This is a genomic window from Mesorhizobium sp. Mes31 (assembly GCF_024519675.1).
GTDB lineage: Bacteria > Pseudomonadota > Alphaproteobacteria > Rhizobiales > Rhizobiaceae > Mesorhizobium.
In genome coordinates, this window is record NZ_JALJRL010000026.1 from 1 (window position 1) to 56,572 (window position 56,572).

The window sequence follows — 56,572 nt, forward strand, 5'->3', positions numbered from 1 at the left end:
CATTGTGCAAGGGCAAATTCAAGGCCGGCGGCAAGACCTCCTATTTGTTCGAGGATCCCGTCAGCCTGAACGCCGGCGGGATGATTGCCGGGCTGAAAGCCGCCGGCGTAACCGCCTTGAAGATCGAAGGACGCCAGCGTGGCAAAGGTTACGTGACGGAAGTGGTCCGTGCCTTCCGGAAGGCCGTCGACGCCGTCGAGCAAGGTGGCGATGCGATCGAGATCGATCGGATTCTTGCCGGCCAGTCGGAAGGTTCCCGGCAGACGGCAGGAGCGTACAGCAAGAAGTGGAGATAGCATCTTGTCCGCAATTGCGTTGACGCTTGGGCCGGTGTTCTTCCACTGGTCGCCCGACCGCCTCCTGGACTTCTACCGCAGGATAGCAGACGAGGCTCCGATCGACCGCGTCCATGTCGGCGAAGTCATATGTGGCAAGCGGATGCCATTTTCCGACCCGGCATGGCCCGAGATCATCGAACGCCTCGAGCGTGCGGGAAAGGAAGTGGTGCTGTCCACGCTGGCGGCGCCGGCAACTGTTCGAGAGCGCAGAAGCATCGCGGATCTCTGCACCGACGAGCGGCAGGTGGAGATCAACGATGTCACCGCCCTGCCGTCACGCTCCGGCAAGCGCTTCGTGACCGGTCTGTTCCTGAACGTTTACAATGAGGCTTCCGCGCGGTTCATGATCCAGCGCGGTGCCACAACGATATGCCCACCCGTGGAATTGTCGCTCGCCGCCGTCGGCGCCATGGCCGGCGCATGTCCCGAGGCGGAATTCGAGATTTTCGTCTTCGGTCGGCTGCCGCTCGCGCTTTCCGGCCGATGCTATCACGCGCGCATCCACGGCCTTCACAAGGATTCCTGCCAGTTTACCTGCGAACGGGACCCGGATGGTCTTGCCGTGGACACGCTCGACGACCAGCAGTTCCTCGCGATCAATGGCGTGCAGACGCTCTCCAACCAGGTGCAGGCCTTCTGCCCCGCACCCGCGGATCTCACCTCCAGAGGCGTCCGGCGTATCCGCCTATCTCCGCACACGTGCGACATGGTCGAGGTGGCAAAGACTTATAGAGCGCTTGCCGACGGGAGAGAGGATCCCAAGGCTGCCCGCTTCATCCTCTCGTGCCTCGATCTGCCCAGCACGCTCGTCGATGGATACGCCCATGGCAAGCCCGGCTGGCAGCCAGCCCCTTCGATCTGAAGATGGATCTCGAACGGAAAAAATGACCCAGATTGCAATCGTCACGGTGTCGGATCGTGCAAGCCGAGGCGAGTATGAGGACCTCGGCGGGCCCGCCATCGAAAGTTGGCTTCGCAAGGTCGTGACGACACCCTGCGCTTTCATCCGTCGCATTATCCCCGATGGACTCGAGAGTGTTCGGGATGTGCTTGTCGAGCTTTGTGACCAAGGCGGAGTTGATCTGATCCTGACAACGGGAGGAACCGGCCCTTCTCCAAGGGACCTTACTCCCGAAGCCATGCAGCAGGTCATCACCAAGGAACTTCCCGGTTTCGGCGAACTCATGCGACAGGCCAGCTTGCGGCAAGTCCACACAGCAATCCTCTCACGTCAGACTGCTGGAGTGCGCGGCCGTTCGCTGATCATAAACCTGCCTGGCAAGCCGGCCTCGATAGACGTATGTCTCAACGCCGTCTTTCCTGCCGTGCCGTACTGTCTGGAACTGATTGGAGCAGCGCCGATCATAGCGAATCCAGCGATGTTCGGATGATCTTGCGCCGAAATGGCCTTTAGATTTGGAGTTGTGGACCATTCCATAGGATCGTAGCTGCTAGGGTGATGACGGCGAGATAATTCCCTGCTGTTTTCTCGAGTGAGTTGCGACGCGTCGGAACCGTTCGAGCTTTGAGAAGCAACATTCGATCAGGTGGCGCCGGACGTAGAGATGCTTGTCGATAGGATATTTTTGAGCCCGCACAAGGGTTGTTTGGGATGACAGCCACGGCGTCTTTGTCCGCGATCGCCTGGCGCAGGCGATCGGCGTCGTAGGCGGCGTCGGCCACGACGACTTTGGCGGGCAAGCCGTCGATCAAGGCATAAGCCTGCGGGCAATCCCTCTGTTGGCCAGCGGTCAGGATGAAGCGCACCGGGCAGCCGAGACTCCTGACGGCCATATGGAGCTTGGTACTCAGGCCGCAGCGGGAACGGCCATGGCCTGATTTTCAGACCTTTCTTTAGCACTCGAAGCATGTTGATGGGCGCGGATGTTCCTGGAGTCGACGACACTCGAAGTCCGGATCGTCCGAAATTGCCGCGAAGATGCGCCACCAGACTCCCTCACGGCTCCATCGGCTGAAGCGGCGGAAGACTCTGTTCCAATCGCCGAAGACATCGGGCCGATCGCGCTAGGGCGATCCGGTGCGCGCGATCCACAGGATATCGAAATCGCGCCCGACACGGACGATTCAAACTTGAGAAATAGCCACGTTCATCAAGCCAAGTGCCGTGAACTCACCGCCGCGCCGTACTCAGGTTCCCGCGGGCAGGCTGATGGCGGCAGCTTGCTGATCTGCTTTAGGATTTTGGCGGTACAGCGCAGTGAAAGCCCGACACGGTCCTCTGGCTGTCCACCTATGTGCTTCCTTACTTCGCGATGGGCAATTGGCAGACAAACAGCAGCCATCGCCACAGATGAACGGGACGCGCGCAGTTTTGAAAATCAATTGACAAAGTTCCCACTGAGGAATGCGAGACATCCGGAACACGCCGAAAGACGCTGCGGTTTGGCATTCTCATTCAAGGGAAGGCATTTTGATCCTCTTTGTTCAAACGCAAAGACTTCGGACGTCATCCGGGCAATTCATGGTCCAACGGTTGGCCCATTTCGTTCTCGCGACGATGCATTGCGTCGAAGTCGAATGAGTCCGCTCTGAGTTTCAAAGCCGTTGTGTTGACCATGCATGGAGCTTCGTCATGAACACCCAATTTCCAGGTCCAGATTTATGGGAACGCACCGTCGGCGACATAGCCGCTACGCTACCTGGCGCTACCGCCGTTTTCCGCAAATTCAAGATTGACTTCTGCTGCAACGGCGATCTCACCCTTGATGGCGCTGCGCACCGGCGCGGAGTCGATCCCGACGAGCTTGAGCGCGCGTTGGAGGAGCTTGGTACCGGCGCCGGGGAAACAGCCGCGCCTGCTGCGATGGACAGCGATGAACTGATCGGCCACATCGAAGCCTGCTACCACGAGGCGCATCGCCGCGCTCTGCCCGAGCTCATCGCCCTGTCGCGTAAGGTTGAGGCAGTGCATCGCGAGCATCCGAAGGTGCCGGCCGGCCTTTCCGATGCGTTACGGCAGATGCAAAGCGAACTGGAGCAGCACATGGCCAAGGAAGAGGCCATTCTGTTTCCGGCAATGCGGCAGTGGGCCAACGGCAAGTTCGATATCCCGATTTCGGAGCTGCGGCACGAGCACGACGACCAGGGCACCCTGCTTCGGCTCCTCGAAAGCCTCACCGACGACTTCGCCACGCCCGAGGGAGCCTGCCGCTCCTGGCAGGCGCTGTACGTCGGCACGGCCCAGCTTGCCGAGGACCTGATGGAGCACATCCACCTGGAGAACAACATCCTGTTCCCGCGGTTCTCGGAAACGGAAAGCCGTGCCTAGCCGCCCAACGTTGATGACGACTGCAGCTATGTATGTGGAGCGCTTGGCGAATCCTCGACTGATGGGCTGGGCGCGGTAGTCGCCGTGCTACCACTGTTGCCGTTAACACCAACTTGGTTCACGCATTTCTATCGTCATCGGCACCGTCAGTGGTGAGCCCTACGTTGCGATGCTCGAGGAAAGGCTTTTCACCCACCCTGCAGCCTGCCTTATGACATATCAAAACTCGGGAAGGCCTTAAAGAGCTGAGTGGAGCGAGCCTGCAGGGCAGGCCTCTCGACGAACGGGCGAGGCCATTCTCGACTTCTGCAAAACTTGGCGGGCTATCCGCCTGTGCGATGCAATTGGCGCGGTAGGGCAGCTTGCCCAAAGTCGATCATCGAGCGCCGTATCACGTTGCCGGCGGCATCAATGCTCAGACGCGCACGGCGATTGCCGTAGAAGAAGCTCAATCGATATTCGCCCTCGTGCTCGCCAATCCCGCGTTCACAAAGGGAGGTAATCTCTTGTGTTCTCAGCAGCGAGTGCACCGCCGTCGGATCGAGACGTAGCAAAGCGGCAAGCAATCTTGCGTCAATTAGGATGTTGTCGGTGCTGATCTCGACCTGCATCGGTCCACCCCTCGAATCGGAAAACCTTTGATGAACCGTGGCCGGAGCCGCAGCCGATCCATTCCGGAGAATCACTGGCGGGGAACGATCCTCCGCGTCGGACCAAGGGCCGGTGGCTCGTGCGGTTTCATCAACCAGCAGAGCTTTGCGATCATTTCGCACCGTAACCTCCTGACCACATTAAATGATGCATTTCGTGTTGCGTCTGCCTACCTGTAGTCCTGATCGGATCCATTCATGCGATCGCTTCGATTCTCTCAGAAAGGCGCGATAGTCGCCTCTATGGCTCGTCCCACCGCACCTGTTTGCTCAACCGGTGCAGAAGCGCGTTGAATTTCTGCCATTGCCTCGTGTCGACGTCGCGCAGTTGGGCACACGCCCGACCGGCAAGGCGGCAGGCGGCATCGGTATGTCCGGCCTTTGCAAGCACCTCGAGGCTGGCGACCAGGATATCCGCCAGGCCATCGATCCGATCTGCCTGTCGGTATTGCATTAGGTTGGCCTCCGTGGACTTGGTCAAGTCAGTGCGAACGTCGCTCACCACTCGCCATCATCGCCAATGCCGAGGTGGCGCTTGGCTTCGATGCTCATCTTCTGTGGCGACCAGGGCGGTTCATAGGTCAGGGTAACGTCAACGAATTCGACGCCCGGAACGCTCCACGCAGCGTCGCGGGCCCCCTCCTTCATGTAGTTGGTGGCGGGGCAACCGCGGGTCGTGGTGGTCATCACGATGTTGACGACACCGCCGTCGTTGACCAGGACAGCGTACACAAGCCCCAGATCAACGATGTTGTAGCCGAGTTCCGGATCGATCACGAGGCGAAGCGCCTGCTTGACCTTCTCGTCGTCCAGCCGCGATTCTGCTCCAACGGTCATGTCACGGGCCCTGCCACATCGCCGCCCACGCAAAGTCCGCGGGCGGCTTGTTGCGTTACGATGTTTGCCTCACGCCGCCTTCGAGAGGCGACCGATCTCGACGCGCCAGACCGGTCCCCTCTCGAAATAGGTCCAGGAGAATTGGTGCGGATGTTCTGCCTCCAGCTGGTAGTAGAGGGGCTTTGGATCATGATCGTTGACGAGGATGAATTTCCCCCCGGGCGCAAGCTGATCGACAAGCTCGAAAATCTTTTGGTGCCTCTGCATCGGAACCAGGCTGCGGACATCTATTTCGTTCGTTTCTGCTTCTGTCGTAAGTGCCATTGAATCGTTCCTTCGATTTCAGTGAGGAGCGGCGGATCCAATCTCGTCCGGGGCGCCGCTGTGGCGAGGCAACTTGCGCTGCACCGACGGCCATCGATAATCGATGCACAAAGATACATTGTCAATATATGTTTTAGCATCGCGCCAGAAACGCTGAAAATTGCGCGCCTTGCAAAAGATACCTCAACAGCGCATCTTTTTGGTGTTTTGATCGCCGTGCCGCATTGGTCGGCAAGAGGGCCTTGGATGAGACTGACAGATTTCTCCGATTACTCGCTGCGGTTGCTCATGTACGCTGCGGCCAGGGCCGGGCAGTTGGTCACAATCGAGGAAACCGCTCAGGTTTATGGAATTTCCCGCGCGCACCTCATGAAGGTGGCCAACCAACTGACCCGCGCCGGCTTCCTGAAGGCGGTGCGCGGCCGCTCTGGCGGCCTCGCGCTCGCCAGGCTGCCAGAGCAAATCCGATTGAGCGACGTATTGCGCGCGACCGAGCCCGACTTTGCGCTGGTCGAATGCTTTCGAAGCGAAAACAACTGCCTGATCACCCCGCGTTGTCGCCTGCGCGGAATGCTGAAGGAGGCTCTCGCCGCCTTCTCCGGGACGCTTGACCGCTACACCCTGGCTGACCTTCTGCTCAGTCCCGAAGATTTCGGCATCCAGCCGGCGGCCTAAGGGCTGGCGACGCTCCCCGCTTCACCTGGTCGCATCGTTTTCCCTTGCTGGGTCAAAGCCAAAAAGATACATCTGCGATATATCTTTTATCTAGCCTGATGACGATCACCTTGCCAGCCACTTTTATCGGTCACACGTTAAGCACCCTTCGAGGATTCTTGCCAGCGTTGATGCGCCCGGACCTCACCTGCGTCCTGTCACGCCAGGAGCGGCTCGGCCTGATCTTCTCAGCGATCGAACAATGTGGCGTCGACTGCCCGCCCTGCGCGATTTGGGCGCTGGAGCAGGATAGATCCCAGGCAGCGATGGATATTGAACTAACCGAAAGGAGATTGCCATGCTGAGCAATTCGCACGATTTCGTCCGGCCCGCAGATACAGTCGAGCGTGCTTATCTCGAATCCTTGGTTCGCGCCGACTATGACGGGAGCCATCCTGGGGAAACCTTCGACGACATGAAGCGACGCATGTCGTTTTCCAGGGAGGATCAAGGCCTCTACCGCGACTGGATGGTGCTTGCCGCGGCTCGTGCCGAGACGGCGCGCGCGGCAAGTCCGAGCCTGATTGCCGCCTGAGGATCGCGCATGGCTTACGTCGTCACGGACAATTGCATCAAGTGCAAATACATGGACTGCGTCGAAGTGTGTCCTGTGGACTGCTTCTATGAGGGCGATAACATGCTCGTCATACATCCCGACGAGTGCATCGACTGCGGCGTCTGCGTCCCCGAATGTCCGGCGGAAGCAATCTTCCCGGACACCGACCCCTCCGCCACCCCGGCTTGGCTCGCGCTCAATCACAAATATGCGTCGTCCTGGCCCAACATAACGCGCAAGAAGATACCGCCCGCCGACGGGGAAGCCTGGGACGGAGTGCCCGGAAAATTCGACGCCCATTTCAGCGGCGAACCCGGTGAGGGCGATTGATCTGGTGCCGTTCTCCTGACCATGGCCGCGTCGGTGCGGCAAAATCAATTTCGGTCGACCGGTCCGGCAGCGGCAGGCGAAATGGCCTGCGGCTTCGATTTCTGTACTCGCCGGGGTTCGACGCCGCCACTCTCGTCGGTGGCGCGCACAACCGTTCCGCAGCATCGCCTTCCCAGATGCAAGACATTTGCCATTCCGCAAAGAAGCCGGGCGGGAAATCGATAAGTGTTCCATGCTTCAACGGAGGCGAGGAAGCGCGTGAAATTGTCTGTTTTGCAAAAATATGGTGAGGCGCGCCTGCCGCGCTATACCAGCTACCCACCGTCGCCGGAGTTCTCGCCTTCGGTCGACGTCGACACCTATGCAAACTGGCTGTCGCACCTGCCGCGAGGCGCTCCGGCCTCCCTCTACCTGCATATCCCCTTCTGCCGCTCGATGTGCTGGTATTGCGGCTGCCACACCACCGTCACGGCCAAAGATCAGCCCATCGTTGAATATCTGGATCTGCTTCGCAACGAGATCCAGATGGTCGCCGCGCAGGCGGCGCAGCCACTTCATGTCGACAGGATACACTTCGGCGGCGGTACCCCCACCATCGTCACGCCAGCGGATTTCGTAGCACTGACGGATCTCCTTCGCGATCGCTTCGCTTTGGCCGAGACCGCCGAGATTGCGGTCGAGATCGATCCGCGCACGCTAACGATCGAGATGGCGGGAGCCTTGGGCGGCGCGGGCGTCAGCCGCGCCAGCCTGGGCGTACAGAGCTTCGACCCGGTGGTCCAGAGAGCGGTGAACCGCATCCAAAGTGAGGAGACAACACTGGAGGCGGTCGACCGCCTGCGCCACTCCGGCGTAAGCAGCATCAATTTCGACCTGATCTACGGCCTACCTCACCAGACGGTCCGATCCTGTATCGACACGGCGAAAGTCGCAGCCGCCATGCGGCCTGACCGGCTTGCAGTGTTCGGCTACGCTCATGTGCCGTCCTTCAAGAAGCACCAGCGCATGATCGAGGAAACGACCCTGCCTGATAGCGTCGCTCGCATGGAGCACTCGCAGGCCATGGCCGAAACGCTCGTTGGTGCTGGCTACGTCCAGGTCGGCCTGGATCATTTTGCATTGCCCGACGACGATCTCTCGCGGTTGCAGGCTACGGGAAAACTGCGGCGCAACTTCCAGGGTTACACCACCGATAATTGCGAAGTGCTGGTCGGCTTCGGTGCCTCGGCCATCGGCCACACCCGTCACGGCTATGTCCAGAACCAGGTCGGCCTCGGCTTCTATGCGGGTTCGATCGCTTCCGGGCGGCTGGCGACCGCCAGGGGCTACCGGCTAACCGACGAGGACCGCCTGCGCGCAGAGATCATCGAGCGTCTGATGTGCGACTTCACGGTCGACGTGCAGGAGGTTTGCAGCCGGCATGGATTTGATCCGGCCAGGTTGCTCTCCGACAACCAAAGGCTTGCCGAACTCTCCGATGACGGCATCATCGACGTCGCCGAAGGCATCATCCGGGTACCGCGTACTCATCGGTTCCTGGTCCGCGCCGCCGCGGCTGCTTTCGACGCCTATCTCCATCGGTCGGGCCGGGGCCACAGTCAGGCCGCCTGACCAGCGGCAATGCTGCCGCAAGAATTCGGGCGCGGTTGATGGTTGAGATAGCACGACCGCGCCAGCAAGTATTCCCAAGCCCTAACCGAAATAAATCGATGTCGCCAAATCAGCGACATCGCTTCTATTAAGAACGGAGCGTGAGGGAGGCCAAGCGCGTTGGCGCCGGCCGCTACCACCATTCGGTGATATCCACCCAGCCGAAGTGGGACATCACGTTGCCAATCTTTTTGGGACAAGCCTGAAGGAGCGCGCGAATGTACGACATCGGAATGAGAACGGGACTTCAGCTGATCTGACGAACAAGAGCGAAACTTGGAGCGGCCGATGGATGGCAGGCTACCGTATAAAGTCAGGACGGTCGGTGGTCCCATTGACGACGAAGAGTTTTCCGACCCGGAGTTGGCAGTGATCAAAGCAGAACGGCTGTCCGTTGCGCTGCCGGGGCTGCTTTTCTTACGGTATTCGGCGGGGGGCGTTATTCGGCTTACCCATGTAGCTGCCTTGAGTCATTCGTTGCACGAACCGGTCATCCAAATTAGGACCGAACCCCTTCCGTACTCCATCTCAATGGCGACCGCCTCTTTTTCCGCCCCTTGTGATGCGCTACCCGACGCACCCTCACGGGAGGTCAGAGTTTCCTCCCCTTGATCAGCAGCACGGGCTTCCGTGTGCCGATTTTATGAGCGCGGACGTGGAATCCAATCGCCGTGTGGTCGGTGTTCGTTGTAGTGTCTCGACGCCAAGCCTCCAATTTTTTCGGCGGCATCCGCAAGCCTCAGCAACCAGTGCGTCGAGAGGCACTCCGCTCTCAGCCCGCCATTGAACGCCTAGATGAATGCATTAGCGGTGGGTTTCCCGGGCCACGAGAAGTCGAGCGTCACGCCATTCTGATGGGCCCGCAGGTCCATGTCCCGGGATATGAACTCGGGTAGCCGACCCTGGAGCGCACCTGCTCCAGCGTGGCGACGAGATCCTCGCCGCGATAGCTGAACCGCGCGTCAAGCACCGGCACACAGCGTGTGAAGGTGTCGACGACGGGCAATTGGGCCTGCTTTCCGATAGGCCTCCTCATGCCCTGATACGAGTCCATCCACCTTCATGCGACAGGATATGGGCCTCCACGCCGGCAGTGCCGTGGACCGCGGCCGCGATCGCGGCCGTGTCCATTAGGTTGAAGGCGGTTGACAACGCATCCGCCAACGCTGCCTGCCCGGCCACCACGGTGACGCTGGCATGCCGCTGGGGCGTCGCGCCGCTGCGTGGATCGATGATGTGGCTGAACCTGCCCTCCGCGTCGAAGCGGAAGCCGAACGGGCTCGACGTGGCAACCGCGCGATCCTCCACTTCGAGTACCTCAAGGATTCGGGCCGAGTCGAGCGGATCAGAGAGGCCGACGCGCCACGGCCGGTCGCCGGGCGCCGAACCGATAGCACGGCTTTCGCCCATGTCTACCATGGAGCGCTCGACGCCGCCGGCCTTCAGCAGATCGACCACCCTGTCGGTGACGTAGCCCTGGGCGATGCCGTTGAGCGTCAGTGCCGCGCCTGGCACCGACAGGTCTATCCGGCTGCGCGAGCAGGCGACCCGGTCGAGGCCGACGCGGCCAACGCATTCGCGCACAGTCTGCGCCGAAGGCCCGGCTTCGGCGGCGCCGGACATCGAGAAATGGCGACGGTAGGCGTCCCACAGCGGCTGCACCGTGGGATCGAAGGCGCCCCCCGTGAGCGCCCAGACTTCTCGGCTCTGTCGCAATATATCCACCATCTCTCGCGGCGGCGCGACGAGAAAGCGCTGACGGTTAAGGCGCGTCAGGTCTGAATCGTCCATGTAGAGGCTGAAGATGCGCTCCAGTCGGCGCACCTCCGCGACGACGTCGTTGCTCAGCTTCAGTGCCATGGCGCGGTCGGGATGATGGATGACGAGCGAGGCCTGCGCACCCATCGCCTCGCCCTGCCAGGTCACGCCTTCCCGGGCAGCCTTGCCTTGCAGTGGCAGCAGCGCCATGCCGGCCGCGGCGGCGCTGATGGCAATCATGCGACGTCTGGTCATTGTTCCAGAAATCATGTCAATCGACCTCCTTGGCGGACTGTTTCGACGTATCGCCGCCGCTGGCCTGCTCGTCCAATATGTAGTCGCGCGGAACGGCGTCGAAGCCGACCACCCTGCCGCCATGGTCGCCGGCGAAAGTCCTCGCCGCCGCCTCTGACGAGAAGGGCACGGCTTCGGCCGCTCCCATGCCGCCTTTGCGATCGCTGCCGACGACGAAGAAGGCCTTGCGGGCGTCAACCCAGTTGTCCGCACCGGGCTTCTCCCAGCTTGCCGCCTTGGCCATGTCGGAAACATAGATAGCCCTTATGTCCTTGGGCTCCTCCGGCAAGATGGTGAAGGCGATCGTGTCGCGCGCCGAGGAGAACCAGATCGGCTCGTCGTATCTGGCGAGAATGACTTGCCCCTTCGGCCCGGCATGTTCGAGGATGTTCATGCCGCAATAGCGGCCCATCGCCTCCTCCGTCATGGCGAAGGGGGCGGGGGGCGGCTCCGGCGCGCGCTGACAGGCGCCGAGCACGAGCAGGCTTGCGAGCAGGCCTATCTTCAGATGTGGCTTCACAGTTCCCTCCGCGAGAAGGCGAGTGCGGCAAGCGCCATCGGCCCGGCAACCCATGCTCCGAGCGTCGCGATCAGCGCCATGGGCGCCAAAGCGACACTCTGCACGCTCCCCGCCATGCCCGAGGCAGCGGCGATCTCGGTCGAGCCGGAGAGATTGAGGATGCGGTAAGCATCGGTAGGATTGAACAGGAGCAGCGCATTCAGCGCGCCTCCGCTGACGTAGTGGCCCTGGTCGGCGACCAGAATCCCCAGCAGAGCCATGTCGTAGATGACCACGAAGACCAGCCATATGCCAATGGCGATGCCGGCGGCTGTGCCACGGTCGCGCGCCAGCGCGCTGACCAGATAACCGATCGCCACGAAGACGGCGCCCAGCAGCACCGACGACGCCGTCATCGTCGCGAACGCCGTCCAGCTTTGCCCGCCAATCCCCTTGTCCGTCGTCACCAGCGCCAGTGCGGCAAGCCCGTAGCCGACGCAGGTGGCGAAAGCCAGTATCGCGAGATGACCCAGGAACTTGCCGAGCAGCACCTGACGGCGACGGACGGGATAAGAAAGCAGCAGCGTCATGGTGCCGCGCTCAATCTCGCCGACGATGGCATCGTGGGAAATGAGCAGCGCAATCAGCGGCACGACGAAGATGGTCAGGCTGGCGAGACTGATCACCACGACATCCAGAGCGCCGGCGCCGACCGTGCCGGCAGGCGCGCTGCCGAGGAAGACGAGAGTCAGCGCCAGAGCTGCCAGAAGCCCTGTGGCGGCGATCACCCAGCGGTTGCGCAGGCCTTCGCGCACCTCCTTGGCCGAGAGCAGTAGGATCGTCTTCATTGGGATGCCCTCCCCGCGAGGAAATGTGCATAGAGTTCATCGAGGCCAGGCGGCACCATGTCGAGATCCTTGAAGGGGGCGCCCTCGCCCGCGGCCCGGCGCAGGAAGGCGGCCTTGTCCTCAGGCGAGGCGTCGATCTCGACGATGTGACCGTTGATCTGCCTGAGACCTTTCGGCTCTCCCATCCATTCCCTCAGGCGCCGCGCGCCACCTTCGCCGGCCGTGAGGCGGATTCTCGTCGGCAGTCGGGCGATACGGCGCAATTCGTCGAGCGAGCCATCGGCGATCTTGCGGCCATCGTTGAGGATGACGACTCGACCGGCATTGCCTTCCAGCTCGTTGAGCGCATGGGAAGACAGAAGCACGGTCGTTCCGGCCGCCTGCATCTCGCGGACGATCCCATAGAACTGCTGGCGCAGTTCAGGGTCGAGCCCGGTGGTCGGCTCATCCAGCAAAAGCACCGCCGGGCTGCCGATCATCGCCTGCGCCAGTCCCAGCCGTTGGCGCATTCCCTTGGAATACGTGCCAATGCGTCGGTCGGCGGCATGGGCAAGGCCGATCCGCTGCAGCAGCGCCTCGGCCTCCTTTAGCGGGCCGCCCTTGAGCAGGACATAGAAGCGCAGCGTCTCGCGACCCGTGAGGGCCGGATTGAAGGAGACATTCTCGGGAAGATAGCCAAGACGCCGGCGAACGGTCACGTCTCCGGCGGCCGGGTCCTGCCCGAGCACGCGGACCGAGCCCGAAGTGGGGCGCGCAAGCCCGAGCATGAGCTTGATGAGCGTGGTCTTGCCAGCGCCATTGTGGCCCACAAGGGCGATGACCTCGCCTGCGTCGGCGGCAAAGGAGACGCCGTCCACCGCCCTGACTGAGCCATAGTGCCGTGCGACTGCGTCGAGCTCGATGTTGAAGCTCATGGTCTTTTCCTTCCCTCGATGCCGTCGGGCTCCATGAGCGGATGGCTGTCCATCACGCCGCCGGGAAACACCCCCGGGAAGCGCGCCTGCGCCCAGCGGATCACCTGCACGGCCGGGCTGTTGACCAGCACCTTCGCCGCCGGCGTCTGCCACAGAACCCTGTCGATCACGTCGTTCGGCCGGTAAGGCTTGTCAGCGACCCCGTCGCCGTCAAGGTCGAAGGCCGGGTTGTCGCTCCAGTAGTTGCCACGGCCGCCGCTTGACCAGTCGAGCGAGCGGGTGCCGACATACTTGACCTGATTGCGGTTGCGCACGAAGGCGTTACCGCTCATGGCATTGCCCTCGGAACCTGCCGTAAAGTGGACGCCGATCTCGCAACCCTCGAAGAGGTTGCCACTGAAGCGGTTCTTGTTGGCGTTGTAGATGAAGACACATTTTTCCGGGCCTATGCGCATGCCCGAAGGCGCCGCGACGACTGGCGCGGCGCCTTCGGCGGCTGGCAGGTCCTGATCCGCGACGAAGCGTTGCCCGTTGCTGGTCCAGCGGCCGGCCGGCTGCGGGCCGCCGCGCACGACGTTGCCGCTGATCTCGGAACCATTGGCGTAATTGAACAGGAGGCCGTTGTCGCGATCGCCGTCGGACACATTGCCGGTGACCTTCAGGCCGTTGGAATACATGATTGCGTAGCCGACGATGTTGCCGGTCGACACGTTGTCGGCGATCACGCTGTCGTTGGTGTACATGTAGTGGACGCCGAAACGGAGGTTGGCGAAGGCGTTGCCCCTGAATTCGTTGTTCCTGCTGGCGTTGGCGAAAATGCCGTCGCGGCCGAAGCGGATGTCATTGCCGATGACCTTCGCCCCCGGCGCGTTCCATACCGAGACGCCGCTGCCGGACCGGCTGGTGCGCCCGTCGCGCAGGCCCTCGATGCGATTGTTGCGCGCCACTGAGTCGCGCGCCCCATGCAGATAGATGCCGTAGAGGTTGCCGACGACCGAATTGTTCTCGATCTGCGCGCGCGTCGCGGTCTCGGTGGCGAACACGCCTGCATCCATGGCGTCGAGGTCCATGCCGGAGCCTTCGATCTCAAGACCACGCACAGCCGCATCGGGCGCCAGCAGGGTCACGACGCTGCCCCGTCCGTTGCCCTTCAGCGACGCGCCCGGGTCGCCCTGCAACGTCAGCGGTTTGGCGATGACGACCGGCCCGCGATGCTCGCCCGGCGCAAGACGCAGCACGTCGCCGGGCGCGGCGGCGTCCACCACCGCCTGCATGGGCGCAGCACCAGCAGGCACGGCAATCTCGGCCGCGGTGGCCGCGCCGCCGGGAATGGCGGCTAGAAGTGCCGCCATTCCCATCACTGCCAGGTGCACGACTCGGACCATGTCCTAGGCGCCTTGTGGCTCTACGAACATGCGGCCCTGCATCTCCATGTGCATGGCGTGGCAGAACCATGAGCAGTAGTACCAGTAGACGCCGGGCTTGCTTGCCTTGAACGTCACCGATGCCGTGGCTTGGGGGGCCACCTCCATGTTGATGCCGTAGTTGACGATGGCGAAGCCGTGGGTGAGGTCCTCCACCTCGTCGATGTTGGTAACGTAGACCGTGACCTCGTCGCCCTGCTTGACGCTGAAGCTCTCCAGCCCGAAGGCCGGCGCCGAGGACGTCATGTAGACGCGCACCTTGTTGCCGTCGCGGATCACCTCGCTGTCCACCGTCAGGTCGATGCCGTCGGCCTTCGCCTGCTTGACCGCATCCTCGAAGAACGGATCGGCTCGGTCCCAGATGCTGATCGGATTGATCTTCGAGCGGTGGACGAGGGTCGCGTCGTGCGGCTCGGCGAAGCTCGGGCTGTCATGTACCAGCACCATCTGGTCACCCGAAATGTCAATGAGCTGGTCATTCTCCGGCTTCAGCGGGCCGACGTTGAGGTAACGGTCCTTGGAGAACTTGTTCAGCGAGATCAGCCACTTGCCGTCCGCCTCCTTGGTCTGGCCCATGGAGGTATGGTTGTGGCCGGGCTGATAGTGAACGTCGAGTTTCTGGCGGATCGGGTCGACCTTCTCGCCAGCGAAGGAGCGCTTGGCGTCCTCGATGTTCCACTTGCAGATCTGGCTGTCGATGAACAGCGTGGTGTAGGCGTTGCCCCGACCATCATAGGCCGTGTGCAACGGCCCGAGCCCCAGTTCCGGCTCGGCCACCACCGTGTCGCGCGGCTTGATCTTGTCGTCGAAAAGGTCATCGAACTTGCGCACGTCGAACACCGTCACCGTTGGCGACAGCTTGCCGTTGGCCACCACATGGATGCCGTCTGGCGCGGTGTTGATGCCGTGCGGGCTGTTTGCCACCGGCACGTAGCGGGTGTAGGGCGAGTCGTGTCGCCCGTCGATGACTGGCACCCCTCCCATTTCCTTGTAGTCGCCGCTCTTCACCGCGTCCTCGATACGCTTCAGGTTGAAGATCACGATCCAGTCCTGCTCCTTCGCCATCGTCTGCTCGAGATTGACGCCCTCCTCGGAATTGTAACAGGTGGAGAAGGCGTACTTGCCCTGGTAGTCGGCGTCGACATTGTCGAGATTGCCGTCCACCATCACCTGCCAGGCAACCTTCATCGTGTCGCCGTCCACGGCACTGAAAATGGAATGGTACTGCTTGCTGTCGTCCAGGATCTTGCCGTCATTGGGGATCGGCACGCGGTCCTCGCCGTTGCAGAACACGTAGCCGGTCCTGGGATATTTCTGCACGCGCAAGCCATGCACCGTATGCTGGTTCGGCAGCTGAATGATCTTGTCACACTTCATAACGTCGAGCCGGATGCGGGCGACGCGCGTGTTGGCCTTGTCGTTGACGAACAAGTAGCGGCCGTCATAGGTCCCGTCCGTTTGCGAGGGGTGGGGGTGGTGCAGGTCGCCGTTGAGGTAGATGCCGCCACGGTCATTCAGGAACTCGACAGTCTCCGGCAGCAGACCCTCTGTCAGGATCTTGCGGCTCTCGTTGGTCAGGCCCCAGCCGGTGGCGCTGCAGCGGTTGAAGACAGGGATGCGCATCATTTCGCGCATCGAGGGCGCGCCCATGATACGGACTTCCCCCGTCTGGCCGCTGGAGAAGAACACGTAGTACTCATCCAGCTCGCCGGGCTTGACCTCGAATTCCTGCCCGCCCTTCTCGCTGGCTGCCGCCCGTGACACCACGCTTCCGCTCAACGCCAGTCCCCCGCCCACGCCGGCAGCACCCGCCGCAGCGAGCGCGGCCGTCGTACCCAGCAATTGGCGCCTGCTTAGGATCGTCTTCCTGTCCTGGTCTTCTTGCGACATGTCTTTCTCCTGTTGGTTGGCCTGTCAGCCTGTTGGGTTTGTGTCGTTTTCGGGAACTTTTATCGGCAATCCCTTGTGCGTGATGACGGGTGGGCTTGCCGGCCCCTTGCCCGGCTTGGCGAGGGCCCGCGTTGTGGGCGAGGACAACGCCTCGAATTTCTCCCGCTTCAGCCGCACCTGGATCATGTGCGGACAGCGGTGGTCGTCGTGGTAGAGTTCCTGGCAGTGCATGCAGTAAATGCATTCGTTGACATTGATCTGGCCTTCGGGATGAATTGCCTGGACAGGGCAGTCCTTGGCGCAGCGCTGGCATGGCGATCCGCATTCGGGATAGCGCTTCAGCCATTCGAACATGCGGATTCGGCCGGGAATGGCGAGGGCCGCGCCCAGCGGGCACAGGTACCGGCAGTAGAAGCGCTCGATGAACAGGCCGGCTCCCAGCAGCGCCAGCGCGAAGACGACGAAAGGCCAGCCGCGCGCGAACTTCAGGATGATCGCCGTCTTGAACGGCTCGACCTCGGCGTAGGTCTCCGCCAGAGTCACGGAATAGAGCGACAGGCCGAACAGGCCGAGGAAGATCACGTATTTGATCGGCCACAGACGTTCGTGCAGACCGAACGGGAGCTTGACCTGCGGGACTTTCAGCCATTGCGCGAGGTTATTGGTCAGTTCCTGCAGCGCGCCGAATGGGCAGAGCCAGCCACAGAAAGGTCCCCTGCCCCAGAACAGCAGGCCTCCGGCCACCGCCGCCCAAAGGATGAAGATGAGCGGCGCGGTGAGGAAGAACTCCCAGCTGAAACCGCTCAAGAGCGAATTGATGAAAGTCAGCACGTTGACGACGGAAAGCTGGGCGTTCGCGTACCAGCCGAGCCAGACGAGCGTGAACAGAAGGTAGCCACGCCGCACCCAGGCGAACAGGCGTGGCCGACGCACCAGCCAGTTCTGGAAGAAGAAGATGGCTGTGAGCACCAGCAGGGCGACGACGGTGATGCCGATCTTGACGGCGTTCAGCTTCCAGATCTTCACCCACAGGGGCTCTTCGTTCGCGGAGCCCTGTCCGGCGGTCTCGGCTGCGGCCTGCGCGCCAGCGGCCGGTCCGGGTGCGACCGCTTGCGGTTCCCGCTGTGTTGCGGGCGTTGGCGCCGCCGCCTTCAGGTAGCGATTGGGCAAGGTATAACCGAGTACGAACGGCAAGGTCGCCTTGTCGCGGGCGCCGTAGCTGCGCTGGACGAGCAGTTGCAGCTCCCACGGCTCGGAAAGATCGAGTGAAAACTCGTCCGGGACCGTGAACAGCGCAATCTCGCGCAGGTGCGGCGCGCCCTTGGTCGCGAGGTCCCCGAGACGCGTATGGTTGCGGTCGCGAAAGCGCACCCCTTGCCCGTCCTGCAATAGCTCGATGCGATCGAAGATGCCGCCGCGCACATACCCGGAGCCCTTGAAGGAATATGTGCCGTCTCCGGCCACCACAATCGCCTGCTGGCCGGGTCGGAGCGACTTCTGCAGACGCTCATAGGCGGTATCGCCCAGGAGGCTGCGGCCGATGGTAGGCACGCTCACAGGCGCGATATAGAGATCGATGAAGCGATCGTCCGGATTGCCCGTCTCCGGTCGCGCGGCGGCCTCCGGATGGCCGGAATCGGCGAAGGCCTTGGTCACCTCGCCCACAGTCAGGCGCAGGCTGCGCACCGAGCCGTCGCCCAGCAGGGCATTCCAGTCGTGGACTTCCGAAACGGTCGCATCCACTGTTTTCGCCGGGGTGACTGGCGCGCCGGCGGCCAACGTTCCGGTTTCCGCCAGACGGCCACTGCGGATCAACTTCACGGCTGAGCGCACGACGCTGTCGCTCATCACCAGGACGGTGACGGTCGCGCCGCTGACGATGTCCACTTGCGGCAGCTGTTCCTGACCAGCAGCGACTCGGCCAAGGTCCTTGCCGATCAGCGAATTGAGCGCCGCGACGACCTTTTCCTGCGGGATGCCTATGAGGACGATGGGTTCCTTGTGCTCGACCAATTTGATGCCGCGGATGACTCCCTTGGAGTCGATGCCGACAAGGATGCGGATCGGCTTGCCTGAATAGCCTACCGCGCTGGAGAAGTCGGTGTTGAGATAGACGTAGCCGACCGGCTTTCCGCTTGACAGGAGCGGCGCCAGTGGCGGGCTTCCCGACATCTCGCCATAGGCGTCCGCGCCTTGGATCAGCTCGCCGGGCTGCGTGCCCGAAAGAAAGTGCTGCAGGCTTTCGTCGGCACGGCTCTGAGGCGTGCAAAGGGCGAGCAGCGTGAACACAGCCAGTATGAATGCCAGCGCGTGCCGCGCCCCGGTGCCGACTTGGCGCGATACCGCTCGGTCGGTCCTATCCATCAATGTGGCTGTCGGCATGCTCGTCCTCTCACGGCCGCTTCAGGCGTAACCGGTCTCAGGACGCACATATCGGTGGTTTTGCCTGATGGTTCTTTGATCAAACGCAAACAAATGCACTGAGGGAGGTTGTAGGACTAAGCGCCTAAGCGAGAGAAGCTGTCCCATGTCCCGCCTGATATCCGAACCGACGCCAATCCAATCGATGGACGAGCTTCTTGCCGTCGCGCTCGCGATGGAGAAGGAGTCCGCCGACCGCTACGCAGCCCTTTCCGAGCGCATGCGCTCAGCCGGCCAGCTGGAATTGGCCGATGTATTTGATCGTCTCGTGCGCGAGGAGACCCGGCATATCGATATGGTTGTGAGTTGGTCGCGCCAGATCAGCCGACAGCCGCGAGAAGTCCTGCCGGCCGACGCCGTGCCGCAGGACGTGTTCGACGATGAGGCAATAGGGCTTGTCTCGCCCGAACTTGTGGACGCCTACCGTTCTTTTGCGATCGCCGTCCGAAACGAGGAGCGCGCTTTCGCCTTCTGGTCCTATATTGCAGCCCATGGCGCGTCGTCGGAAATTCGCGAGGCAGCCGAGCAAATGGCGCGCGAAGAGCTTGAGCACGCGAAAACACTGCGGCGCGAACGGCGGAAAGCCTTTTTCAAGGATCGGCGTATGGGGCCGACAGTCCGGGAACCCCACGATCTGCCCAGCCTGGAAATGGAGGTCTGCCAGCGCCTTGAGGAATATGCCGACAGGAACGAGGATCGAAGCGAATGCCGTGATCTCGCCCTTGAGGCGCGCATGCTCTCCCTTGATCTCGCATCGGATCCTCTCGAGGATCCCCCGCACGCTGGATCGCCGCCGCCGAGATCCCTGGATGCGCTCTGCGAATGGTTGGCTGATTACTATATCGACGCCGGCGAACAGCTACCTTCGCAGGCCGCCCGGGATCGGGCGCAAGCCCTTGCCACCATCGCCGTCAAGCGCCTGGCTGTCGTGCGGGCTCTTGCAATGAAATAGACAGGAACCTGGCAGTCTGCGTCGGGTCATCACTCACAATGTCAAATCAGTTTACCTCCAGACCGCGGCTTGCCCGGCAAGCCGAAGTCGTCGCCGATCCCGGGGCGCGTCCGCGTCAGTTGGCGCAACGCGTCGTGGCGTCGTTCACGCCCGTCCTCGATCGCCATCGGAAAATGAAAGAACAATCTCACGCCAGTTTGCGCTGCAACAAAGTGAACCTGCCTGAACCACGGTAGGAATTGAACGATATTCATCTCGCAAAAAAGGAAAGTAGATCATGAAATACGCAACCATCGCAGCGGCAGCTTTCGCGACCCTTGTCGTCTCAGGCGTAGCCCAGGCCGCCGACCATCAAGTGCAACTGCTCAACAAGGGCGAGCACGGCGTCATGGTCTTCCAGCCGAATTACATCGAAGCAGCCCTCGGCGACACAGTGACTTTCGTCCCGACCGACAAAGGCCATGACGCGGCCAGCATCGACGGCATGATCCCGGACGGTGCGCAGCCCTTCAAGGGCGAGATCAGCAAGCCGGTCACTGTCACGGTCGACAAGGAAGGCGTCTACGGCATCAAATGCGTCCCACACTACGGCATGGGCATGGTGGCGCTGATCGTCGTCGGCAAGCCCGTGAACCTGGAAAAAGCCAAGACCGTCAAGCAGCCTGGCAAGGCCAAGACCGTGTTTGCCGATCTTTTGTCGAAGGTCCCGGCAGGCAACTGAGCCGGAACCCGCCGGATTTGGTCGCCGCCGGCTTGTCCGGCGGCGACCTTGGTGTGCCTGTCGGCATTGATAGAAGAATGCCAGATCGCGATGCCGTGCACACGCCAAGACAGCTAGCCGGCAACCCTATCCTGGCTGGCTGAGTCAACATCGCTGCGAACTCGGTTCCGGTTATTAGGCCGCAGCAGGAATGTCTTGCGGCAAAAGGCTTTCGCGTGACATGTTGCTTGGAGCTCAAAACATGGCACAAGCCGGAAAATAAAGATGAGTCGTCTTGACCGCTCGCTGATCGCCAGCCTATCGGCGTTCCAGGGCCTGACCCCGGCTGAACTCGATCGCATGGTAAGCCAGGCCCGCTCGCTGCGCATCGCAAGGAACCGGGCCGTCTTTGAGCAGGAGCAGGACGCCCATTCCTTCTTCCTGTTGCTGGATGGCCATATCCGCGTCGTCAAGAGTACGGCGGAGGGCGGCGAGGTCACTGTACGCTACATTGGTCCTGGCGAACTGATGGGCATAGCCACGGCTCTTGGCCGCACCACCTATCCAGCCAGCGCCATGGCCGCGGTTGACTGTGTAGTGCTGGCGTGGCCTAGCAGCCTGTGGTCGGAATTCGCCTCCGCCTATCCAGCCTTTGGCGCCAGCACCTACCAGACCGTCGGCAACAGGCTGCAGGATGCCCACACGCGTGTGGTCGAAATGTCAACCGAGCACGTCGACCAAAGAGTGGCCCATGCCCTCCTCAAGCTGGTGAACCAGACTGGAAGAAAGACGGAGGAGGGTCTCATGATCGACTTTCCGATTTCCCGCCAGGACATCGCCGAGATGACGGGCACGACGCTGCACACGGTTAGCCGCCTGATGAGCGCCTGGGAAGGAAAGGGACTGGTCAGAAGCGGCCGCCAGAAAGTGACTGTCGTGGAGCCGCATCGCCTGCTCATGCTGGCCGAAGGCCGGACGCAGAAGACATAGGAGCCGCCGAACGGCCGGAGGATGCAGCGGCTTCCAGATCGCTGCGCAACAAATCTTCATCCAATCCGTGCTCGCGGGCAGCCTCAGCAACCGTGTGGAAGGATGCAATTGGACAACCAACGCACAGCATGCCGCGGCGAATGACCACGCGGATGGTCAGCGGCCATCTGCGCATGATCTGGTCCATGGTCATATCGTCACCAATCAAAGATTCCATCGTCGTCATCCGCTTGCAAAGTTGGTCAACCTTAAAGCCATGCACGTCAGTGGTTCTTTGCGCATCGACAAACTCCGGCGCGGAGCCGGCGTCATTGGCTCAGCCTCGCCGGATCACGACGCGATAATGTCCGTCGGGCTCGAGGGCTCCGCGCCAGAGATGGCCGCGCGCCTGCAGTTCCTCGAGTAGGAAGATCGGCTCGCGCGGCAGCAGTGCGACAAGCGTTTGTCCGGGCGACAGCGCCTCGACCCCTTCCAGCGTCCGCACCAGCGGCTCAGGAGGCTCAAGATCGCGATTGTCCAGTTCGACGACGGGCGAAGGCCAGGTCTCGCTGGCGGGGGTTCTATCAACCGCTGGCGCCGGTTCGGGTGCCACAGGGTCCGGCTGCTGGTCGGCCGGCGTGAAGATCACCTCCCAGTCGCCATTGCCGATCTCGCGCGCCGCCGGTTCAAAGCCAAGATTGCCCAAGACATGAAACAGGGGGATCGGCTTGAAGGTAGCAAGCAGGCGCAGGCTCTGGCCGGGGGAGAGTGCCTCGACCGCCGCCATGATGGCACTGAAGGGTTCCCCGCCTTCGCGCAGGATCGGCCTGACGTCGACGTCGTAGTAGGGAAGGGTCATTGCTAGCTCCAGTAGATTTTCCGTCAAGGTAGGGTGGGGAGGAAAAGTCGTGGCCGCGAGGCGCCCTCGGGCAGGCGTTTGTCGGGCGGCACGTTGGCGAGACGCCGCGCCAGGACGAGCTCGACGACAATGGCCAGCGTTGCAAGCAGCGTTACGGCGGCTGCGGCGCGAAACAAGCCAGGCTGGTCGCCGAGCAAGGTTGCCGTGCCAGCCATCACGCCGAGGAAATAGAGCGCGAACCACATCCAGCCACGTCGTTCGATGACGAGGTCCTGGACTCGCGGGGTCGGCTTCTTGCCCATGACCGGGCCATAGTATTCCAGCCAGGTCAGGAACGGCACGATCTTGTAGAGCTGCGAAAGTCCCAGTCCAGTTAGCCAGCCGAAGGCGACGAGATAGAGAAGCGCGCCGACATGGCGTTCCAGCGTTCCGGTCGCCAGCAGCGCAAGCAGCAGAACCCCAGACAAGGCGAGTGCCAGAAAGGCAACTTGGGCCGCGCGGCTGTTCAATTCGATGGCACGGCGCTTGCGGAGTCGGTAGAAGAACGAAAGGTCGAGCCCGTAAAGGACGAGGGCAGCTATCGCGAGCGCCAGCGCCAGCGCCGTCGCCGAGCCGGTCGCAAGTCCCACCTTTTCCAGAGCGGCGGCGATTGGCGAGGTCAGCGCGGTCAGGAGCAGTGCGACGACCCCGATCCACCAGGACACACGACTGGTGGCGCGCTCCCGGTCCGGCGACAGCATGAACATGGGCAAAAGCCGGTACGAGACGCCGATCGCCGTGAAACTCAGCCATCCGCCAAGCCCAATGGCGATATGGACAGGAAGCGCCTGCACCCGGAAGTCGATCACGGCCAGCGCGGGAAGATAGCCCGAAAGCAGCAACGCGAACAGCGCGCCGAGGATGGCCGTGACAAGCACGCATACCAAGCCCACGGCAACGAAACGCGCGGGAAGCTGCAGGTTCGCGCGCCAGAGCGTGCCACCGAGCACACCGCAGACGAGCAGGAAGCCGGCAGGTAGAAGCGTGCCTGCCAGGGCGAGCAGAGGAATGCCGGTATCGAAGACGCCGGCCAATTGCAGGAAACCCGCCAGAAGAAAGGCGAGCCCGGTCAAAAGACATATCAAGGCGGGCAACACCAACCGTTCCCCGCGCAGAGGCTGTGCGATCAGCACCGGCACGAACTGAAACAGGGCACCGCACATCAGCATGCTGAGCCAGCCGATCGTAACCATGTGCACGAGGACCAGCGTCTCGGGCGCCTCCGCCGCCACCGCAGGGAAGCCGTAGCCGGCGACCATCAACATCTGGGCAGCGACAAGAAAGACCAGCGCTACGGTAAAATATGACATCGTCCAGCGCGATAGCGCAGTGCCTATCATAGCCTTTTCCTCGCGGCGCCTCCTTGACGGACAGCGCATCAAAACCGTCGAAACTTCGCTGTGGCTTTCCGGCGAGGGAAGCCTTACTGAACTCCTCTTGCCGGAGGCCACTCGCGCCCAAAGTTTAACCGGCCTGTCTCAATAGACTTTGTCCAAACGCAAACTTGTTTGCGAGCGAAGCATTTTCTCTTCGACGGAAGGGGCGAGCCCACTGGACTGGCGGACGCGCTTGCCTCGATATGGGCGTCCCTCGATTTCAGCCTGTCCGACCAGAACGCTGACATACTAGCGCAGCGCTTTTGATGCCGCGATCATCGACAAGCGTGGTCAGGCGCAGCGCCGGGCTTTTCGAGGTACATTGTTGAGTTCAAGTAGTGGCGAAACAGGATCATGCCTTCCTGCAGTAGCCCGTTCAGGCCCGACTGAGGGACAGCCATACCCCGACCGAGCCGTTCGACCGTTTGGGGAGACCGGATGTCGATGATTTCACGGCCTGATAGGCCAAAGTCGCGGCAATTGTTGTTTTGGTAGATCCAAATCGACGCTTGTTCGCCATTCGTACGGTCACCTCAACCAGTCTTGGAAGGGGGTACGAATGTGTCAACGGACAGCTCGCTGATCACTATTTCAGTGCTGGAGGCTTTTCCTTCTTCGCCGGGCTGGCCCACGCCTGTTTAGAATCGCGCCGCAGGTCACGCAAACAGCGCCGTGCGCTGATCAAAACGGTAGAGAAACCTGGCCAGCGTTCAATCAAGCCGAAAGCCTGAAGCGCCAAAATGTAACGTGATGACCTCTTATCAAGAGAACCTTGTGAATAGGTCCATACTCAGCCCGATCCTGCATCGGCGATCCTGCAAATCACGCTGGCTACAAATATTCAATATTTGCCTTCGCCGATCGCAAGGGTCAACGGGGCGTCGGTCGTGATTCTCCGAATGGAAACGGAGAACCTTGGGGAGCTTGCAGCTCGCATCCGATAACGCAGAGCAGGTGTTCCCACGATTGTCACCTCAACCCACGAAGGCAAGGATGCGTTCCGGCGAAAGCGGCAGGTCTGTCAGTTCGGCGCTCAGCGCATGATTGACGGCGTTGACCACTGCCGCCGCAACCGGAATGGTCGCTATCTCGCCTACGGCTTTTGCGCCGAACGGGCCGGTCGGTTCCCCCCTCTTCGATCAGCACGACGCGCATCGGCGGCATCTCGGACGCATTGGCCAAGGTGTAGCGGCTGAAACTGTCGCCACGCATCCGGCCAGTGACCGGGTCGATCGCGACATCTTCGTAAAGGGCATAGCCGATACCGATCTGGATTCCCCCGTGGATTTGACCTTCCACCAGCATCGGGTTGATGGCTCTGCCAATGTCATGGGCGGCAAGATAATCCGTCACTCGTACGCGACCTGTGAGCCTGTCGACCTCCACTTCCGCAAAATGAGCAGCGTAGGAGCCCGGATTGGCCTGGGCGCGATAGATTTCGGTCGCTGAGGGCAACTCCGCTCCGCGGGCGACGAGGCGGGCTGCCAATTCCGAGAGCGCCAGACCCGAGCCGTCCGGGCGGCGCACTGCGCCTGCTTCGAGCCGCATGCCGGCCGCTTCCGTGTTCAACTCCCGGACTGCCGCAGCCCGGATCACTTCCGAGAGTGCGACGCCTGCACGTCGGATCGCTTCGCCGCATATATAGGTCATGCGACTGGCCCGCGTGCCCAGATCATAAGGGCAGCTATCGGTATCGGCTGGAACGATGGCAATGTCGCAAGCGCTTAGACCCAACGTTTCGCCCGCGATCTGGGCAAGTGTCGTGTCGGCTCCACATCCGAGATCGTGGAGCGCGCAGACGAGTTCCGCTCGCCCATCGGGCAGGAGCCTCAACGTCGCCGTCGTCTCCTCATGGAAACCCGGACAGCAGCCATTGATGTGAGTGGCTGACGCTAGCCCCACTCCTCGCCGCCACCGCCCTTGCCCCGCATCCCCCAGCCGGCGTACGTGCCACCCGAATGCATCGGCTCCACCTATCAGGCATTCTCTCCCGCGAGCGTTGCCGACGTCGAGCCCCTGCCAGGGTTCAATCGCGTTGGGGCCGACGAGATACCTCAACCGCATCGCCACCGGATCAATCCCCAGCCGCCGCGCGGCTATATCCAGCGTGATCTCGGCTATTGTGTGGATTTGCGGGGACCCGTAGCCGCGAAAAGCGCCCGCGGGAACAGTGTTGGTATATACGGCGCGACCTCGATAGCGCTCGGCGGGAACATCATAAAGCCGAACCAGCCGTTGAAGCATCGAAATGGGAAGGTAGTTGCCCCCGGTGCAGTAAGCGCCAATGTCCACCAGTGTCTCGGTGTCGCGCGCCAGGATACGGCCATCGATACTGATCCCGATCCGCATCCGGCCCGTGACAGAGGAACGCGTGCGGGTCGCGGTGAAAGTTTCATCCCGGTCGTAGCGGATCATCACTGGCCGCTCCAGCGTCAGCGCAAAAAATGCGCACAACGGTTCGAGAATCGGCTCCGCCTTGCCGCCGAAGGACCCACCGATGGGGGTCTTCGTCACGCGTATCTGCTCTTGCGGCACTCCCAATGCCTGAACGACGACCGCCTGAACTGCAAAGACACTCTGACATGGTGAAAGGATCCCGATGCGGCCATCGGGTTCGGGCTTGGCAATGCAGGCGTGGGTTTCGACGGCACAATGGTGGCTGCGTGGAGTGGTCACGTGCGTTTCCACCACCAGCTCAGCAGCAGCAAATCCGGCCTCGGTGTCGCCACGAACGAAGCTCTCATAGGCAACGGGGTTCATGAAAGTGGGCGTGCCGTCTTCCTGCATCGCAAGTCCGGCGTGAAGGAGTGCGGCTTCCTGGTCAAATATGGCGGGGAGATCCACATACTCGACCGCGATCAGCTTTGCAGCGAGGCGCGCGATCTCCTCAGTGTCCGCCACAACCGCGGCGACCCGGTCGCCGACATGACGCACTATCGGAGCGAACATTCGCTCGTCCGCCAGCGCCTCCTGCCCGGCGAACCAGATGGAGCTGTTGTAGAAGCGTGCCGGCGTGTTTTCGTGCCAGAATACAGCGTGTACGCCCTCAACCGCCAACGCGGATGCGGCATCGATACAGGCGACGCGGGCATGCGGATGCGGGCTGAAAACGAGCGCGCAGTGCAGCAATCCCTCGACATGCAAGTCGGCCGTGAAGCGCAATGCGCCCGTGACCTTAGCCACGCCGTCAACGAGCGGCACGCGCCGCGAAATCTGATTCATTCCGCCGCTTCCTCGAAGAGCCGGTCACGCGGGCTCAGCCCCACGGCCTGGGCAATTAGGTCGAGTCCCAACCCTGCGGCCGCACGGCGTTTGTAGATCTGCGAGTTCCGGCCCGGAATGGCCGCGTCGACCTCGGCGCCCAATGCCGACAGGAAATCGCGCAGCGTGGCAGGCTCCAGCTTTCGGCCCGCGAGCGCTATCTCGGCGAGAGGCAGGCGGAGAGGACCTGGGCCGAGCGCGCCAGCTTCCACCCGAACAGCGCCGAAATGGTTATTCTGATACTCGGCTAGCAGCGCGAGATTGAGGCGAGAGATAGTCATGTCTCGCCGGGGCCCCAGCTTGACGAAGGCACTGTACGGGAAAAGTGCGTTTGCTGGCAGGATCACTTCCGTAATCAGATAACCTAGGCTTGGCGCATAATCGCATAGCGCGACCTCGCGCGGTGCGCCGTCACGCCCTATCAACACCAGTCGTGCCCCTGCGGCGAACAACACGGGCATCAGGTCGGCGGCTGGGGCGGCATTGGCGATGTTGCCGGCGATGGTCGCCCGGTTGCGGATCTGGACAGATCCGCATTGTGCGGCAGCCTCGCAAAGGGCCGGAAACCTTGCTCGCAACCCGCAATCCGCGGCAAGCGCTGCGACAGTGGTGGTACCTCCGATGCGAATGTCCGTGTCATCCGTGGAAATGAATGCCATGCCGGCCACACGCGCGAGATCAACCAGCAGTCCGGTTCCAGGGAGCGGGCGCCCCGCGATGAGCATGTCCGTCCCCCCGGCGATGAAATGCACCGGTCCCACCTCCGCGGCTAGCATTGCCCGCAACTGGCCATATCGACAGGCGCGGCGACCGCCATCGCGTTCATCGACCTGCCCCCTGGCGCGCGGCAGCCTCGATAGCGACGGCCTGCACGATGGTCTCGAACCCCGTGCAGCGGCAGATATTGCCCGCCAGTGCATGGCGGATCTCAGCTTCGCCAGGATTGGGATTGGCACGCAAAAGCCCCTCGGCTGCCAGCAGCATCCCCGGAGTGCAGTAGCCGCATTGCACGGCACCCATCTCCAGGAAGGCCCGCTGCAGATCGTTGATATCACTCCGACAGGGTCCCTCGATGGTGGTAATCTCGCGGCCTGCGGCCTGGAAAGCCAGTATTAGACAGGAATTGACCGGCTGGCTATCCAGCAGCACCGTGCAGGCACCACACTCGCCTTCGCAACAACCTTCCTTGACACCCGTCAGGCCAAGCACGTCGCGAAGAAATCCGCTCAATCGGGAGATTGGCGAAATCTCCGTCTCGATCGCCTGACCGTTAACCTTCAGCGACATTCTCATGGCGTGGAATCCTCCTCGCTTTTTATGTTTCGAAGGTTTGATCTGGGCGGCGACGGGACCAGTCGGTGGCGGCGAAAAAGGATGCCTGCAGAGTGCTACCGGACGTTGGGCTGGTCATCAGCCGCCGCAGCAGCAATCGCTGCGGACGATTGCGGTCTGCTGATTTCGACGCGCCAGACATCCGGCCCTCGCTCGAGATACGCCAGGATATTTGGCCTCGATCTGATGGCGCAGGGAGCGCGGGTCGTGGTCGTTGACTATGATGAAAGAAGTGCCCTCGCCCGGGGCGGTTGCCACTCCGAAAATTCGCGGGTGGCGATCAGCCGGGGCGATAGTCCGCACGTCGATCAAGCGCTCCGCCGCGAGTTCTAAATGTGTCATTTCAATTGAATTCTCGGCCGCCAAAAACGTTGAAGCCAAGCGACGGCGGCAATGATCGGTTCCGGCGCGAAAATCTACCCTGTGGTCAGCCAGCCTGTTTGTCAAAACGCAAACAATTACAAGAATCTTGAAGGTACTGGGAAATTGCCGCTTGATGACATTTCGCAAAGAACCGTGCGGCGAACGGCTAATTGACGTTCCACCCCGAGAAGGATTTCCGCTTCTGCCGATCGATGTGGATACGATGCGGTCCTGATCCGCGCGTCAGGAAGGCGCTTTGTTCGGCTGCCGCGCACGCAATTTGGGTTGAACGAGCATACCGCCAAACAGAGCCGCGTATCCGAGGAAGGCCACCACCCACGACGTCGCCGACATATGGAGAAGCACTTCTTCCGCAGGCACGAACGCGGCGCCGATGCGAAAGATGGCCGCGAGCACGATCGCGACAAAGACCGCGCATGTGCCAATGCCCGCCCGCAACTCACGGCCTGTATGCCCAAGGGTGGCTCGGGTCATGACGGCGAGCGTCATGCATGCCACCGCACCTACGCTGAACGCGTGAATGCCCGCTGCGGAAGGAACGGTCTCCGGTAGGACGACGGCAAGTCCGGCCAGCAGAAAACCGATCGGCACAAAGACGAACGCTACGTGCAGGATCAGCACCAGCGGATCGCGGAGCGTGCGATCACCAGCCCAGCGCGCAAGCCGCATGACGTTGAGGACCGCTCCGGAGATCAGCATTCCGCCCGTTACGTTGCTTTCAGGAAAGAAGGCCCAGGCCGCCAATGCGGTCGCGGACAATGCGATCGTTGCTGCGTCGAAATGGGTGAACGGGGACGGCAGACGTCCCTGATTTTCGCGCGCCAACCAATTCCGGGTGAAACTGGGAACAACGCGTCCCCCTATAATCATTATGAGGACGACAGCGGCCCCGAGGCCGAGCCGGCGGCTGATATCCGAGATGCCTTGGTAGTGCGCTTCGGCATGAAACATCACGTTGGCCGCCAGAAGCACGGCAACCGGCAGCAGCACCTTCAGGTTTCGCCAGTTTCGGCCCGCGATGATTTCGGTCGCGGCGGCGGCTGCTACCGCCAGGAGAAATGCGCAGTCGACTGCGGCTCCGACGAGCCAGCCGGTGTCAGCTGAAAAGAACACCGCAAGCCGACCTGCAAGCCACAGCAGGACGAGCGCTAGCAGGGGCAGGCCTTGCACAGGCAGACGTCCGGTCCAGTTCGGGATGGCCGTCAGCAGGAATCCCGTCATGATTGCCGCGAGATAGCCAAAGAGCATCTCATGGACATGCCAATCAACGGGCAGAAAGACGCTGGAGGTTGTGATCTGGCCGTAAAACAACGGCAGCCAGAAAAGGATGGCTGCTCCGGCATACAGAGAGCCGAGCAGGAAGAACGGCCGGAAACCATAAGACAGAACCGCCGGATAAGCGCCTGGTCGGGTGCGAGGAATTGCCATCAAATGCATTTCAAAAAGGAGGAAGTCAGGCGGTCTAATGTCCGCTTGCAGGACTCTGTTGATTTTTCAGAATGAGATTTACACAACCTAAATGGCGACTTGAACTTGAGCCAACAGGGCCTCGAATACTTTCTTGGCTTTCCCCGACTGTTTGACAGTCGCTGCATGAGCCAGATTGACCGGCTTGCCGACCACGATCAGCGCCACCATGCCCATCCCATAGTGAGCCGCGCATTTCACGCCATACACACCTTCCTTGTCGAGTTTAACGGTAATCTGTTCGCCTGACTTACCCTTGAAAGTCTTTGCTCCGTTCGGGATCATTCCCCAGATGCTTTGTGCATAATGGCCCTCGTCGGTCGGCACGAACGTGACCGTATCGCCGGGCGCTGCCTGGACAAAGTCAGGCTGAAAGACCATCATACCTTTCTCGCCCTTGTTAAGCATCTGGATTTGGTGATCGGCCGCCTGGGCCGCTCCTGCCAACATCGATACGGCGAGGGGGACGGCGATTGCAATTGCGTATCTCATGATCTTGCCTTCCTGTTCAGATTCTCGATGAGGTTCGCGCTATTTCTAGGCTGTCTTCGGCCTGAGAACTTTGCGACAGCGCAAACAAGGTTGGGAAATGAGGAATAGAGCCGCGGTGTCCGCCACTTGACGCTCGTTGGTCGCCTAGACATGAGCCGGCCGAAGCGATGCTCGGGTACCTAGCCCGCCTCGATAATCCCGATTATCGGCAAGACATGCTCGCGTTCAAATGCAATATGTCGGCGCACGCTTTTGAAGAAGCCACGCAGCATGAATTCGAGAGCTTCAGCATTCTCGACGGTTTCGCCACGGCCAATCGCCAGCAGAATTTCGGTCACCTCGCCCGCAAAGCATTCGTCTTCGACGTGTTCGGCGCGCAATCGCCGGGCTGAGGCAAGCTTGGCATTGCTGCCGACCGCAGCGACCTCATAGGCGGGAAAGATGATACTTTCTTCATATTGATGAATGCTGCGCAACAACGGGACGATTGCATTGGCTGTGCCGAGGCACTTCCAGCGATCGACTTCCGGTAAGGAGTCGGCGATTTTTTCCAGAGTGTCACAGAGCTGCAGCTTTTCCCTATGTGCGCTTTTCATAACGGCGCCTAGGGTCGCCTCCCTGCCTGATGGGCCCGCTAATGTCGAATTTTCAAGACCAGCTTCAAACAGAGATGATCCTCGTTCGTTTGTTCCGTTCAATGCCAGCCTCCCGACATTTGCGTGCTTGACGCTGCCCAATCCAAAAGTACGAGGCTTTGATATGGATCAAGGCAGAGGCGATCGGCTGCCGAAGTGGTGTCCCTGCGGACTGGTATCCGCGCGTCCAAATTAGTGGTCGGAGACAATCTCATGAAAATTGGCACCGAGATTGTCGCCTTGGGCCTATTCGCTTTCACGGCACTGTTGGCTGCCGACTTTATGCCAACGTTGGGATGGCGATGGAGGGCTGCCATCCCAGTGCTTCAGCTTCATGCCTCGAGCGGGGGACCTCCTCAGCAGTGATCTGGAAAGGTATCCCCAGTTGATTGCGAACCCGTGCAAGCATGTTGAGCGTCAGCCTACTACTGGGCAGGTAGCGGCGGCTGCAGAGCCTGTGCGTAGTCAAAATCCAGTCCGGTAAGGGCACTGTAGATCGCCAGGCCAACCGCCAGCGCCATAACTGGCGGCAGCGCGTTGCCGATCTGACGCTTCTGCGGGTGTTGCGTACAGCAGAACACCCAGTCGTCTGGAAAGCCTTGGAGCCGTGCGCGCCCATTTTCATCGTGAACTGGAAGGGCGCATTTTGACACGAGCTTTTCCCAGACTTCGTAGGCAGGACAGTCTCGCTTCGCTAGCCGCAGGAACGAAGCCGGAAGTGATAGTCCGATGAGTGGGGGAAGGCGGTAGCGCTCTCCCGCTACCACCATACCCCCCGACGCACTGACGTCGTTGGGGAAGGCTTTCTCCCCCAGGAGTGCCGTTAGACGTCCGGCGATTTCTACTTCGACTCCGCCGAGCCTTGAGGGATCGCGAAACACGGTCACGGTTTCGATCAAGTCCCGCATCGCTTCTGCGGATTCGGAATCGCCGGCCACAAGGCCTTTAGCAAGTCCGGCCTGCAGTTGATTCAATTGTTCTTCGTAGCGTGCCAACACTGCAGGATGCAGTGCGATCACGGTGGCCGCCGCTGGCACCTGATTCAGTTCCGTTACAATCGCTTTACGCTCTTCATTAAGCGTTGTTGATTGCGGTCCCAAGACTGCGGGATCGCCATGGCCCTTGGCGATGGCGAGGCTGCACTGTCAAAGCGTATCCGAGATGCCATTCCGTTACGCGCCGAGCAAAAGCAGGACTTCCTCAGCAAGTTCACGATCGTCATCCGTGCTACGGTCAAGGGCGACATGCTCGTGGCCCTCCTGCAAGGAACGCTCGGCGGCCTGATATTCTGGTTCCTTGGAATTGGCGCCCCGCTTCTATGGGGGGTGGTGATGGCCTTCTTTTCATTGCTGCCCGCGATAGGCGCAGGCTTGATCTGGGTTCCGGTTGCCATCTATTTGCTGGCGAGTGGAGCTGTCTGGCAGGGCGTGGTCCTGATAGCGTTCGGTTCCCTCGTCATCGGGCTCGTCGATAACTTCCTGCGTCCGATCCTGGTGGGCAAAGACACAAAGATGCCCGACTACGTTGTGCTTGTCTCCACACTGGGCGGTATCGCGACGTTCGGTCTCAACGGATTTGTTGTCGGTCCAGTCATTGCGCCATGTTTATCGCGGCTTGGGACATATTCACGGCGTCAAGAAAACGCGGCGAGGGTGACGGCAGCTTGCGTTGAACCCGGAGAAGGGACCCCGTTCGCGGAACGGCAGTGGCCACGGCCGTGTCCTGGCAGCTGGCCCGGCAATCTCCGTCCGCTATTGATCCCGGTCAAATTGCCACTCCGCTGGCTTCGATACGATTTCAGTTGCAAGGAAGTGGCGTGGCAGACGTAGAATTTTTCGCAGAAAACTGGGAGCGAACATCATGGGAAGCAAGAGTGACAAAGCAGCCGGACTGGCCAATCAGGTTGTAGGGAACGTCAAGCAGGGTGTTGGCAAAGCGGTCGGAAATGAACGGCTTCAGGCTGAAGGTGTGGTCCAGGAAGCCAAGGGCAAGGTTCAGAAGGCGGTTGGCGACGTGAAGGGAGCCGCTAAAGACGCCACCAAGAAGGTGGCGGCAGCGATCAACAAGAAGCTCTGATCTCTTATACCCGACTCAAGACTCTATGATGGATAGCAGTACCTTGCGATGGCTCTTGTGAGGTTGCGGAGATTGCGACGAAGATCCATGACTGACCTCGATCCGCCATCGCTATCCCTAGCTGGGTCATGTCTTAGCCGATGGCGGCTGTGGCGACCTCGACGGCCCTGTCTCGATCCTGGATATCGGCGCCGTAGACGACCACCCCGACCAGATGGCCGAGTGTGTCGGTGACGATGTGGCGCTTGCGGCCCTTGATCTTCTTGGCGGCGTCGAACCCGCGCGGCCCGCCGCTTTCGGTGGTCTTGACGTCCTGGCTGTCGATGACGCCCGTCGTCGGGCTTGCCTGCTGGCCTTCTAGTTCACGCGCCGCCGTGACGAGGTTGTGGCGGATCGTCTTCAGGACCCCACGAAATGACTAGGTGCTACCCTCGCGAACCGCCGTCATGACCTTTGGGCCGGCTGGTCAATGCGAATGCAGCGAATGAGCGCTGCACTCTTTCCAGATCAAGGCCGTCGGCAATGATGACCAGCCGCGAGCTGCGATCTTCGCTCGGCCATGCCTCCATATGGACAGGCGGGTGAACGAGGTGCTGTATACCGTGGATGGCAACCGGGCGGTCTTCGCTTGCGATGTTCAGGATGCCCTTCACGCGAAGGACGCTCTCGCCATGCCTGTTCAGCAGCATGGTGAGCCACAAGCCGAATGCGGTCCAATCAACTTCGTCATCCCAACTCAGCACGCAAGAAGCGATCGCTGCTTGATGCGTTTGCCCGTCGGCGGTCGATAACAGGGCTGCTTCCTCGCAAAAAAAACCCGATTGCGACTGCAGCAGGCTGCCACGTGTCACAGTGTCCGGTTCGAACAGATCGCTTGCCGAAAACCCAAACCGGACATCCAGTATCGCCGCATCCGGATTGATCCGCCGCAGCCGGTCCGAAAGCCGGACAATCTCAACGCCTTCGGCGAGATCGGTCTTGGTCATAACCAACCGGTCGGCAACGGCCACCTGCCGATTGGATTCGATGTACCGGTCGAGTTCCACCTCCCCGTTCACGGCATCAACCGTCGTCACGACGTTCCCTGCCTTGAAATGATGTCTCAGCATCGGATCAGATTTTAGCGTCGAGAGAACCGGAAACGGATCCGCCAGCCCCGTGCTCTCGATCACCACCTGCCGGAATGGAGATATCTGCCCGCGCTCCCGCTTCGAATGCAGGTCACGGATCGCTTCGGCCAATTCGCCGCGCATGGTGCAACACACGCAGCCTGACTGGAGCAGCACCATGGTCTCGTCAATCCGCTCAACGAGATGGTGGTCGAGCCCGACTTCGCCAAACTCATTGATGAGGACGGCTGTGTCCGACAGAGCGGGATCGTCCAGCAGGCGCTTCAGAAGCGTGGTTTTGCCAGAGCCGAGAAAGCCCGTCAGCAGATGGACCGGCGTGAACGGCGGCAACTCAGCCATCGCGGGCGGTTTCGACGCTTGAGATGATATCAGCATCCAGCGGGTCGCAGGTCTTGCCCGAAAGACGCTCGGCAGCCTGCCATAAGTGGCCGAGATCGCCGATGATCTCCGTCTTACCGGTTCGCGTTGAAACGACGAACGACGTGCCTTGCCAATCCGCCAGCCGCATGCCGAAGGACGCCAGAATGCGGTTCGCTATCCTGACGCGATTGGCGCGCTCACGGCGCCGATCAACATATTCGGCATTGCGCGTGTAAACGCCGGGCCGGGCCACGGCATCGGTCCAATGGTCGTTGCTACCCAAAACGCCGCATAGCGAACACATGATCTGCTCCTTGGATGAACGCCTTGGAAACCGTCGACCCCGACACGTTTCGCGCAGGTCCTCTACACGTGGTGTCCCGCATCTGCCTGGTCAAGATAAGGGTCCGGCCGAAAGAAGGATGCGACCCCGGCAATGGCGGGGCCGCATCCTGGTGTCGAGAGACTCAAGGGGCCGGGATCGGCTTGACCTTGTTGGGCTCCAGCCAATCCTTGGTCGGCTCGCATTGCCCACAGTTGATGCCAGGCAAATTGTCGGCATAGGTCACATCGGGCAAATCCTTGACGGTCGCGCCAGGCGTTGGCGTTCCATCCTGGACGGACTTCAGGCTGAGTTCGGGAAGCAGATCACCGTTCAGCGAGGTATCGATGAAAAGTGGTGGTACCTTGTCCGCAGGGAAGGTGTTGCAGCCATCGACGAAGATCTCACCCTGGCAGATCTTCACATCCTGTGGTTCGACCCATGGCAGCGGATACTCGACGTTGTTGGCGCTAAGCTTCTTCTTGCCGGTCACGACTTCCATCATCAGCTTGAACGCATAGCCGCCCACGGCCGGGCCTGCGCTGGAGGAAACGCCTTTCAGGCCCTTGGCCTGCATGGCCGGATCCGCCATCGCCAGGCGATAACCATTGTTGGACTGGCCGGCGATCACGACGAGCTTGTCGGGGCGATTGTTGATAACGGCCTGCAGCGATCCGAAGGTGCCATCCACCGTCCAGATGCCGTCGACATTGGGATGCGCGGCAAGGATCTTGGCAACCTCCTCCTGAGAAGTCGCGTCGTTCCAGTTGCCGTAGAAATCGCCGACGATCTTGATGTCGGGATACTTCTTGAACACGCCATAGGCCTGCTCGTCATAGGTCTTGGTCACGGTCGTCCCGGCGACGCCGTGGTTGAAGATCAGCTCTCCCTTGCCGCCCATCTGGTTTGCCATCCACTGCGCCGTGTTGGCGCCGTAGCGGGCGGTGATGTTGGAGACGTTGTGCGCGCAGGATTCCGTGACCGTGCTGTCATAGGTGAACACCACGACGCCCTGGTCGCAGGCCTGCTTGATGGTGCGGTTGAGCGCGGTCGGCGAGAGCGGATACAGAAGAATGGCGTTGGCGCCCGCAGCGATCATGCTCTGCAGGTCCGAGATCTGCTTCTGCACGTCGGTGCCGGAGATGATGGTCTTGAATTCCACCTGCTTGTCGTAAGGCGGGGTCGAAGCCAGCGCCTTGATGCCGTTGGCGGCGCTCGCCTGCCAGGTGTTGCCGCTGTAGCTCATGTTCAGGAACACCTTGTAGGTATCCTGGGCGTTCGCACTGGTGGCCCCCAGACCAAGCAATGTCACGGCCACGGTTACCCGGCCAAAAGTCAGTCTTCGCGAAGCGTTCTGCATGCTCTTTCTCCCATTTAAGCGACCGCCGACTAGTGGCTTCGCAGATTGAGCCGCCCACGCTGGAGCAGCAAAGCGATGATGATGATCCCGCCCTGCACAAGATCGCGGAATCCCTGCGACAGGCTGAGCGTGGTGATGACCGTGGACAGCGTGCTGAGGAAGAGGGCGCCGGCCAGCGTGCCGAGATAGATGCCCGAGCCACCGGTGACTCGTGCGCCGCCGATGACGACGGCGGCGATGGAGGGCATCAGCAGCCCATTGCCCATGTCGAGCGTGGCGCTCGAGGAATAGCCGGCCAGTAGGATGCCGGTCACTCCGGCACACAGGCCGCTGATAGCATAGACGGCGATGGTGAGCGCGGTGATCGGCAGGCCTACCACCTTGGCGGCGCCCGGGCTGCTGCCAATGGCGTAGAGCTTGCGGCCTTCCGCGCTCCTGTTCTGGAACAGCCAGGCGATCGCCACGAAGACGACGATGAAATAGACGGGAAAGGGGACGCCCAGCCAGCGGGAGCTCATGAACTGCTGGACCGCCGGGGCGACCGGCTGCTGCGAATTTCCTGCGGTGAAACCCAGCGCCACCCCGAAGAAGGTGATGCCGGACGCCAGCGTTACGATGAAGGGCGGGATCTTGGCGATCGCCACGCCGATGCCGTTGATGAGGCCGATGCCAAGACAGCACAGGAGGGTAAGCGGAATGGCATATATCAGCGCGTCGTTGCTGCCGCGCGTAAGTTCCGCGATCATCATGCCGCCGACGCCGATGACCACGCCGAGCGACAGGTCGATGCCACCCAGAAGGATCACCAGCCCCTGCCCGAACGAAGCGACCACCAGGAAGATGGCCGTGACCAGTATGGCGGTGAGCTGCTCGAACGACCCGAAATTCGTATTGGCCATCTTCGTGCCGATGATCAGCAGCGCCGTGGCGGCGAACACGGCGATCGCCGGCACCAGCTCCGGCGAGACAAGCGCGCGGCGCGCCTGGTGCGCCCCAAGGTCGGATGTCTGTGCCGGATTCGTAAGGTCCTTGTCGGTCATCAGGCTCCCCTTCCTGCGGGACGGCTCGCCAAATAGGCGGAGACCTGGCCGAAAAGGATCGCCAGGATCATAACAATTCCGTTGAAGATGTTGGTGTAGAAATCGGCCACGCCGAGCGCGAACAGCATCTTCTGCAGCACCGTCAAAATGCCTGCACCGGCCAGCGTGCCGACCACGCCGCCGCGCCCGCCGAACAGCGACGTGCCGCCGATCGAGACCGCCGCGAACATGAACAGCAGGAAGGAATCGCTGATGCGCGGATCACCCGAGCCGATCTCAGCGCTGAAAACGAAGCCGGCCATGGCATAGAACAGGCCGGCGGCCACGAAAGCGAATAGCCTGGTGGCGCGAATATCGAGACCCGAGAGCCGTGCGGCCGCCTGGTCCGTGCCGACCGCGTACATCGCGATGCCCATGCGCGAATGCTTGAGCAGGAACCAGAAGACGAGCACAAGTACTAGCAGGATCGCCGGCACCGGAACGCGCAGAATGTCGCCGGTTATTCCGTAAACGATGGAGTCCACGACCTCGCCGCCGGGGGCCGGGAGGATGAGAAGGGCGATGCCCTGGCATGCGATCAGCGAACCGAGCGTCACGGCGAGCGACTGCAGTCCGAAATAGGCGACCAGTATGCCGTTCAGGCCACCGACGGCGAGGCCGACCAGCAACACCAGGCAGAAGCTGCCGAAGGCCCCCGAATCGCCACCGCTCACCGTCGCCACCACCACATTGGCGATGGCGATCACGCCGGGACCCGAAAGGTCCAGCTCGCCGCACAGCACGACGAGCGTCAATCCCGTCGCGGCCAGGGCGAGCACGATGGAGTTGTTGAGGAGGTTGCCGATGCCGAACAGGGAGAGCGCCGAAGGCTCGTGCGCGGCATAGACGGCGAACATGACGGTGAACAGCCCGACGGCGGCGACCGCTCCGTTGCCCAGCACTGCGATGCGGCCGCGAACCATTTCGTTTGCCATCGTTACGCCTCTTGCGCGGCAGGCTGCCGCGAACCGTTGCGATAACCGGATGCCAGCGACAGCATGCGGTCTTGTGATAGCTGGTCGGGACCGAGTTCGCCTGCGATCGAGTTGCGATAGAGAACCAGACAGCGGTCGCAGAGCTGAACGAGCTCGTCCAGTTCGGTCGAATAGAACAGGATCGAGCCGCCATCGCGCACGAAGGCGCGCATCATGGCGTAGATGTTGCGCTTGGCGCCGACATCGACACCCCGCGTGGGATCGAACAGCAGCAGGCATCGCGCCCCCGTTATCAATGCCCGCGCCAGCACCGCTTTCTGCTGGTTGCCGCCTGAAAGCGCGCCGATGTTGAGCGGCAGGAACCGCTCGGAAAGATTCACTGCTGGGGTTACCTGCTCGACCAGCCGCCGCTCGAACAATTTGTTCACGAGATGGAACGGGCTTGCCTTGTCGATCACCGGCAGCGAGATATTCGCCTGCGTGGTAAGGTCGTGAAAGAGCCCGTCGGACTTGCGTTCCTCCGGCACCAGCACCACGCCGAGCCGCCGGGCCGCGCGGGGCGAGCCGACCGACTTCACCTTGCCGCCGGCCAAGATCGTGCCTGCCCGCAGCGGCGACAGGCCGACCAGTGCCTTGAAGAGGCTCGATTGGCCGTGCCCCTCCAGACCCGCCACGCCAAGAATTTCGCCGGGAGCCAGCGTGAAGCTGATATCGTCAAGGCCAGGGCCGCTGAGGTGACCGACCTCCAGCGCAGGCGTGGCGCCCGCGCGAACGACCGAGGGCGCCTTCTCGGACGCTTCAACCACGGAGCGACCGGCCATGCTGCTGAATATTGCTTCGTCGCTCATGGATTCGACGTCGCTTTCCAGCACCTTGCGGCCGTTGCGCAGGATGACACAGCGTTGGCACAGGCGGCGGATCTCGTCGAGCTTGTGGCTAATGTATAGCACCGACGTGCCGCTATGAACCGCGGCATCGACCAGCTTGAACAGCCATTCGCGGTCGGAAAGCGCGGCGGTCGCTTCATCGAGCACGAGCACAGCCGGACGGTGCCGCAGCGCGCGCACGATCTCGACCTTCTGGCGCATGCCAAGCGGCAGTTCCTCGACCAGCCGCCCGGGCGCTATATCCGTAACGTCATGGGCTCGGAGAATTTCACCCGCCTCACGCTCGATGCTGCGCGCCGAGACAAGTCCAAAGCCGTTGAGCGCTGGGTGGGGCAGGAACAGGTTCGCCGCCACCGACAATGTCGGGATCAGGCTGAGTTCCTGGAAGGCGGTGGCTATGCCGGCCGCGCGGGCATCCACAATGCCTTGCGGTTTGAACGGGGCGCCGCGCAGTTCGATGGAGCCAGCATCGGGGGTGACGACGCCGCTCAGGATCTTCACGAGCGTCGATTTGCCGGCGCCATTTTCACCGAGCAGTCCGCACACTTCGCCGGCGCGCATTTCGAACGAAACATCATCAAGCGCAACCGTAGCACCGTAGTGCTTTGACACGGATCGGAAATCAAGGACGTTGTGCGCGCTATCCCTCATCCCGCCTCTTCCCCAGCCTTCTCTTTTTGGTCAGACCAAGACTGGAGCTACCATGCCTTCCACGCCATGACAATTAAGAAATATTTGCAAAAAAGCTCGAATTTTCCGCGTAATTTGGTCTGACCATAATGAATGAAAGAAAACTTGTGCGAAACGCACCGAATCCGTATCAAATTCGCCTGTTCCCAGCAGGAAGCCCGTCGGCGAAATGACACAAAGACCGTAATCAATTCCATTCGGTCGGACCATTCAAACAAGCTGGGCCGGGACCGCCGCGCGGTCCCGGCAATGGTGCCCCGAAGCCGGCTTAGGACGTCGGACGTGCTTTGCCGCTGCGCGGGAATCGCTTGCCGAAATCAGCCGCGATCTCTTCCATCTTGACGAACTTCACGCCGTCGAAGCCCTTCATGTAGTCATAGAGCCGTTCGTGCATCTTCAGCACATGCGGCTTGCCCGACACGTCAGGATGAATAGTCAGCGGGAACACGGCATAGTCATAGTTCTCGTAGACCCAGTCGAACTGGTCGCGCCACATCTGCTCGATATCGCGCGGGTTGACGAAGCCGTGGCTGTTGGGTGAGGCCTTGATGAACATCATCGGGGGCAGGTCGTCGAGATACCAGGATGCGGGTATCTCGATGAGATCCGTTTCTTCGCCCTGCGAATAAGGCTTCATCCAGCTGGACGGATGCTTGGAATAGTCGATCTTCGTCCACTGATCGCCGACCGTCACATAGTAGGGGTGATGGTCGTTGTGCATAAGGGAGTGATCGTAGAGCAGGCCCTTCTGCTTCAACAGCTCATTGGTTTTCGAGCCGAACTCCCACCAGGGAGCGACATAGCCGCGAGGCGCCTTGCCGGAAAGCTTGGTGATCAAGTCGACGCATTTGTTGAAGACGGCCTCTTCCTGCTCGGGCGACATGGCGATCGGATTCTCGTGGCTGTAGCCATGCATGCCGATCTCGTGGCCGGCGTCGGCCACTTCCTTCATCTCGTCCCAAAAGCTCTCGATGGAATGACCGGGGATGAACCATGTGGTCTTGATTCCCCACTTTTCGAACATGCGAAGCAGGCGGAGGCTGCCGACCTTGCCTGCGAAGGTGCCGCGAGAGATGTCGCAAGGGCTGTCCTCACCGCCGTAGGAACCTAACCAACCGGCGACAGCATCAACGTCCACTCCGTAGGATACAAACATTTCTTTCGGCATCTCTCTTCCTTTCGTTGCTCATGTCCCCGGCCGAAGGGTGTCTATGGCAGTTGCGAGGGTGGAAGACCGGCCCGGCTTCCCGCCATGCTGATATGCTTGCGCATGTAGTAGTTGGCGCCATCGGGATCGCCCATGGCAATCGCCTCCAGGATGCGGTCATGCTCCTGCACTGCAAACAGCAGATTGCCGCGCCGCTCGGTGGGCAGACGCTGACTTTCCAGCAGCACGCTCGCAAAAGTCTGGTGCATGTCCACCAGCAGCTTGTTGCGCGAGATACGCATGATCAGGTTGTGGAAATCGAAGTCCGCCTGCGCGTAGGCATTGAGGTCCTTTTCGCGCGCTGCGTTGCGAAAGGTGGTCGTGCATTCCTTCAAGTCGGCGATCTCCTGATTGGTATGGGTCAGCGCCGCGAGCTCGGCCGCGTAGGATTCGACGATGAAGCGGAACTGATAGACCTCGCTCAGCGAATAGCGCGCCGCGAAGCGCCAGGACGGAGTCGCCGGTGCGCCGGAAGGGTCAGCACAGACGAAGCCCCGCCCCCCCTCGCGCGCCACGATCTCGCCGATGGTGGCCAGGATCGACAGAGCCTCACGCAGCGTGGCGCGGCTCACACTGAGGTCACGTGCCAGGTCGCGTTGTGGCGGCAGTGTATCGCCCGGTCGCAACCTGCCGTCGCGGATCATCGATCGCAGGGCGGCCACCGTTGCCTGGGCCACACCTACGCTGGCTTCCCGGCGCTCGCGCGGCAGGTCGGGCGACGGTGAAGGCGCCGTTCCCTCAACATTGAGATCGAGTTTCATCATGGCTTTGGCTCCAGCGTCAGCAAAAATTGTCGCCACATAGCTAGAACAAGATACATTTGGATGGAACCATTCAGCTGGCGGTTGATCAGAGCATGACATCGCCGCCGTTCGGATTCATGGTCGCGCCGATGTAGTAAGCTCCCTCCTCCGACGCCAACAGCACGGCCGTGGGAGCGATCTCGTCGACATGGCCTGCGCGGCCGATCGGCAGTTCGCCGAGCTTGCGCTTCTTCCATTCCTCCGGCAGCGCCTTGAAGAGCTCCGTTTCGATGGGGCCGGGACAGATGGCATTCACGGTTATGCCGTCGCGCGCCACCTCGTAAGCGAGCGAACGGGTGAAGCCGATGACGCCTGCCTTGGCGGCCGCATAGTGCGCCATTTCCGGCGCACCCTTGTGACCGAGCTGCGAGGCGATATTGATGATGCGGCCGAATTTGCGGGAAATCATCGGCTTCAGAACCGCACGCGTGCAAAGAAAGACGCTGCGCAGGTTCACGGCCATCATCTGGTCCCACATGGCGGTGCTCATTTCGGCAACGACGGACGTCGTGTCGATGCCGGCATTGTTGACCAGTATGTCGATCTGGCCGAGCGCCGCCTCCACCTTCTTGACAGCTGCCTCGACCTGCGCCTCGTCGCTGACGTCAGCCGCGACGGCGAAAGTTTTCACGCCAAAAGCCGCAAGTGCTGCGGTGCGTGCTTCGGCAGCATCGAGTTTCAGATCGAGAACGGCGACGTCCGCGCCTTCGCGCGCGAAGGCCGTGGCAATCGCGCCGCCGATGCCGCGTGCACCGCCGGTGACCAGTGCTTTTTTTCCTGTGAGACGTCCTGACATGCTTGCTCTCTCGATTTCGTGGTTGGCTTGACTATTGGAGCGATGGGGCGACGCCACTGGGCACGGCGCGGCCGAGGATGCGCTCGGCTTCCTTCATGAACACGTTGAAGGTGTCGGACGCTGGCACCGAAGCGGCAACATCCTCGTGGCGGAAGCAATGTACCGTGTGCCGTTCGCCGACCGTTTCGGCCGGCGGCATCTCATGGCGGCAGCGGTCGATCACGAACGGGCAACGCGACGCCAGGAAGCACCCTTTCGGCAGGTTGATCGGGCTCGGGATCTCGCCCTTGAGGCTGACGCTGCTTTCGATCTTCAAGTGCGGATGGGGCAGCATGACTGACGAGAGCAGGCCGCTGGAATAGGGGTGCTGCGGGCGATTGAAGACCGTCTCGGCGCTGCCCTGCTCCACGATCATGCCTAGATACATCACCGCGACACGGTGGCTGATGAAGCGCACCGTGGACAGGTCGTGGGAGATGAACAGGTAGGCGGTGTTACGCTCGCTCTGGATGCGCCGCAGGAGGTCGATGATCTCGGCGCGCGCCGTTGGGTCGAGCGCGGAAGTTGGTTCGTCGAGGACCACCAGTTCCGGCTCCGTGACCATCGCACGCGCTATGCCGACACGCTGCTGTTGTCCGGAGGACAGCTCGGAAGGATAGGCGTCCAGCAGATCCGGATTCAATCGCACCAGGCGCAAAGCATCGGCAGTCCGGCGGCGCCTTGTTTCGCGGTCGAGCTTGAGCGGCAAAAGCGGCTCGCTGATCGTATCGCCGATCTTCATGCGCGGATCGAGCGACTCGTTCGGCTCTTGGAATACGAGTTGAATCTTGCCTGCCAGTTTGGCCTTGTGCTGCTGGCGCTGTGCGAGGTCGGTGCCGCGAAACCGGATGGTTCCGGCGGTCGGCTCGATCAGGCCGACGATGCAGCGACCGACCGTGGTCTTGCCCGAACCGCTCTCGCCTACAAGCCCGAGGGTCTCGCCGGGCTCGACGGTCAGACTGACGCCGTTGATCGCCTGCACCACCTGCTTTGAGCCGGCAATGGGGAAGCGCTTATACAGATTGTCTATGGTCAGGACCGCGCTCATGCATGCCTCACGGGGAAATAGCAGCGGACAAAGTGCCCGGGCCCGATCTCGGCCAAAGGCGGCCGCAGCGTGCGGCAAACCGGCTGGGCAATGGGACAGCGATCGGCATATTGACAGCCGGCATTTCTTTCGCGTCGCCTGCCGGTGTCCGGAACAGTCCAACTGTCGCGCAGCTTGGGGCTATGCGAGAAGGCCGCAAGCAGCATCAGCGTGTATGGATGTGCCGGCTCCAGGAAGAGCGGTTCGCGCGGGGCAATCTCGACGATCTCGCCTGAGAAAAGCACGGCGATGCGATCGCAGAAATGCGCGGTGATGCCGACGTCGCGGCTGATGAACAGCATAGCGCTGCCATGCTCGGCCGCAAGCTTGGCGAGCAGTGCCAAGATCTGCGCCTGCACGGTGACGTCGAGGCCGCTGGTCGCGTCGTCGGAAATGACGAAAGCCGGGCTGCAAATGAGGGCCATGGCGATGACAACGCGTTGCGCCATGCCGCCGGATAGTTCGTGTGGATAGGCATCCATGCGCCGCTCCGGGTCCGGTATCTGCACCTCGCGGAGGATCTCCAGCGCCATACGGCGCGCCTCTTTGCCTCCGACGCCGAGATGGATTTTCGCCATCGAAGCGATCTGGTCGCCGACCTTGAGCAAAGGGTTGAGTTCGGCGCGCGGATTGGGCACCACGACCGAGAGCCGACGGCCGCGAAGACGTCGGAGTTCGGATTCGGACAGGCTGAGGATTTGCCGACCCTCGAAATGGACTTCGCCCCCGGCAATGCGGCCCGGCGACGGCGGCAGGCCGAGGATTGAACGGGCAAGCGTTGTCTTGCCCGCACCGCTCTCGCCAACCAAGCCTACGATCTCGCCCGGCTGCACGGCGAGGTCGATGCCCTTCAGCACCGCCTTCGGCTCGGCGCCACCGGACGGGAATGTCACGCGCAGGTTCCTGATGTCGATCAACGGCGGCTTGTCGCCGCCACCGGAGGCGTTGCGCGTATTGCTTATGACTTCTGCTGCGCCCAATGACATTCTCACATTAGTTGCTGATACGCGGGTCGAGTAGGAAATAGATGAGGTCGACCGCGATGTAGACGATAAGGGAAAAGATGGCGGAGAAGAGCACGAAGCCCAGAACCGGATAGATGTCCGAGTTCAGCACACCCTGGACCGCGTACTGCCCCGCGCCACCCCACGAGAACACGATCTCGACGAGCACCGCACCGCCGATCAAGAAGCCGTAAAGCACGCTGATAATGGTAACGATCGATGGCAATGCATTGCGCAGCGCATGGCGCACCACAAGGTTCTGCGGCACACCACACAAAACTTCAAAACGACTGAAATCCGATTCCAGCATCTTCTCCATCGTGGCCTGCGTCATCTTCAGGATGGGGCCGGCATTCAGGAGGCCAAGCGTCAGCACTGGCAGGACCAGGTGCGCGCAGGCAGACCAGAAGGCCTGCAGGTCGCCAGCGAGAAGCGCGTCGATGGTGAGAGCTCCTGTGACTGGCAGCGGCGGTATGACGATCATGTCAATACGGCCGAGCGGCGCAGGCGCCCAGCCGAGCACGGTATAGAAGATGAAGATGAGAACCAGAGCGAACCAGAAGTCCGGCAACGCACCTGCACTGAGGCCGTAGAGATCCGCCAGGCGCGCCACCCAGCCGTTCGGCTTGCGCGCCGCATATACGCCTAGTGTAACCCCGACTACGATGGCCAGAAGCAGCGAAAGCGTGACGAGTTCGAGGGTGGCCGGGAAGCGCTGAAGCAGATCCTCGAGCACTGGCCGCGTCGTCTGCCAGGAAGTCCCCAGGTCGCCATGCAAGAGATTGCGCACATAGATCAGGAACTGCATATAGAGAGGCTGGTCGAGCCCGAGCTGCTGACGCAGTGAGGCGATCGCCGAAGGCGTTGCCGTCGGGCCGAGCATCAGCACAGCGGGGTCACCCGGAATGCTCTTCACCAGCAGGAAGCTGACGAGCACGATTCCTAGCAACTGAGGGATGACGAAAATCAGGCGCTTGGCAAGATAAGCGAGGATGCGCATCAGGCACCCTCCACCGGCAGGTCAGTGCGACGGCGATGCTCACGCGCATCGCTCAGCAGCTGCCGGCGCTTGGACGGATCGGCAAGGACCTCAATGGAGGCGCCGACGAGCGAGAAGCCGAATACGGTGATCGCCAGCATCGCGCCCGGGAACATAGACGGCCACCATTGGCCGGTCACCACGTTTTGAAAGCCCATGGCGATCATGCTGCCCCATTCGGGTGTCGGGGCTCGAACGCCGGCACCGACGAAGGATAGCGCCGAGGTCAACAGGATGCCCCAGCCGACATTGACCGATAGCTGCGCCAGCACCGGCGCCATCGCGTTGGGGATGATGTGGCGCACGATGGTTTGCATGTCCGAAAGGCCATTGACCTGCGAGGCCTCGACATAGCGCATGGAGCGGATGCTGAGCACCTGCGAGCGCATGAGACGCAGGTAGATCGGCGCATTGACGAAGGCGATAGCCAGCACCACGGTCTGGATGCTCTGGCCGAGGCTGGCAACCAGGGCGATGGCGAACACGAAAACGGGAAAGGCCTGCAGCACGTCGGCCGCTCGCATGACGGCGAAGGATAGCCACACGCGAATGCCGCGCCCGCTGCTGTAGAAACCGACAACAGCACCGACCGAGCCGCCGGCCAGCGCCGACAGAAGCGTACCCAGAATAGCGATCGTCAGGTCGATGCGCGGCGCGTAGATGGAACGGCTGAAAATATCCATGCCGACATTGTCGGTGCCAAAGAGATGGGTGGCATCCGGCGGCTGCAGAAAGCTGACCGAATCCGCCTCGGTCGGCGAATAGGGTGTGATGACCGGCGCGAAGATCGCCAGCAGGGTGATCGCGATGACGATCACGTAGCCGATCGCAAATCTCGGCCGGATGATCGCCAGCCTCACGAGAAGGCGCAGCTTCGAAGACATTTAAGATCTTTCCGATACTCGAAATCGTCCCCGGAGGTGACCCACCTCCGGGGACACGCCTCATCAACCGCGACTGAAATCCTGGAACCGCAAGTTGTTGGACGTGTAATAGGTATAGCCCTTGAGGGCCGCCTTACGCGCCAGCGTGTATTTGGGATAGGCGATGAAGCCCCAGGGCGCCTCGTCCATGAGTGTTTTCTGAACTTCCGTGTACTTCTGCTTGCGGACGTTGTCATCCAGAGTGGCGAGGCCATCCTTGATCATCTGATCGACGTTCTTGTTGTCATAGTTAGAATAGTTCACGTAACTTTCGGAATTGAAGTAGAGGTAGGTCGAGTAGCCCGGATCCGGTGTCCACGGCGAGTCCAGATAGAAGATCATCGGCTTGGCGCGCTTGGTGACGTTCTCGTAGAACACGCCGGCCGGCAGCTTCTCCAGCGTCAGCTCCACGCCGATCTGCTTCAGCGCGGTCTGGATCAACAGTGCGATCGGCTCCTGCGTCGGGTCGCCGGCGTTGTAGGACAAGGTGGTCGCCAGGTTCTTGGCTCCGGCCTTGTCCAGAAGCTCCTTGGCCTTGGCAAGATCATAGGCGTAGGTGAAGAAGCTTTCGTCCGCCATCGGGTAGATATACGGCATCGGCGCCTTCTGCTCGTCGGCATAGCCGTAGTAAATCGTGCGGATGATCTCGTCGCGCGGGATCGCGAGATTGATGGCGCGGCGCACGTCGACGTTGTCGAACGGAGCGATCTTGGAGTTGAGCTCCAACCAGATCATGTAGGACGAGTTGACCGCATCCACGGCCACGTTCGGCTGCTTCTTCAGCGCCTCGAGCTCGCGCGGCTGCAGGAACTGTGCGATATCGACCGCCCCGCCCTGCAGCAGCGAGAAACGACTGGCCGACTGCGGCACTTCGCGCATGATGACGCGCTTCATGAAGGGCTTGTCGCCCCAGTAGTCGTCGCGCGCCTCGAATACGGCTTGTTGGCCGCGCACGAGTTGGGCAAGGCGATAGGGCCCGAAGCCGGCGCTATCGTTCTTGAGGAAATTGACCGCCCACGGGTCGTCGGAGCCACCGGCTTCAGCGCACTTTGTGGCGTCGTAGATCGGATTGGCCAGGTTGCATTGCTGCTTGAGAAGCAACGGATTTGGCTGGTCGAGATTGAAAGAGACCGCATAATCGCCTTCGACCTTGATCTGGTCAGGCGTCTTGAGACCGAGCACCGCTGTCTGGAACAGGCCCTGCCCCTTGAGGTTGAACTTGCGGTCCCAAGTCCATTTCACGTCCTTCGACGTGAACTTGTTGCCCCAGTTGGAGACGACACCCTCGCGCAGCTTGAAGGTCGCCTTGCGTCCATCGGGAGCCACTTCCCAGCTTTCCGCCAGGCGGCCTCGCAGAGCGAGGTTGTTCGGCTTGTCGGTATGGACGCCGGTGTCCTCGCGCAGCACGCCGGGTGCATTGGGATCATCCATCTTCTCGTAGCCGAGCATGTACTCGTAGAGCGCACCGAGCGAATCGATGGAGCCCAGGCTAACGTCGAACTCGATGTCGAGACCTTGCGGCGTCGCGGGCGCAGCGATCACCAGCGTACTGTTGGCATCCTGCGCAAACGCTTCACCCAGACGGCCTGTCGACGAAGCAAGGGCCGCGCCACCAATGACGGCGGTCGTTTTCAGGAATTGTCGACGCGTCGACGCCAACCGAATTCTGGTAAAATCATCAGCCATCTCTGTTCCCCATTGCTTGCGCGAAAAAACGCGCTGTTGTCTATTCGCTTTTGGCCAGACCAAATAGCGCAATTCAGATTAATGGATAATTTTGGCCTGACCGTCAATCACAAAAAATGCAAAAAAAATCACATATCTTGCGGGTATCGTAGCATAACTAAAAAGTTTCTTGATTTCTTGGTCTGACCAAATTATTCAACGTCGGGACCGACAGCGAGGGACTGAAATGCGAAAAATCTGTCTGATGACCACGGGGGGAACGATCGCATCCAAGCTGGAACCCGTGAGCGGACATGTCACCGCCAGCGTCACAGGATCGGAGTTGCGCGCCATGCTGCACGATCCGCTAGATGGCATTGACATCGTCATCGACGAGTTCTGCAATGTCGGCAGCTATGCCATCGATCTTCCGCTCGGCTTTGCATTGGCCCAGCGGATTTCGCAGCACCTGCAAGGTGATTTCGACGGCATCGTGGTGACCCACGGGACCGACACGATGGAGGAAAGCGCCTTTCTGGCTGATCTCGTTGTTGCGACGGACAAGCCGATCGTCTTCACCGGCGCGCAGCACGCGGCCGATGAGGCGAACCCCGACGGCCCACGCAACCTCACGGATGCGATCCGGCTGGCAGCGTCCGAAACCGCGCGGGGCCTCGGCGCGATGATCTGCTTCGAGCAGGAATTCCATGCTGCGCGTGACGTGAGCAAATCGCACAGTTCACGCACCGATACCTTCATTTCCTACGAACACGGCAAGCTCGGGGAAGTGGACGGCGACCGCATCGTGCTGCACCGCAAGCCCGTTCTGCGCCGAACCTACGACGCCAAAGACATCGTCGCCGATGTCGATCTCATCAAGCTGGCCATGGGGATGGGCGACCGCTACATCCGCTTCGCCGCCCAGGATGGCGCCAAGGCCATCATTCTTGAGGGTTTCGGACGCGGTAACGCGACGCCTGCCGTCACTGCCGCCGCGACGTCGCTTGTCGCCAAGGGCACTCCCGTTATCATGACCAGTCGCTGCCAGCGCGGCCGGGTCAAGCCGATCTATGGCAATGGCGGCGGCAAGACGCTCTCCGACGGGGGCGTGATCTTTGCCGGCGACTTGAGCGGCCAGAAGGCACGAGTACTCGTGGCAGTCCTGCTCGGCATGGGAATCGAGGGCGAACGCCTTCGCCAGGAGATCGAATATTTCGGCGGTTGATACCCGCCCATTCTTTGAGGCGGCCGTCCATAGCCGCCATCCTACTGCTGCAGCCGAGGAACCACTATGTCAGCCAAGAAAAAAAGGATCGCGGTCATTCCCGGCGATGGGATCGGCAAGGAGGTCGTCCCCGAAGGACTTCGGATCCTGGAAGTGGCGGCAAGGCGCTTCGGCATCGACCTGCAGTTCGACCATTTCGACTTTGCGTCGTGCGACTACCATGCCAGGCACGGCCGCATGATGCCGGAGGACTGGAAGTCCAGGATCGGAAACCATGACGCCATCTTCTTCGGCGCGGTGGGCTGGCCGGCCATCGTTCCCGACCATATCTCGCTTTGGGGATCACTGCTGCAGTTTCGCCGCGAGTTCGACCAGTACGTCAACCTGCGCCCCGTCCGGCTTATGCCGGGCGTGCCCTCGCCGCTCGCCAATCGCAAGCCCGGCGATATTGATTTCTACGTCGTCCGCGAGAACACCGAGGGCGAATATTCATCCATCGGCGGCCGGATGTATCCGGGCACGGAGCGCGAGATCGTCATCCAGGAAACCGTGATGTCGCGCGTCGGCGTCGACCGCATCTTGCGCTATGCGTTTGATCTGGCGCGGAAGCGTCCGAGCAAACACCTCACATCGGCCACCAAGTCCAACGGAATCTCGATCACCATGCCGTATTGGGACGAGCGCGTCGAAGCGATGGCCGCCCAATATCCGGATGTCTCGTGGGACAAATACCACATCGACATTCTGACAGCCCATTTCGTGCTCAATCCGAACCGTTTCGACGTTGTGGTGGCGTCGAACTTGTTCGGCGACATTCTCTCGGATCTCGGACCGGCCTGCACCGGCACCATAGGCATTGCGCCCTCCGCCAACATCAACCCGGAAGGCCACTTTCCATCGTTGTTCGAGCCGGTGCACGGCTCGGCCCCGGACATCGCCGGGAAAGGCATCGCCAATCCGATCGGACAAATCTGGACGGCTGCCATGATGCTCGACCATCTCGGCTACGAAGAAGCCGGCCGCGCGATCGTGGAAGCCATCGAAGCCACGCTGAAGAACGAAGCCACCCGCACAGGCGATCTCGGAGGCATGGCCGATACCGTCACCTGTGGCAAGGCGGTGGCAAAGGCACTCGAAGGATAGGACCGGCATGCGCATCGTCGACATCAGGGAAAAGACGATCTCGATCGCCTCCCCCATCGCCAACGCCTATATCGACTTTTCGAAGATGACTTGCTCGGCCGTCGCCGTGATCACCGACGTAGTGCGTGACGGCAAGCCGGTGGTTGGCTACGGTTTCAACTCAAATGGCCGCTATGGCCAGGGCGCGCTGATGCGCGACCGCTTCCTCGCGCGCGTCCTTGAGGCGGATCCCGAAACGCTGATCGACCATGAGAATGACAACCTTGACCCGTTCGCCATCTGGAAGACGCTGATGACTAACGAGAAGCCCGGAGGCCACGGCGAACGATCCGTCGCGGTGGGCACCATCGACATGGCCGTCTGGGACGCCGTCGCCAAGATCGCCGGCGTCCCGCTGTGGCGCCTGCTGGCGGACCGGTACCGGGCGGGCGTGGCTGACGAGAAGGTTTGGGTCTACGCGGCTGGCGGCTATTATTATCCCGGCAAGGATCACTCGAAGCTTCAGGCGGAGATGCGCGGCTATCTCGACCGCGGCTACAAGGTCGTGAAGATGAAGATCGGCGCCGTGCCTCTGGAAGAGGATCTGCGCCGCATCGAGGCCGTGCTGGAGGTGGTCGGGGAGGGCAAGTATCTGGCTGTGGATGCCAACGGACGCTTCGACCTGAAGACCGCCATCGCCTATGCCAAGGCGATGCAGCCGTACGGCCTGTTCTGGTACGAGGAGGCCGGGGATCCACTGGACTATGCCTTGCAGGCGGAACTGGCGGACCACTACGACAGGCCGATGGCGACAGGCGAGAACCTGTTCTCGCATCAGGATGCGCGCAACCTCCTGCGCTATGGTGGCATGCGGCCCGACCGCGACTATCTTCAGTTCGACTGCGCTCTCTCCTACGGTCTGGTGGAGTATCTGCGCACACTGGAGGTAATGAAGGCGCTTGGCTGGTCGTCGCGGCGCGTGGTGCCGCATGGCGGCCACCAGATGTCGCTTAACATTGCCGCGGGGCTGCACCTGGGCGGCAACGAATCCTATCCCGACGTTTTCCAGCCGTTTGGCGGCTTCGCCGACGACATCGCCGTCGAAGACGGCTATGTCGGGCTACCGGATATTCCCGGTGTCGGCTTCGAGAAGAAGGCCGAACTGTTCAAGCTGTTCCGACAACTGCACCAGTCGTGAGCGAGAATCGCCGGCCGCGCCGAAACGCCGGTTTTCAGCCCGCCAGGACGTTGCGGCCGCCTATGGCGTTGCAGAGCGCTTCGGTGACTTCGCGCGTCGTCGCCTTGCCGCCGACATCCGGCGTCATGATGCCGGCTTCACCGACACGCTCGATGGCGTGCATGAGTTGATCGGCCGCCGCCTGCTCGCCCAGATGACCGAGCATCTGCACCGCCGTCCAGAAGGTGGCGACAGGATTGGCGATACCCTTGCCGGCAATGTCGAATGCCGAGCCGTGGATGGGCTCGAACATGGAGGGAAAGCGCCGCTCCGGATCGATGTTGGCCGTCGGCGCTACCCCGATGCTGCCGGCCAGCGCGCCCGCGAGGTCAGACAGCACGTCGGCGTGGAGATTGGTGGCCACGATCGTGTCGAGGCTCTGCGGTTTCAGCACCATGCGCACCGTCATGGCGTCCACCAGCATCTTGTCCCAGGTCACGTCCAGAAACTCGCGCGACACCTTCTCGGCGATCTCATCCCACAACACCATGCCGTGACGCTGCGCATTCGACTTTGTGACGACCGTCAGGAACTTGCGCGGCCGCGACTGCGCCAGCCCAAAGGCGTAACGCATGATGCGTTCAACACCGACACGTGTGAAGACGGACACTTCCATGCCGACTTCTTCCGGCAGGCCACGATGGACACGCCCGCCGGCACCGGAATATTCACCCTCCGAGTTCTCTCGCACGATCACCCAGTCCAGGTCTCCGACCTCGACGCCGCGCAGTGGAGACGCGATGCCGGGCAGGATCTTGGTCGGTCGGACGTTGGCGTACTGGTCGAACCCTTGGCAAATCTGCAGGCGCAACCCCCACAAGGTCACATGGTCGGGGATGTCGACCGCGCCGACAGCTCCGAAGTAGATCGCGTCGAACTTCTTGAGCTGTTCCAGCCCGTCGGCCGGCATCATGGCGCCATTGCGCTTGTAGTAGTCCGAACCCCAGTCGAAGACATTGAAGTTCAGCCTCAGGTCACCGCGCTGCTCGGCCAGCGCCTTGAGCACGGTGATGCCGGCGTCGATGACCTCAGGCCCGATTCCGTCAGCGGGAATCGCGGCGATCGAATATTCGCGCACTATCAGTCTCCTCGCCATGGCAAGCGCGTGGACGCACCAAACCTGAGCCGGGTGGACGGGGCCCTGTGCGGTCAGTCCACCCGGCCTCGGGTTTATAGGCCGAGTTGTGTCGGATTCGATGCACTTCTGATTATATAAAAATGTAACTTAATCGGGCATTGTACGGGAGTTAGCGCTTGGACCTGCACCAGTTGAGATGCTTTGTCATGGCAGCCGACGAGCTGCATTTCGGCCGGGCGGCGCAGCGCCTCGACATGCTGCCGTCGTCGCTCAGCCGGCATATCCGCATGTTGGAGGAAGATCTGGGCGTGCGGCTGGTGATGCGCACCACGCGCAATGCCGTGCTGACCGAGCATGGATCCTTCCTGCTGGAAGAGGCAAGGTCCCTGCTTGCCAGAGCGGACGATCTGGAAAGTCGCATCCGCGAGAATGGCCGCGACCGCGCGGCCGTGGTGCGGCTGGGCGTGATTGACAGCGCGGCGGTGGGGCTGGTGCCGCGCCTGCTGCACGATTTCAGGGAGATTGCTCCCGACGTGACCGTGCAGGTCATGGAAGACAAGACTCACCGCATCTTGCCGCGTATGCTTTCAGGTCGGCTCGACCTGGCCTTGATCCGGCCGTCTGCCGCGCCGAGCCGTCGTCTGGAACTGCACTTCCTGCTTTATGAAACGGCCGTCGTGGCCTTACCCTCCAGCCACGACCTGGCGCGTCGGACAAGCGTGTCGGTGCTCGACCTCGCGGACCAGACTCTGATCGTGCCGGAGCGTCGGTCGCGACCGCATAGTCACGACCTGACGATGCGGCTTTTCAGTGAAAGCGGCCTCTATGCCAAGGTCGTGCATCTGGCCGACGAGAAGCAGACCATCGTGAACCTCGTGGCAGCCGGAATGGGCATCGCCATCGTGCCTCGCTGGGCTTCCCGGATGCAGGTCGAGGGCGTGACCTACGTCGCGCTCGACACGCCAGGGGCAGACAGATTGAAGAAGCTGCCCTTGGCCGTTGCCTGGACCGGAAGCACTCGCGATCCCATACGAGACATGCTGGTCGAGCTGCTGCGCGGCAGAATCGACATCTATTCAAAAGACGCATGATTGGCTTTACTGCCAGAATCGGGTCTTGCGAGAGTCGCCGTTTCTTATCGTCACACAAGAACCGGCGCCGCCGCCTTCGCGATTATTGCGAATTTTAATATAATTGACGCTCTTCTCCGCTGAGCTCAACATTCAAGTTCCACGGTTGGCTTTGGATCGACCCAACATTCCAAGGGAAAACAATGCGCAGGCTCGTCACAACACTCCCAGCATCGGCCCCCGGCGCTGCAGAACCCGTTCTAGCGCTCCTTCGCCGACTTCGGCAACGGCGCGGGGGCCACTTTGCTGGTAGACGGCGGGCTGACTATCAAACAGGGCTAGACACCACGATCTTCAGCCTTGCTGGGGCAATTGATCGAGCTGTAGACCCTAAGCCAAGGCGCCCGACGAGATGCGCATCTAGGAAGACGAGTGCATCAGCTTGGCGGCGCCGTGGTGGAGGCCTATACGTCTCGGTCGACTGGTTGCGCGACCGGCGTGACGGCGAGCTCGCCCTGAGAAGCTGATCAATCGAATCGTATTCCAAGACCGTAGGACCGTCCCATGCCGCTGAGCCCTCGCGAACGAATAGACTATCAAGCGATCGTCGATAGGCAGCCGCTGAAATTACCTGACGGCATCAGGATGCCAGTGTGGCTCATCGTCAATGTCGAACATTGGGATGCGCGGCGGCCGATGCCGCGCACCGTCTTGCCACCGCCGATGGGCATGCCGCTGCTGCCCGATATTCCCAACTGGTCGTGGCACGAATACGGCATGCGGGTCGGCTTCTGGCGCATCTACGAGAGCCTGACATCCCGAAAAATTGTTCCGACGTTGGCCATCAATGGATCAGTGTGCGAGGTCTATCCCAGGGTCGTGCATGCGGCGCACGACGCCGGATGGGAACTGATGGGTCACGGTTGGCTGCAAGGGCCGATGCACAATCTCGAAGATCAGCGCATGGCTATTCGGCGCACTATCGACGCGCTGTGCAAGATTTCCGGCAAGCCGCCGGTGGGATGGGAAAGCCCGGGGCTAACGGAGACGCCAGACACGGCCGACATCCTCGCTGAGGAAGGCATTCGATACGTCGCCGATTGGGTGATGGACGACTTGCCTTGCGAACTTAAGACGACGGCCGGCCCGCTGGTGACACTCCCCTATACGGTGGAGATCAACGATGTGGCAATAATGGCTGTGGCGCTGCACTCGTCAGCGGAACTGCTCGAACGCGGCAAGCGACAGTTCGATCGACTATATCAGGAAAGCGCGACCTCGTCGCGGATTATGTCCATCAGCGTCCATCCCTATCTCAGCGGTGTTCCGCATCGGATCGGCTATCTGGAGGAATTGCTGGATTACATCTCAACGCATGGCGACGTGGCATTCTGGACGGGCGAGCAGATATATAACTGGTACACTTCCGCACGACCCACCGCTGCCCAGCCGTAGACTTCGCAATGGATCCACGCGGGTTCGGAGGTTGTGGAGCATGCATGGCGGGGCGGTTTGGGATCGCAGTCTGGTCACTCAAGACAAAGGACGAGATCAGCTTTCAACATTCAGTAGCAGTCTGTGTCCTTGTCGGCTTATTCGCGCGACATTCAAGCTTGACAGTAATGTGGTCCGGATACTGTCCGTTGGCAGTCTTCTGCACGACATCGGAAAGATTCGCATCCCGACTGCCATTCTGACCAAGACCGACAAGCTCACAGCTCATGAGATGGCAGTCATGCAGACCCACCCGCGCGAGGGATATGCAATGCTGGCGAGGACGAAGGGTCTACACCGGCGGCGACGCCGCCACATCGACGATCCTGAACTCAACCTCTACGTTCCAACGTCGCCAAAACAGAGATACTTCAATTCGAGAAAGTCATCCGTTCCGTATTTCGAGCCCTCTCGGCCGAAGCCTGACTGCTTGATACCGCCGAACGGCGCGACCTCAGTCGAAATGAGCCCGGTGTTGATGCCGACCATGCCGTATTCCAAGGCCTCCGCGACGGCCCACACACGGCCCATGTCCTTGGCGTAGAAATAGGCCGCAAGCCCGAATTCGGTGTCATTTGCCATCTCAATGACGTCGTTGACCGTATCGAAGCGGAACAAGGGCGCCAACGGCCCGAACGTTTCTTCGCGGGCCACCGCCATCTTGGAGGTTACCCCGGTCAGGACAGTCGGCCAGATGAAATTGCCGCCAAGAGGATGGTCTGGCCCACCCGCCACAATGCTG

The 56,572-nt window shown here is 61.3% G+C and carries 55 protein-coding genes and 5 pseudogenes (1 of these 60 cut by a window edge); 20 read left to right on the forward strand and 40 right to left on the reverse strand.

Translation table 11 applies throughout. The features are described from left to right. From NR193_RS29645 to mog, 3 genes are all read left to right on the forward strand, one after another. Positions 1-296: U32 family peptidase (locus tag NR193_RS29645; protein WP_256751605.1), on the forward strand; the 296-nt coding region annotated here is incomplete at its 5' end. A 4-nt stretch (positions 297-300) separates the two neighbouring features. Further along, the gene (locus NR193_RS29650) at positions 301-1,200 is read left to right on the forward strand and encodes a U32 family peptidase (RefSeq protein WP_256754242.1); all 900 of its coding nucleotides are present in this window, start codon (positions 301-303) and stop codon (positions 1,198-1,200) included. Positions 1,201-1,222: 22 nt separating this feature from the next. Then, positions 1,223-1,729 (forward strand): molybdopterin adenylyltransferase, encoded by a 507-nt coding sequence (mog, locus tag NR193_RS29655; RefSeq protein WP_256754243.1) that lies wholly within the window; start codon positions 1,223-1,225, stop codon positions 1,727-1,729. Between the two features lie 19 nt (positions 1,730-1,748). Here the strand turns inward: mog and NR193_RS29660 are convergent. Continuing rightward, positions 1,749-2,396 (reverse strand): annotated as a pseudogene (locus tag NR193_RS29660) (IS5 family transposase); the annotation flags it as partial. 535 nt (positions 2,397-2,931) lie between these two features. On the opposite strand from NR193_RS29660, the gene ric reads away from it, so the two are divergent. Continuing rightward, positions 2,932-3,627 (forward strand): iron-sulfur cluster repair di-iron protein, encoded by a 696-nt coding sequence (gene ric / locus NR193_RS29665; protein WP_256754244.1) that lies wholly within the window; start codon positions 2,932-2,934, stop codon positions 3,625-3,627. A gap of 323 nt (positions 3,628-3,950) precedes the next feature. Here ric and NR193_RS29670 read toward each other — a convergent pair whose 3' ends face one another. Next, positions 3,951-4,238, reverse strand: a complete 288-nt coding sequence (locus NR193_RS29670) for a DUF6522 family protein (protein WP_256754245.1) — start codon at positions 4,236-4,238, stop codon at positions 3,951-3,953. Positions 4,239-4,581: 343 nt separating this feature from the next. Between NR193_RS29670 and NR193_RS29675 the strand changes: the two genes are divergently transcribed. After that, positions 4,582-4,734, forward strand: a complete 153-nt coding sequence (locus NR193_RS29675; RefSeq protein WP_256754246.1) for a hypothetical protein — start codon at positions 4,582-4,584, stop codon at positions 4,732-4,734. Between the two features lie 41 nt (positions 4,735-4,775). On the opposite strand, the gene NR193_RS29680 is transcribed toward NR193_RS29675, so the two are convergent. Further along, positions 4,776-5,114, reverse strand: a complete 339-nt coding sequence (locus NR193_RS29680) for a metal-sulfur cluster assembly factor (RefSeq protein WP_256754247.1) — start codon at positions 5,112-5,114, stop codon at positions 4,776-4,778. Between the two features lie 69 nt (positions 5,115-5,183). After that, on the reverse strand, positions 5,184-5,438 hold the full coding sequence (locus NR193_RS29685; protein WP_256754248.1) for a DUF2249 domain-containing protein: 255 nt from the start codon (positions 5,436-5,438) through the stop codon (positions 5,184-5,186). 246 nt (positions 5,439-5,684) lie between these two features. On the opposite strand from NR193_RS29685, the gene NR193_RS29690 reads away from it, so the two are divergent. From NR193_RS29690 to hemN, 4 genes are all read left to right on the forward strand, one after another. After that, entirely contained in the window at positions 5,685-6,113 is a 429-nt protein-coding gene (locus NR193_RS29690; RefSeq protein ID WP_256754249.1) for an Rrf2 family transcriptional regulator, read from the forward strand. Positions 6,114-6,450: 337 nt separating this feature from the next. Continuing rightward, on the forward strand, positions 6,451-6,687 hold the full coding sequence (locus NR193_RS29695; protein ID WP_256754250.1) for a hypothetical protein: 237 nt from the start codon (positions 6,451-6,453) through the stop codon (positions 6,685-6,687). Between the two features lie 9 nt (positions 6,688-6,696). Further along, positions 6,697-7,038 carry a ferredoxin FdxA gene (gene fdxA / locus NR193_RS29700; protein WP_256754251.1) on the forward strand — a complete coding sequence of 114 codons (342 nt, stop codon included), beginning with the start codon at positions 6,697-6,699 and terminating at the stop codon, positions 7,036-7,038. A 258-nt stretch (positions 7,039-7,296) separates the two neighbouring features. Then, positions 7,297-8,649 carry an oxygen-independent coproporphyrinogen III oxidase gene (hemN, locus tag NR193_RS29705; RefSeq protein WP_256754252.1) on the forward strand — a complete coding sequence of 451 codons (1,353 nt, stop codon included), beginning with the start codon at positions 7,297-7,299 and terminating at the stop codon, positions 8,647-8,649. 680 nt (positions 8,650-9,329) lie between these two features. Here hemN and NR193_RS29710 read toward each other — a convergent pair. The 8 genes and pseudogenes from NR193_RS29710 to NR193_RS29745 all read right to left on the reverse strand — a co-directional run. After that, positions 9,330-9,694, reverse strand: a pseudogene (locus tag NR193_RS29710) (integrase core domain-containing protein); the annotation flags it as partial. A gap of 26 nt (positions 9,695-9,720) precedes the next feature. Then, the gene (locus NR193_RS29715; RefSeq protein ID WP_256754253.1) at positions 9,721-10,716 is read right to left on the reverse strand and encodes an FAD:protein FMN transferase; all 996 of its coding nucleotides are present in this window, start codon (positions 10,714-10,716) and stop codon (positions 9,721-9,723) included. Between the two features lies 1 nt (position 10,717). After that, positions 10,718-11,260 carry a nitrous oxide reductase accessory protein NosL gene (locus NR193_RS29720; protein WP_375162751.1) on the reverse strand — a complete coding sequence of 181 codons (543 nt, stop codon included), beginning with the start codon at positions 11,258-11,260 and terminating at the stop codon, positions 10,718-10,720. Continuing rightward, positions 11,257-12,087: an ABC transporter permease gene (locus NR193_RS29725; RefSeq protein ID WP_256754254.1), complete on the reverse strand. Its 831-nt coding sequence runs from the start codon at positions 12,085-12,087 to the stop codon at positions 11,257-11,259. Before NR193_RS29725 ends, NR193_RS29720 begins: the two co-directional genes overlap by 4 nt. Further along, positions 12,084-13,001 carry an ABC transporter ATP-binding protein gene (locus tag NR193_RS29730; protein WP_256754255.1) on the reverse strand — a complete coding sequence of 306 codons (918 nt, stop codon included), beginning with the start codon at positions 12,999-13,001 and terminating at the stop codon, positions 12,084-12,086. Before NR193_RS29730 ends, NR193_RS29725 begins: the two co-directional genes overlap by 4 nt. Then, positions 12,998-14,386, reverse strand: a complete 1,389-nt coding sequence (locus tag NR193_RS29735; RefSeq protein ID WP_256754256.1) for a nitrous oxide reductase family maturation protein NosD — start codon at positions 14,384-14,386, stop codon at positions 12,998-13,000. The genes NR193_RS29730 and NR193_RS29735 overlap by 4 nt, the downstream gene beginning before the upstream one ends. Positions 14,387-14,389: 3 nt before the next feature. Then, complete coding sequence (gene nosZ, locus NR193_RS29740; protein WP_256754257.1) at positions 14,390-16,315, reverse strand: TAT-dependent nitrous-oxide reductase; 1,926 nt, start codon at positions 16,313-16,315, stop codon at positions 14,390-14,392. Positions 16,316-16,339: 24 nt separating this feature from the next. Then, positions 16,340-18,679 carry a 4Fe-4S binding protein gene (locus NR193_RS29745; protein ID WP_375162752.1) on the reverse strand — a complete coding sequence of 780 codons (2,340 nt, stop codon included), beginning with the start codon at positions 18,677-18,679 and terminating at the stop codon, positions 16,340-16,342. A 163-nt stretch (positions 18,680-18,842) separates the two neighbouring features. Here NR193_RS29745 and NR193_RS29750 point away from each other — a divergent pair, with 163 nt between their 5' ends. The 3 genes from NR193_RS29750 to NR193_RS29760 all read left to right on the forward strand — a co-directional run bounded on the left by NR193_RS29750 (position 18,843) and on the right by NR193_RS29760 (position 21,378). After that, entirely contained in the window at positions 18,843-19,688 is an 846-nt protein-coding gene (locus tag NR193_RS29750; RefSeq protein ID WP_256754259.1) for a ferritin family protein, read from the forward strand. Positions 19,689-19,965: 277 nt separating this feature from the next. Continuing rightward, entirely contained in the window at positions 19,966-20,409 is a 444-nt protein-coding gene (locus NR193_RS29755; RefSeq protein WP_140662257.1) for a pseudoazurin, read from the forward strand. 264 nt (positions 20,410-20,673) lie between these two features. After that, entirely contained in the window at positions 20,674-21,378 is a 705-nt protein-coding gene (locus NR193_RS29760) for a Crp/Fnr family transcriptional regulator (RefSeq protein WP_256754260.1), read from the forward strand. On the opposite strand, the gene NR193_RS29765 is transcribed toward NR193_RS29760, so the two are convergent. From NR193_RS29765 to NR193_RS29815, 11 genes are all read right to left on the reverse strand, one after another. Continuing rightward, positions 21,344-21,595: a DUF1858 domain-containing protein gene (locus NR193_RS29765; RefSeq protein WP_256754261.1), complete on the reverse strand. Its 252-nt coding sequence runs from the start codon at positions 21,593-21,595 to the stop codon at positions 21,344-21,346. The genes NR193_RS29760 and NR193_RS29765 overlap by 35 nt on opposite strands. A 99-nt stretch (positions 21,596-21,694) precedes the next feature. Further along, on the reverse strand, positions 21,695-22,216 hold the full coding sequence (locus tag NR193_RS29770; protein ID WP_256754262.1) for a DUF2249 domain-containing protein: 522 nt from the start codon (positions 22,214-22,216) through the stop codon (positions 21,695-21,697). A 23-nt stretch (positions 22,217-22,239) separates the two neighbouring features. Further along, a complete protein-coding gene (locus NR193_RS29775) occupies positions 22,240-23,595 on the reverse strand; it encodes an AbrB family transcriptional regulator (RefSeq protein WP_256754263.1) in 1,356 nt (451 codons plus the stop codon). A 1,005-nt stretch (positions 23,596-24,600) separates the two neighbouring features. Beyond that, complete coding sequence (locus NR193_RS29780; RefSeq protein WP_256754264.1) at positions 24,601-26,853, reverse strand: xanthine dehydrogenase family protein molybdopterin-binding subunit; 2,253 nt, start codon at positions 26,851-26,853, stop codon at positions 24,601-24,603. Further along, positions 26,850-27,812: a xanthine dehydrogenase family protein subunit M gene (locus NR193_RS29785; protein ID WP_306280663.1), complete on the reverse strand. Its 963-nt coding sequence runs from the start codon at positions 27,810-27,812 to the stop codon at positions 26,850-26,852. The genes NR193_RS29780 and NR193_RS29785 overlap by 4 nt, the downstream gene beginning before the upstream one ends. Further along, complete coding sequence (locus NR193_RS29790) at positions 27,715-28,185, reverse strand: (2Fe-2S)-binding protein (protein WP_256754266.1); 471 nt, start codon at positions 28,183-28,185, stop codon at positions 27,715-27,717. The genes NR193_RS29785 and NR193_RS29790 overlap by 98 nt, the downstream gene beginning before the upstream one ends. 117 nt (positions 28,186-28,302) lie before the next feature. Beyond that, complete coding sequence (locus NR193_RS29795; RefSeq protein WP_375162753.1) at positions 28,303-28,566, reverse strand: DUF2249 domain-containing protein; 264 nt, start codon at positions 28,564-28,566, stop codon at positions 28,303-28,305. 264 nt (positions 28,567-28,830) lie between these two features. Then, positions 28,831-30,036: an NnrS family protein gene (locus tag NR193_RS29800; RefSeq protein WP_256754267.1), complete on the reverse strand. Its 1,206-nt coding sequence runs from the start codon at positions 30,034-30,036 to the stop codon at positions 28,831-28,833. An 87-nt stretch (positions 30,037-30,123) separates the two neighbouring features. Beyond that, on the reverse strand, positions 30,124-30,567 hold the full coding sequence (locus NR193_RS29805; protein ID WP_256754268.1) for a pseudoazurin: 444 nt from the start codon (positions 30,565-30,567) through the stop codon (positions 30,124-30,126). Between the two features lie 179 nt (positions 30,568-30,746). After that, the gene (locus NR193_RS29810; protein ID WP_256754309.1) at positions 30,747-31,163 is read right to left on the reverse strand and encodes a hemerythrin domain-containing protein; all 417 of its coding nucleotides are present in this window, start codon (positions 31,161-31,163) and stop codon (positions 30,747-30,749) included. 464 nt (positions 31,164-31,627) lie between these two features. Continuing rightward, positions 31,628-32,302, reverse strand: a complete 675-nt coding sequence (locus tag NR193_RS29815; protein WP_256754269.1) for a DNA cytosine methyltransferase — start codon at positions 32,300-32,302, stop codon at positions 31,628-31,630. Between the two features lie 33 nt (positions 32,303-32,335). Here NR193_RS29815 and NR193_RS29820 point away from each other — a divergent pair. Together NR193_RS29820 and NR193_RS29825 are read left to right on the forward strand one after the other, a co-directional pair. Further along, positions 32,336-32,874: pseudogene (locus NR193_RS29820) on the forward strand (AI-2E family transporter); the annotation flags it as partial. Positions 32,875-33,062: 188 nt separating this feature from the next. Beyond that, a complete protein-coding gene (locus NR193_RS29825) occupies positions 33,063-33,278 on the forward strand; it encodes a CsbD family protein (protein ID WP_256754270.1) in 216 nt (71 codons plus the stop codon). 160 nt (positions 33,279-33,438) lie between these two features. On the opposite strand, the pseudogene NR193_RS29830 reads toward NR193_RS29825, so the two are convergent. The 15 genes and pseudogenes from NR193_RS29830 to NR193_RS29905 all read right to left on the reverse strand — a co-directional run. Further along, positions 33,439-33,672 (reverse strand): annotated as a pseudogene (locus tag NR193_RS29830) (transposase); the annotation flags it as partial. 31 nt (positions 33,673-33,703) lie between these two features. Next, positions 33,704-34,747: a GTP-binding protein gene (locus NR193_RS29835; RefSeq protein ID WP_256754271.1), complete on the reverse strand. Its 1,044-nt coding sequence runs from the start codon at positions 34,745-34,747 to the stop codon at positions 33,704-33,706. Beyond that, entirely contained in the window at positions 34,740-35,072 is a 333-nt protein-coding gene (locus tag NR193_RS29840; RefSeq protein WP_256754272.1) for a hypothetical protein, read from the reverse strand. Before NR193_RS29840 ends, NR193_RS29835 begins: the two co-directional genes overlap by 8 nt. 163 nt (positions 35,073-35,235) lie before the next feature. Beyond that, positions 35,236-36,450: a sugar ABC transporter substrate-binding protein gene (locus NR193_RS29845; protein ID WP_256754273.1), complete on the reverse strand. Its 1,215-nt coding sequence runs from the start codon at positions 36,448-36,450 to the stop codon at positions 35,236-35,238. Positions 36,451-36,479: 29 nt separating this feature from the next. Beyond that, positions 36,480-37,490, reverse strand: coding sequence for an ABC transporter permease (locus NR193_RS29850; protein ID WP_256754274.1), 1,011 nt, complete (start codon positions 37,488-37,490; stop codon positions 36,480-36,482). Continuing rightward, complete coding sequence (locus NR193_RS29855; RefSeq protein WP_256754275.1) at positions 37,490-38,464, reverse strand: ABC transporter permease; 975 nt, start codon at positions 38,462-38,464, stop codon at positions 37,490-37,492. The genes NR193_RS29850 and NR193_RS29855 overlap by 1 nt, the downstream gene beginning before the upstream one ends. A gap of 2 nt (positions 38,465-38,466) precedes the next feature. Next, positions 38,467-39,963: a sugar ABC transporter ATP-binding protein gene (locus NR193_RS33525; RefSeq protein WP_309145405.1), complete on the reverse strand. Its 1,497-nt coding sequence runs from the start codon at positions 39,961-39,963 to the stop codon at positions 38,467-38,469. Positions 39,964-40,309: 346 nt separating this feature from the next. Continuing rightward, a complete protein-coding gene (locus NR193_RS29870) occupies positions 40,310-41,209 on the reverse strand; it encodes a polysaccharide deacetylase (protein WP_256754276.1) in 900 nt (299 codons plus the stop codon). A 41-nt stretch (positions 41,210-41,250) separates the two neighbouring features. Then, positions 41,251-42,012, reverse strand: coding sequence for a FadR/GntR family transcriptional regulator (locus NR193_RS29875; protein WP_256754277.1), 762 nt, complete (start codon positions 42,010-42,012; stop codon positions 41,251-41,253). Between the two features lie 85 nt (positions 42,013-42,097). Then, a complete protein-coding gene (locus NR193_RS29880) occupies positions 42,098-42,847 on the reverse strand; it encodes an SDR family NAD(P)-dependent oxidoreductase (protein WP_256754278.1) in 750 nt (249 codons plus the stop codon). Between the two features lie 31 nt (positions 42,848-42,878). After that, positions 42,879-43,934: an ABC transporter ATP-binding protein gene (locus NR193_RS29885; RefSeq protein WP_256754279.1), complete on the reverse strand. Its 1,056-nt coding sequence runs from the start codon at positions 43,932-43,934 to the stop codon at positions 42,879-42,881. Continuing rightward, positions 43,931-44,953, reverse strand: a complete 1,023-nt coding sequence (locus NR193_RS29890) for an ABC transporter ATP-binding protein (protein WP_256754280.1) — start codon at positions 44,951-44,953, stop codon at positions 43,931-43,933. The genes NR193_RS29885 and NR193_RS29890 overlap by 4 nt, the downstream gene beginning before the upstream one ends. A gap of 13 nt (positions 44,954-44,966) precedes the next feature. Next, positions 44,967-45,977: an ABC transporter permease gene (locus NR193_RS29895; protein ID WP_056590490.1), complete on the reverse strand. Its 1,011-nt coding sequence runs from the start codon at positions 45,975-45,977 to the stop codon at positions 44,967-44,969. Continuing rightward, positions 45,977-46,900 (reverse strand): ABC transporter permease, encoded by a 924-nt coding sequence (locus NR193_RS29900; protein ID WP_056590493.1) that lies wholly within the window; start codon positions 46,898-46,900, stop codon positions 45,977-45,979. The genes NR193_RS29895 and NR193_RS29900 overlap by 1 nt, the downstream gene beginning before the upstream one ends. 63 nt (positions 46,901-46,963) lie before the next feature. Beyond that, complete coding sequence (locus NR193_RS29905; RefSeq protein WP_082525575.1) at positions 46,964-48,625, reverse strand: ABC transporter substrate-binding protein; 1,662 nt, start codon at positions 48,623-48,625, stop codon at positions 46,964-46,966. Positions 48,626-48,851: 226 nt separating this feature from the next. Here NR193_RS29905 and NR193_RS29910 point away from each other — a divergent pair, with 226 nt between their 5' ends. From NR193_RS29910 to NR193_RS29920, 3 genes are all read left to right on the forward strand, one after another. Beyond that, complete coding sequence (locus NR193_RS29910; protein ID WP_256754281.1) at positions 48,852-49,829, forward strand: asparaginase; 978 nt, start codon at positions 48,852-48,854, stop codon at positions 49,827-49,829. A gap of 66 nt (positions 49,830-49,895) precedes the next feature. Then, the gene (locus tag NR193_RS29915; RefSeq protein WP_256754282.1) at positions 49,896-50,972 is read left to right on the forward strand and encodes a tartrate dehydrogenase; all 1,077 of its coding nucleotides are present in this window, start codon (positions 49,896-49,898) and stop codon (positions 50,970-50,972) included. 7 nt (positions 50,973-50,979) lie between these two features. Beyond that, positions 50,980-52,149: a mandelate racemase/muconate lactonizing enzyme family protein gene (locus NR193_RS29920; protein WP_256754283.1), complete on the forward strand. Its 1,170-nt coding sequence runs from the start codon at positions 50,980-50,982 to the stop codon at positions 52,147-52,149. Between the two features lie 34 nt (positions 52,150-52,183). Here NR193_RS29920 and NR193_RS29925 read toward each other — a convergent pair whose 3' ends face one another. After that, entirely contained in the window at positions 52,184-53,266 is a 1,083-nt protein-coding gene (locus NR193_RS29925; RefSeq protein WP_256754284.1) for a tartrate dehydrogenase, read from the reverse strand. A 176-nt stretch (positions 53,267-53,442) separates the two neighbouring features. Between NR193_RS29925 and NR193_RS29930 the strand changes: the two genes are divergently transcribed. The 3 genes and pseudogenes from NR193_RS29930 to NR193_RS33680 all read left to right on the forward strand — a co-directional run. Continuing rightward, positions 53,443-54,357 (forward strand): LysR family transcriptional regulator, encoded by a 915-nt coding sequence (locus tag NR193_RS29930; RefSeq protein ID WP_256754285.1) that lies wholly within the window; start codon positions 53,443-53,445, stop codon positions 54,355-54,357. Between the two features lie 543 nt (positions 54,358-54,900). Continuing rightward, positions 54,901-55,791 carry a polysaccharide deacetylase family protein gene (locus tag NR193_RS29935; RefSeq protein WP_256754286.1) on the forward strand — a complete coding sequence of 297 codons (891 nt, stop codon included), beginning with the start codon at positions 54,901-54,903 and terminating at the stop codon, positions 55,789-55,791. A 40-nt stretch (positions 55,792-55,831) separates the two neighbouring features. Further along, a pseudogene (locus tag NR193_RS33680) lies at positions 55,832-56,116 on the forward strand (HD-GYP domain-containing protein); the annotation flags it as partial. A gap of 53 nt (positions 56,117-56,169) precedes the next feature. Here the strand turns inward: NR193_RS33680 and NR193_RS29940 are convergent. Further along, positions 56,170-56,572: the 3' portion of an NAD-dependent succinate-semialdehyde dehydrogenase gene (locus tag NR193_RS29940; protein ID WP_256754287.1), read on the reverse strand. Its footprint extends 1,085 nt past the window's final position; 403 of the gene's 1,488 nt are visible here — the last part of the coding sequence; its start codon lies beyond the right edge, outside the window; it ends in the stop codon at positions 56,170-56,172.

What these genes read in the sequence shown, in the direction of transcription:
- mog (WP_256754243.1), top strand. Translation starts at nt 1,223, where the DNA reads ATGACCCAGATTGCAATCGTCACGGTGTCGGATCGTGCAAGCCGAGGC.
- ric (WP_256754244.1), top strand. Translation starts at nt 2,932, where the DNA reads ATGAACACCCAATTTCCAGGTCCAGATTTATGGGAACGCACCGTCGGC.
- NR193_RS29670 (WP_256754245.1), bottom strand. Translation starts at nt 4,238, where the DNA reads ATGCAGGTCGAGATCAGCACCGACAACATCCTAATTGACGCAAGATTG.
- NR193_RS29680 (WP_256754247.1), bottom strand. Translation starts at nt 5,114, where the DNA reads ATGACCGTTGGAGCAGAATCGCGGCTGGACGACGAGAAGGTCAAGCAG.
- NR193_RS29685 (WP_256754248.1), bottom strand. Translation starts at nt 5,438, where the DNA reads ATGGCACTTACGACAGAAGCAGAAACGAACGAAATAGATGTCCGCAGC.
- NR193_RS29690 (WP_256754249.1), top strand. Translation starts at nt 5,685, where the DNA reads ATGAGACTGACAGATTTCTCCGATTACTCGCTGCGGTTGCTCATGTAC.
- NR193_RS29695 (WP_256754250.1), top strand. Translation starts at nt 6,451, where the DNA reads ATGCTGAGCAATTCGCACGATTTCGTCCGGCCCGCAGATACAGTCGAG.
- fdxA (WP_256754251.1), top strand. Translation starts at nt 6,697, where the DNA reads ATGGCTTACGTCGTCACGGACAATTGCATCAAGTGCAAATACATGGAC.
- NR193_RS29715 (WP_256754253.1), bottom strand. Translation starts at nt 10,716, where the DNA reads ATGATTTCTGGAACAATGACCAGACGTCGCATGATTGCCATCAGCGCC.
- NR193_RS29725 (WP_256754254.1), bottom strand. Translation starts at nt 12,087, where the DNA reads ATGAAGACGATCCTACTGCTCTCGGCCAAGGAGGTGCGCGAAGGCCTG.
- NR193_RS29730 (WP_256754255.1), bottom strand. Translation starts at nt 13,001, where the DNA reads ATGAGCTTCAACATCGAGCTCGACGCAGTCGCACGGCACTATGGCTCA.
- NR193_RS29735 (WP_256754256.1), bottom strand. Translation starts at nt 14,386, where the DNA reads ATGGTCCGAGTCGTGCACCTGGCAGTGATGGGAATGGCGGCACTTCTA.
- nosZ (WP_256754257.1), bottom strand. Translation starts at nt 16,315, where the DNA reads ATGTCGCAAGAAGACCAGGACAGGAAGACGATCCTAAGCAGGCGCCAA.
- NR193_RS29745 (WP_375162752.1), bottom strand. Translation starts at nt 18,679, where the DNA reads ATGGATAGGACCGACCGAGCGGTATCGCGCCAAGTCGGCACCGGGGCG.
- NR193_RS29750 (WP_256754259.1), top strand. Translation starts at nt 18,843, where the DNA reads ATGTCCCGCCTGATATCCGAACCGACGCCAATCCAATCGATGGACGAG.
- NR193_RS29755 (WP_140662257.1), top strand. Translation starts at nt 19,966, where the DNA reads ATGAAATACGCAACCATCGCAGCGGCAGCTTTCGCGACCCTTGTCGTC.
- NR193_RS29760 (WP_256754260.1), top strand. Translation starts at nt 20,674, where the DNA reads ATGAGTCGTCTTGACCGCTCGCTGATCGCCAGCCTATCGGCGTTCCAG.
- NR193_RS29765 (WP_256754261.1), bottom strand. Translation starts at nt 21,595, where the DNA reads ATGGAATCTTTGATTGGTGACGATATGACCATGGACCAGATCATGCGC.
- NR193_RS29770 (WP_256754262.1), bottom strand. Translation starts at nt 22,216, where the DNA reads ATGACCCTTCCCTACTACGACGTCGACGTCAGGCCGATCCTGCGCGAA.
- NR193_RS29775 (WP_256754263.1), bottom strand. Translation starts at nt 23,595, where the DNA reads ATGATAGGCACTGCGCTATCGCGCTGGACGATGTCATATTTTACCGTA.
- NR193_RS29780 (WP_256754264.1), bottom strand. Translation starts at nt 26,853, where the DNA reads ATGAATCAGATTTCGCGGCGCGTGCCGCTCGTTGACGGCGTGGCTAAG.
- NR193_RS29785 (WP_306280663.1), bottom strand. Translation starts at nt 27,812, where the DNA reads ATGCACTGGCGGGCAATATCTGCCGCTGCACGGGGTTCGAGACCATCG.
- NR193_RS29790 (WP_256754266.1), bottom strand. Translation starts at nt 28,185, where the DNA reads ATGAGAATGTCGCTGAAGGTTAACGGTCAGGCGATCGAGACGGAGATT.
- NR193_RS29795 (WP_375162753.1), bottom strand. Translation starts at nt 28,566, where the DNA reads ATGACACATTTAGAACTCGCGGCGGAGCGCTTGATCGACGTGCGGACT.
- NR193_RS29800 (WP_256754267.1), bottom strand. Translation starts at nt 30,036, where the DNA reads ATGGCAATTCCTCGCACCCGACCAGGCGCTTATCCGGCGGTTCTGTCT.
- NR193_RS29805 (WP_256754268.1), bottom strand. Translation starts at nt 30,567, where the DNA reads ATGAGATACGCAATTGCAATCGCCGTCCCCCTCGCCGTATCGATGTTG.
- NR193_RS29810 (WP_256754309.1), bottom strand. Translation starts at nt 31,163, where the DNA reads ATGAAAAGCGCACATAGGGAAAAGCTGCAGCTCTGTGACACTCTGGAA.
- NR193_RS29825 (WP_256754270.1), top strand. Translation starts at nt 33,063, where the DNA reads ATGGGAAGCAAGAGTGACAAAGCAGCCGGACTGGCCAATCAGGTTGTA.
- NR193_RS29835 (WP_256754271.1), bottom strand. Translation starts at nt 34,747, where the DNA reads ATGGCTGAGTTGCCGCCGTTCACGCCGGTCCATCTGCTGACGGGCTTT.
- NR193_RS29840 (WP_256754272.1), bottom strand. Translation starts at nt 35,072, where the DNA reads ATGTGTTCGCTATGCGGCGTTTTGGGTAGCAACGACCATTGGACCGAT.
- NR193_RS29845 (WP_256754273.1), bottom strand. Translation starts at nt 36,450, where the DNA reads ATGCAGAACGCTTCGCGAAGACTGACTTTTGGCCGGGTAACCGTGGCC.
- NR193_RS29850 (WP_256754274.1), bottom strand. Translation starts at nt 37,490, where the DNA reads ATGACCGACAAGGACCTTACGAATCCGGCACAGACATCCGACCTTGGG.
- NR193_RS29855 (WP_256754275.1), bottom strand. Translation starts at nt 38,464, where the DNA reads ATGGCAAACGAAATGGTTCGCGGCCGCATCGCAGTGCTGGGCAACGGA.
- NR193_RS29870 (WP_256754276.1), bottom strand. Translation starts at nt 41,209, where the DNA reads ATGCCGAAAGAAATGTTTGTATCCTACGGAGTGGACGTTGATGCTGTC.
- NR193_RS29875 (WP_256754277.1), bottom strand. Translation starts at nt 42,012, where the DNA reads ATGATGAAACTCGATCTCAATGTTGAGGGAACGGCGCCTTCACCGTCG.
- NR193_RS29880 (WP_256754278.1), bottom strand. Translation starts at nt 42,847, where the DNA reads ATGTCAGGACGTCTCACAGGAAAAAAAGCACTGGTCACCGGCGGTGCA.
- NR193_RS29885 (WP_256754279.1), bottom strand. Translation starts at nt 43,934, where the DNA reads ATGAGCGCGGTCCTGACCATAGACAATCTGTATAAGCGCTTCCCCATT.
- NR193_RS29895 (WP_056590490.1), bottom strand. Translation starts at nt 45,977, where the DNA reads ATGCGCATCCTCGCTTATCTTGCCAAGCGCCTGATTTTCGTCATCCCT.
- NR193_RS29900 (WP_056590493.1), bottom strand. Translation starts at nt 46,900, where the DNA reads ATGTCTTCGAAGCTGCGCCTTCTCGTGAGGCTGGCGATCATCCGGCCG.
- NR193_RS29905 (WP_082525575.1), bottom strand. Translation starts at nt 48,625, where the DNA reads ATGGCTGATGATTTTACCAGAATTCGGTTGGCGTCGACGCGTCGACAA.
- NR193_RS29910 (WP_256754281.1), top strand. Translation starts at nt 48,852, where the DNA reads ATGCGAAAAATCTGTCTGATGACCACGGGGGGAACGATCGCATCCAAG.
- NR193_RS29915 (WP_256754282.1), top strand. Translation starts at nt 49,896, where the DNA reads ATGTCAGCCAAGAAAAAAAGGATCGCGGTCATTCCCGGCGATGGGATC.
- NR193_RS29920 (WP_256754283.1), top strand. Translation starts at nt 50,980, where the DNA reads ATGCGCATCGTCGACATCAGGGAAAAGACGATCTCGATCGCCTCCCCC.
- NR193_RS29935 (WP_256754286.1), top strand. Translation starts at nt 54,901, where the DNA reads ATGCCGCTGAGCCCTCGCGAACGAATAGACTATCAAGCGATCGTCGAT.